This window comes from Deinococcus sp. QL22 (genome assembly GCF_023370075.1).
In the GTDB taxonomy this organism is placed as follows: domain Bacteria; phylum Deinococcota; class Deinococci; order Deinococcales; family Deinococcaceae; genus Deinococcus.
Window position 1 is genome coordinate 346029 of the sequence record NZ_CP097150.1, and the last position, 54424, is coordinate 400452.

Consider the following 54424-nt stretch of genomic DNA (forward strand, 5'->3'; position numbering starts at 1 on the left):
CGCTCGCCACCGCCGTGGGGGACGGGGCGGCTGAGCGCGGCAGCCTAGCCCGGGCGAAAGTGCTCGTGACAACGCCCCGAGCACAGGCATATCTCGATTGGCGGCTGGGGGCGGCGCTGATCCGCCAGGCCGATCCCCGTGGCGTTGAGCGGCTAGACGCGGCTTCAAGCTATTTTCAGGCCAATGGGTGTACCCGTGAGGTGGTCTGGGTGTTGCTACATCTGACCGAGGCTCACGCCGTGTTCAGCTCATCCACGGCGGCACGCGAGGCGTTACGTCAGGCGGCAGATGCCCACGTCATGTTGGGGGGCCAGCAGCACCTGGCCCTGGAGCTGGGGGCACTGGTACGCACGCGCCAGCTCCTCGGCACGCTGGCAGCACACGAGTATGAGCGGGTCTTATGCGGGCCTGCAAACCTCGCTCCTCCTGTCGCTGAAATTCACCTGGTCACGCTGGGGAGTCCGGCAATCCTCGTCAACGGGCAGCGTGTCCGGTTGCAGCTGAAGAAGTTCGTTGAGACCCTCGCTTTCCTCCTTCATCAGAGGAAACCACGCTGCGGACATTGCAGACGGAAGTCTTCGGAGGGGTCTCTTCAGCACGTTCGAAGAACTATATCCATCAGGTGCGTCATGAACTCAAGCGGCTGGTTCCCGGACTGTGTGTGCCGTATGACGCGGTGACCCAAACGTACCGGGTGCACTGCGAGGGGGTACACCTGACGTGGGACTGGCAGCAGACGCGAGATACCTTGCTGAACGGTGAACGAGATGTCATGCTAACGGCTGACTTTAATGTTAAACATTTCTTTCAGGACTCGGACAGTGAATGGGTAGAGACGGAGCGTGAGCGCATGAGCCGCTGGATCATCCGGGTCGGTTTGGAAACGATGGATGCTTGGTATAGCGCGGGCGATTATGCCAAGTGCGTCCAGCTCGCCGGGCGGCTCATTGAGATTGATCCGCTGGACGAGGGACTGCATGACTTTCTGATTCGCGCGACCGTGCAGGTGAGCGGTGTCAGTGCGGCGCGAATGGTCTATTGGGAGAGCCGAACCCTCTTCGTCCGGGAGGTTGGGCATGTTCCAGCGCTGCTGGACACCGTAGCCCAGCAACTGCTGCAGTCCCATTAACACCTCGAAGAGAGCGCTGGCTTGGGTGCTGCGGCCGCGCTTCTGGGCTTGCCCGGCGTGGCAGCGCTGTTGTCGTCGATGGTGGGGTGTTGGCGGCACACGAAGAGCGGCGTTGAGGTGGGCAGATCAGGTAGAGTGAGCGGGCGGCGGTGACTCGACTGGGGAGTTGAGCCACCATCCAGGATTCCGACGTCACCCCCAGCTGGGGGTGACGTCTGTTTTCAAGCGGTCTCAACTCAGGGGTTTGAGGCGTGCGTTCTTGGGTGTCACGAAGTGGACGAGGTCCAAGTCCAGGGCAGCGAGGGCGGCCGCGACGGGGAAGCGGTAGAGCTGCCAGCGCTGGCCGTCTCGATCTTCATGGCCGAGGTGAATCATGGAGATGCCTGGAGCGAACCACCGCAGGGGGCGTTTGGGGGCTTGACCCTGGACGGAGACGAGGGTTTCGGTGTCACCAGCGGCGAGCGCGGCTTCCAACCAGGTGCGGTAATACTCAGCGGTACTGATGAACCGTCCGGGGCGGAACTTATGGCCGGGAGGAGTGCGCCAGTCCGCGGGCAGGAGCGAGAGCAAGTACGGCTCGTGGAGAGACCGAGTCATAGGGCGTCAGCTGGCGCGAACAGGGTGAGTACGTGGAGTTGTGCCGGCTGTCCGGGTGGGCGGTACAGAACGGCGACGTGCGTGCTGCGCCAATTCGAGGTCTGCTGAGGTTGCCGGGGATCGACCGCAGGGTGCTCCAGATACAGGGCGGCCAAGGAGAGCAGGGCGTCGAGATGGTCTGGGCCGGGGACATGCAGTTGGCCGGCGCTGAGTGCGCAGGTCTGGCGTGTCCAGCGGTGTTCTTGCTGGATCAGGAGGGTGTGCGTGGCCCCAGGGCGGTGCAGGAGTTCGCGCGTCAAGCTCCAGAAGTCCACAGCACACGGCGAAGCTGTGGTGAGGTCGGTCGGGCTGAGCAAGAGCATCCACTGAAACTCAGATGCAGTGGGCGTCATCGGTGATCTTCCGGCACGTACGGGATGCCGCCGAAGCGTTCCTCGCCGTGCCCGCCGAGGAGGAGCAAGAAAGCTTGGAGCAAGCCGTCTTCGGGGGCTTCGGCATCGCAGGAGATGTATTGCGTGCCGCGAGTTCCGGTCACGCGGTAGCGGGCAGGCAGTTCGAGCGTGGGTTGTCCTTCAAAGGGATCGTCGTACGAACTGGTGGCCCGCGCCAGGCCCAGGCCGAGATGCACGCCGAGCCGTCCGGCGTCATGCATCAGGGCAAAGAGGAAGTTGTTCCGGCGCTCGTCATAGCCGCAGTCACGCACGGTGAGATCAACGGAGACGCAACTGAAGTTGATCTCGACATGCCAGTGCTGCGGCGCTGGATGGGAGTTGTAACCCGCAGCGGCGGACAGACTCCAGTTGCCGAGGGGCTCCAAGTACGGCAGAGCGAAGGTGAAGAGGGTGGAGACGGGGGCGTGCCGGATTTCGGCGGCAGTGGGGGGCATGCCTTCAGAGTGAGGGGGCTGGGGTGACGCGGGGTTCGGGAGGCGGGCCAAACGTGGTCGGTGCAGCGCCTCTCCCGGATCAAACGTCTTGTTGGTGCTGCTGCCGGGAGGCTAGGACAACCGCGCCGATCGGGCATCAGCAGCTTTAGTTCGGGATGCTGGACGCGGTGGACGTGGGGTTCTGCACGGCGGCTGAGGCAGGGATCGGCGTATTGATCTGATCCGGGTGGATGCGGCCTAGGGCCACAAAGTGCCACAGGTGAGGCCACTTGGCGTCCATGCTGATGCCTAGAGTGGGCTTGTTGCGGTGTGTTGTAGACCGTTCAGCGCACTCCGAAGACGGTGATACACACGCTCGAAAGCGTGCTGTAAGTGCCTTCTTGGCGGGGCCGATCCTGCATTTCCAGCAGATACGTGAACCGGGGGGTGCTCTGCGCCGTGTATTGCCGACTCAGCCACTGTCCGTCGTTCCAGGGAAAGGGTACCTGAAAACCGACGTTCGTTATATCCAACACGCTGCGCTCCAAGCTGGCGTTGACCGTACCCCTGAAGCCAAATGTCTTGATGAACTTCAGCTTTGACGTTGGTTTTTGAGGATAAGCAATGGTCGCGTTGGAGGCAGCGCGGTTCCGGCAGAACACATTGTCTTCGAGTGTCCAGTTCCGCTTCACTGCGAGGCTGTTCACGAGTGTGCTGGGCGTGTGGGCATTGCCGACAGAGATGGTGGGCGTTACTTGAGCCGTCAGTGACAGCAGGGAGGCCAGAACGAAGGACATGCTTCCTTGTAGCACGGTCTTTCCTGGAGCAAGCGAAGATGTGATGCTCAGCATCCACATTGTGTAGGGGGGTCTATTGGTACTCCGTTGACTTCTGGGAAGGCAGTGCCCTACACGTGGTTCTGGGCTATTCAGATGGTGGCTGTGCTTGCGTGCTGCACATCTTTTTGTTCAAGAGTCAACGGAGTACCGTGGTACTCCGTTGACTGCGGTAAGCAATGCCATGAACAAGGCGTCCTCTTGGTGTTCAGCTGGTCTAGCTGATGGTGTCAAATCCCAGAACCACCGCTGATAGGGGGTAATGAGCCAGCAAGTCAACCGATTACCATAGCAGTCTCTGCACACAATCTCAGTCAGCCTTCAAGCGGGTTTCACAGCGGATTTGATTTTTTACGCTCAGCCGCAGTTAAGGTATAATAGAGGTGTGGGGTTAGATTAAATCTAACCCCACACCTCTATTATACTAAAGATTAGTAATCATCGTATATACGTTCTACATGCTCGTATAAATTTTTTCTAGGCTTCGTATGGGATTCCCATTCCCGCTCAGAATCTGCATTCCACAACACATTTTTAATATACGTATTGTAATTTTCGTCTAAGGCAACCTGCGCATATATGTAACTCTCGATTCCATCAATCACCATGACACGTTTATCTTGCCAAAATGGTAAAATATGGCAACTAGAAGAAGGGGACAAGTCGTCTTCAATTGAGACCGAACATACTCCCTCATACAGATCAAATGGAAAAGAACCTTCACAGTAAAACGTACACGCGATACTTTTTGCTCTCGCATCAACAAAATAAATAAAAATTTTAATAGTATGTCCAGTTATTTCAGAAATCTGGTTGGTAAAAACTTCGCCTATTTTAGTAAGGTAGTCCTTACGGGTCTCAACGTCGCTACTTACAATAAGCTGGATGAGGTCTTTGATGCTTTGATTCACCTTGAGAATCCCCAGTACCACTCTCCTGGTTTTATATTCTTATAGTCATTGGAAAACCGTATCAAATCTACATAAGCCGTGTAGGGTGGTCCATAAGCAGTAATAATTTTGGTTTTGTCTCCAAATTGAGTTATGACCACTGCCCCCTCCTTCCAATAAATATCTACTGGCCTACCGCTCAGCACCTGACACTTCGGGAAATTGACGTCTTAGTGGGAGGCAGAGGCGCTGAAGCGCCTGCATGTTGCGGTGGAGCAGACAGGTGTTCAGATCGGTGGTCAGCCTACTCACATACTGCAAGACGGTTTCAGACCTTGTCACAAACTTTGATACTCCCCTTCGCACGGCACCTAACGTTTCAAGTGGTACAGGGAGGCAGCGCTCATTGAAATTCTTCCTTCGGAGCATGGCCGAGCAAAGTCTGGAGCACGCGATCTATATCAGACGTCTCTGAGATGACTGCACGAACCGCCTGCTCCTGAAAGAGCTGCCACGCCCGGTTCACCACATCAGGCACGTGTTCCCGAAAGGCCTCAATGAGCGGAGACGTCAGCGCCTTTCCGTCTTCAAAAATCGAGACCAGCAGCAAGAGAGCACTCGCTTCTTGCACCCAAGTCGGCGCACGGGTCACCATCAATGATTTTCGACGGAAGTAGGGGTGCGAGGTCAACAACTCTGTGCAGCCTGCCCACGGGTCAAGCGCGGCAAAGGCCAAGTGACGCACAGGAGACATCACGAAGGCCCCCAGACACTGAGGGCAGGGCTCCACCGTGGTGTACAGCGTATGCCCGTAGACCGCGGGTCGTTGCGTGTGGGTCAGGGCCAACAAGGCATTGATTTCGGCATGAGCCAAATCGTTGCCGGCAATGAAGTGCTGGACGGTTCGGGGCTCTGAGAGGCGGTTGCGTCCACGGGCTAGCACCTCACCCTTAGCACTAACAATGACTGCGCCAACAGGCACGGATCCCTGTCGGTAAGCGGCCACTGCTTCTTCAAGAGCGAGCAGCCAAGGGTCTATCGCCACCGGAGCATTCATGGGTTGTGAGTCTACCGATCAACGGGCAATCAAGTGCGAGAAAATGACGCTGCAGGCCAACTGAACGAATACTCAGCACTTGAAACTTTGCGGGAAATGGCGTCCTAGACGCAGTGTGGCAAGGCCAAGGGCGATATCAGAGTCTGTGACGAACACCGAAACCGCCCAACTCCATGCTGACACGCTGGCCGCCCATCTGAAAACCCGCCTCCCGCACCGCCGCTTAGACGCTTTGAAGCGGCTGGCCGAAGTACTTCTGGCGCTCCTCCAAGCCGAATCCACACTGCATCGCAAGATCGCGCTCCATCTGCCTCGGGAGGCCACCCTGGAGTCCAAAACTCGCGTCGTGGCACGGGTGTTTCATGATGCTCAACTCACCCCGCAGGACGTCTGTGACGTCCTGCTTCCCTTGCTGCCTAACGGCAAACTCACCCTGATCATGGATCGTACAACCTGGCATTACGGCCAGACTCCTCTGAATTTTCTCGTCCTCGGGCCATTCTTGGCGGTGCTGTGATCCCACTGGTGTGGAACGTCCTCCCGCATCAGGGGAACAGTTGCACGGCGGCCCGCATCCTCCTGGTAGCCCGGCTCCTTCGGGTGCTGCCCGCGAAACGTTGGGCGGTGCTGATCGCCGACCGAGAGTTCGTCGGACAGGAATGGTGCCGTTTCCTGCGCTGGAGACGAATTCGGCAGTGTCTGCGCATCCGAGAAAACACTCGCATTGACGATGAACTTGTCCGTGACCTGTTTTCGGACTTGAAACCCGGTGACGTGCGGACGCTCTTCGAGCGGACGTGGGTGTACGGCGGCTGGATGCACGTCGTCATCACTCTGTCCCCCATGGGGGACAGAGTGATTGTCGCTTCGGATTTGCCCGTCAGGGACGTTCTTCACACATACCGGCTCAGGTGGGGCATTGAATCCGCGTTCTCGGCCCTTAAATCGAGGGGGCTCAACTTGGAAGCCACGCATATGACAGCTGCCGACCGGATTTCCAGGCTGTTTGGATTGCTGTGCATCGCGTTGGCGTGGATGGCCCGGGTTGGGGTGGAAGATCAGCCTCAGATCTCGAAGAGGTTTGACAACCGAGGGCGACTCATCAGAAGTCAGGTGCGGACTGGGTGGATGGCGCTCAGTGAGGCGGTTCGATGGGGTAGGGATGCCTTCTGGATCCACATGAAGCTCTTGAGTACCCCATTTCCGCCTACTGGGACGTCAGTTTCTCGAAGTGTCAGGTGCTGAGGTGCACTACACCATCACTGGTACAATTGGCACAGAACTAGACACGATTAACAACACGATTGCCAACTGGAATGCGGTCGTGAGCAATAAACCGAAATGGGTACCCGGTACAGGTGGAACAACTATCAAAGTTGTGAACAGTATTCCATTCGGCCCCTGTGGTTTTGCGCCGATTGGCTACTCACAGCAACGGCTGGTGCCTCTGTTACTGATCTCCCGCGACAGGGACTGTTTTACGCCCGGATTGATCCTGCATGAAATGGGGCATGTTGTTGGACTGAATCACGAGCATCAACGCTGTGATCGTGACACCTTCGTTGATCTGAACTACAGTTGGTGGGACTTCCTCAACTACAATAAATTGTGTGCAATGGGTCAACATAACGACATATACGATTACAGCAGCCTCATGCACTATGGTGGGAATATCTCCGCTAAGGCAAGCCGTCCGTCCGGACGCTGGGTCGGCAATCCAAATTCTCTAGGCGGTGCTACGCTCACGCAAACCGACATCAGCGATGGCCTGCGTGTTCTGTACCCTGTCACACCTTAGGCGGAACTCTGCATGACACCTTTGACACCGCACCGCTCCTCTTCTGCTCGCAAGCTGGTTCAGACTACTGTGATTGCGGCGGGACTCCTCGTTTTCACCGCTTGTGAACGCTACTCGTTGGTTCCACGAACCGCTCAGTCAGAACTTAATGGATGCCTTCGTGAGGCTTGTAAAATCTTTCAGTTGGTGGGGAACACTGGGTCACCACGCATCTACCTAATCACGAGGGACGACTTCATGCGTGCTTACCTTGCAACGCTCAACATGACGGGTGAGCAGTTCGCAGCGTCTGCCGCAGGCAAAGCTTTTGTGGCTCAACATACTTTTATTGGGTCTGAAGTGAGCAGTGGGATGTATCAGAATTTGGCGGGCCAATCGTATATGTTTACCTGTGCCGATCCGACGCCCACAAACCCATACAATTGTGTCATTGGTGAGAAACCTGCCAGGTTTGATTTTCCACCCGTTCCCATTCCAGACGGTGCCCTCATGATTCTTGACGGCATTCTCGGCAGCTAAGCAACAATCCGCCTTGCCCTTCTCGTTCTAGATCTCAGGGGCGCTCGGCAGAACTGCTTTGAACTCTCGCCACCGCAGCAGCCGATCCTGAGCGAGTGATCCCAGCAACAGCTAAACTCATGTTTGCAGTATCGCTGTGTTGCACCAGCCACGGCGTTGTGGGAAATGAATAAAACTTTTCCTCACAAAGGAAAAAGTGCCGACGGGAACCTCAATAGGGTTCCCGTCGATTGCTCGTTACGGATACGGAGATGCATAGCAAACTATTGGTAGTCCGTTGATTTGCTCCAATGCTTCCTGAAACATGCAGTTCTGTGCAAGTTAAATTGCTTGACTGCCGCGATAAATACAGCCTTCTACTTGTCTACAGCACTCAGTCAATGGAGTACCGAGAAAACTATTTTCAGCTTCCTGGCACACCTTCCCGCCCACTGAGACGTCAATTTCTCAAATTGCTAAGTGATTGGTCTGACCACCAGCTTGGGTCACGGGCAGGGCGGCGAGTCGTCGTTCTTCGAGCTGGGCGCGGGTGTACTTGGAGGGGTGCCAAGGAACCATACTTCATCCAAGATAGCAACCCGCATTTACGCCGTCATCAATAGTGGTACTCCGTTGACTGAGCCGGTTGAACGAGTGAGAGGCCGTGTTCATCACTGAGGTCGATTGATCCAAACTGCGAAAAACAACGTGTTTCTGGTAGCATCGAGACAAGTCAACGGAGTACCAGTATGGATCTCGGCATAAGTTGGCAACTCGATGAGGGCAAGAGCGTCGTCCCAGTGCGGAACTTTGCTTCTCCTTCAACAAGTGAATAGCAGAACGCGTTGCCAACCTTGGCCGAGATTAATAGGCAAGCAACAGCCCTCTAAAATTTGCCAGGTGATCAGGGTTTTCTCAGGGGGGTCACGGCAGAGTGTACCTGACGAATAAAATTGATAAGGGTGATCGAAATTCCCATCAAAAAAATGAGTGTGAATACTATAAAAGACCAGGGTATTGGGTTCAATGCAACCGCTCGTGATGGGTTCTTGGAATCATACCTGACATTAATCGGCTGACCTACGACTAAATCTGATTCAACCATTTGGCAAAGCGGCGTTTTATAGTTGGAGGAAGCCAGCAGAAGCTGTTCCCCCACTGAGTCAGATGTGTACTGATCTCCAAGAACTGTGTACGAAAACTCAATCTTACAATGTTGTGGCAAATTAACTTCAAGGCGCGATATATTTCCCTCTGTCTGTTTATAGGAGAGTGTTTCTATATAATCCATGAGTGGTGGAATAAGACCTGGCAGAAACAACCATGCAAATCCACTTAAAGAAATCAAAACGAGAATCAACTGAAAGATGTGCAGATGTATACCCTCCTGAGTGAAACAAATCACACTGGCCTTGCCCATCAGACGTCGCGACACCTTGGTGTGCTTGCCTCACATGAGGCGATGTACACCGGAAGTCCATTCTACTTTTTGGGAGAAGCGTCAGCGCAAAGGCTTCTTCCTAAGCGGTTGTCAGAAACGCACACAGATCAGAACATCAGGCACATCACTCTTTCGGCGTCCACTTACCGCTGTATAAGGCTGAAGAACAGGTTGCGGCTGGAAAAACACCACTTCATCGTCCATCCCCAGCAAAAAATATTGATAACGTCACAAGTTTAAATCATCCTTTTAAAGACGGTAGGCTACGAAGAAGAAAACTTTGACTCTCATACACGCTGCCCAACGTTTTCAACTTCAGACGTTATCAATAGGTCGCTTGCATGGCCCAGTTCAGCACCTGGTGGGTGGGGAGCCAGTCGGCTCCATACCGGGCGTAATGTGCGTGCTCGATCTCTCCGGTGCGGCTGATGAGGAATTCGGCAGGCATGCGGAAGCGTTCATCGTGCAGGGTGATGGGGTTCAGGTGCCGGAGGTGTGGTGCGAGGGCATTCAGATGGCGCAGATCCAACACCCCTTTGAGACTGTGGCCTAAGCCGTAGCGGGCGTAGGTGGCGTCGGTGGGATCGGCCAGCACCGGGTAGGGCAGCGACACCTGTCTCAGGCCATCTTGCAGCGCACTCACTGAACTGCTCCAGACCGAGACGAGTTGGATGTCCTGCTGGGCCAGGAGGGGCGCGAGGGCCGCCAACTCGACCTGCCGGGCATGGCACACGACGCAGCTGCTCTGACGGTTGAAGGTCAGCCAGACCCGTTGTCCTCGCAGCCTGTGCAGTCGGAGCTGGCTGTCATAGCGATCCGGGAGGATGAAATCGGGCGCGGTCTCCCCCACCTGGAGTCGGGGCTGGAGGACGGGTGCGTGTTCGTGATTTCAATCCCATTGAGATGCTGTTCTCCAAGATCAAAGCCTTCGTCAGGGCAGGGAATCGACGAGCCCTACAAGACGTATAACAAGCTATTGGAGACGCACTTGATGCCGTCTCTTTAAAAGAGATCTATGGCTGGATCAAGCACACCTTCCCCAATGCATTATAATGTCAAATGTTTTATTACTAGCCCCCGGATTTTTGGTGCCCTCCAATGCCACTTTGTAGATTCCCGCGTAATCGCTGAACCAGATGAATCAGCTCCGACGCTTCGATAATACTTTCGTGTTCTCCAAGCTTAATCGGCTTGGCCAAGTCGTCACCGTAATATCGGGGAATTAAGTGACAGTGGATATGGGGAATCATATTACCGAGAATACAATAGTTTATTTTCACTGCGCTGCACACAGTATGAATTGCTAAAGCCGCTTCAGCGACGTCTCCCCAAAACTCGCAAAGCTCAACTGCATTTAATTCAAACAGCTCGTTAGCGTGACGTTCGAGGATGATTACACACGCTCCAACAACGCTTTGGTTTCTCAAGAGCCTGAAATAGCTCCTCCTCATCCGCGCAATTAAAATGCTGTGCTGATTGTTCTCAAGATGACCATCGGAACACATGGGGCAGTCCTGACCAGCCAACAGACCCTGCCACTCCTCTGGACACCACCACGGATGAACTTCCCAGCGCATGATTGACAACTTTTTATCATTCATACAAACCCTTTGCGCGTTAAGCCCTTCCTCAATCGAGGGTTTGAAGGTTAGAGGTTGTTGTACCGCCCTTGTAAATGCTCCTAGAGGCTCAAAGTCTTCGCATTCACACTAATACATCAAGTGGATCGGCTAATATATAATCAGACGGAGCATCTTTCGCACTGTTTGGCTTAACATGGTCAAAGTTTAGAACCACTCTTTTGATAACATGCTTGGTAATATCAGAAAGGCGCACAGTTTCGTTGTAACACTCCTCGCGTGTGACTGGTTTAGGATTGAGCCCAGCGCCCATATTCACGACCACGGCAAGCGATCCATACGAGATACCGGCTTCACGGGCCATGATCGCCTCGGACACTCCGGTCATGCCAATGACGTCGCCACCCAGCCTTCGGAACATCTCAATCTCCGCTCTGGTTTCGAAACGGGGCCCATCCACCATGACATACGTACCTGTCGACCTGTGCGGGTAACCTCCTTCCGTCAATGCGGAAATAAAAGCCTCTCGAAGCTCTGGTGTGTAGGGGTCTGTCATGTCGACAAACGCGAATCCTTCAGAACCAAAAAGTGTGCGGTGCAGCTTTGAGAAATCGAGAAACTGGTCGAGCACTACGAAAGTACCAACCGGAATGAAGGTGCTCAGTGAGCCGACCATGGCCGTCGCGAGAATGTACTCTACGCCGAGTTCCTTGAGCGCGAGAAGATTAGCTCGGTAATTTACGCGATGCGCGGGTATACCACTTCTACCATTCGAGCGGCTCAAAAAGAACAACTGGTGGTTACCGATATCCCCTCGAACCCCTGTGACGAGTCCATCTGCCGTCTTTACCTTCCAAGGTTCCTCAGATTCCAAAAAGTCACCGGATGTTAAGCCTGTGCTGCCAATAATCGCAATCTTACTCATATATTCCTCGTTCTGTCCGACTGGAAATAGCTGCGATGAACGTGACTGCTCAGCAGGGGGCCTGGACTGGGTGGAGCAGGTAGAGTAGGGACATCTCCGACGACGCCTGCCCGAACTGCAAAAAATTGGAAGCTCAGCTGGCCAAAGTGCTTGCTGAGTTACAGGAGATCAAAGCGCGTCTGGGGCTAAACAGCACAACCTCGCATCAACCTCCGAGCCAGGACAAGCCCTGGACGCCGAAGAGTGAGCGCCAGAAGACCGGCCGGTCTTCTGGCGCTCAACCGGGTCACCCAGGCAAAACGCTGAAGATAGTCGAGCACCCTGACGAGATCGTCACGCTTCCTGTCACCGGGCACTGTGGTTGTGGTCAAGCCTGGGACACGGTGATCGTCAGCGATGAACTGGCGCGGCAGGTTCTGGACCTGCCAGAGATTCGACTTCATGCCGTGGAGTACCGCGCCCAGGTCAAGGTGTGTCCGAGCTGTCATCACCGCGAGCAGGCTTCTTTCCAACTCACGTTCCTGGTCAAGTGCAGTATGGCCCCGCATCCATGGACTGGCGGTTTACCTCAACGCGGTGCACTTCGTTCCGCTCAAACGTACAGCAAACATTCTGGAAGCCGTCTGTGGAGCAAAGCTCAGTGATGGCACCATTGCTCTCAACCTGAATGTGGCTGCTGGGCGTCTGGCTGCTTTTGAGACTGAACTCAAAGCTGCGCTCCTCAGCGAACCTGTCCTGCACGCGGATGAGACCGGCAGCAAGGTGAATGGGACGTTGGCGTGGATGCATGTGGTGAGCTGCAAGCAGCTCACGTTGTACGGGCATCACCAGCAGCGCGGGTACGCGGCTTTGAAGGACATGGACGTCCTTCCCCGGTTTAGGGGCACCTTGATGCATGACGCCTGGAGCATCTATTTCCAGCTTCCTGACAACATGCCCTGTGCAACGCCCATCTTCTGAGGGAATGGCGGCACGGCAGAAGGGTATGGACAAACTTGGGCAGGGGAACTACGCCGCGCCATGCAACGCGTCTACCACGAGAACAAAGCAGGTACCCTGACCTTGGCGGGAAAAGCAGCGTTCCTGGCGCGGTTCGACGCGTTGGTACAAGCTGGGTTGGCATCCAACCCAGCAGCGGAACCCATCCCTGGACAGCGGGGTCGGGTGAAGCAGACCCGGGGACGCAACCTGGCACTGCGGTGTCAGAGGCATCGCGAAGCAATTCTGCGCTTCCTTGACTATGAAGAGGTGCCGTTTGACAACAATCAAGCGGAGCGGGACATTCGGATGGCGTGCGTGAAACGCAAAGTCTCCGGTGGGTTTCGCTCAGTGAGAGGTGGCATGAATTTCTGCCGCATTCGTAGCTATACTTCCACGCTTCACAAGCAGGGATGAATATCTGGCACGGCCTGGTCAGTATCTTTCGCAATGACGTCCTTATGCCTACCTTCGTGTGCTAAGTGGTCACAAAATTTACTGCACGGTACGAGTAATCTTCGAGTAATTTTAGTTTTTAGAAGTGACGCAGGAGTTGGTTATGAATAATAACGAATTGGTTGCAAATGTTAGGAGAGAAGCTTTAGCTGGGATTGAGACGCTGCAGCTCCTGAGAAATCTGGCAAGCGGTGAATATAGCCGTTCAAATCCTGTTATCTTTGCAGGAACGTTGTCGCAAGCTTTTAAAATACCTAACGCAGTTACAATGAAGCTAAGTGAATGGAATCAAGCTTTTGGCCCTCTGCACTTCTCGGAGAACGAAGTAGATGAACTGATTACGCCCTATATAGAGACTTATATTTCCTCTGTTACCGTTGATAAGTCTGTGTAATTAACAGCTTACGGTGCTCCCGGCTCCAGCCGGAGCATTTGCAGTATTGTTGAGGGTGTAAGTTGGTTCCAAAGATTTTTCATCGCAGACAACACCCCATGAGAGCCGACTTCTGCTGACTACTTCCGACTTTTGACCCCTAGAAAGCCAGCGTGAGTCGAAAAGCAGTAGTTATCTTAGCAACCATTGTGATTGTTGGAATTGGCATATTTACTTAATAAATTATTCTCGCCCTTAAAGTTGATTGACCAAGCATATCGTAACTGTCTGGAAAATCCGAGAGTAGTGGTCAAATGGAGAGAAAGAGATGGTCAGGTTTGGATTCACCCTATTGATGAATCGAATATCTACACACAATGTGGTTAAACGAAATCATTTTGAATTGCTGTTAAGTAACCACTCATTACAAAACTTAACTTTGTAACGAGTGGTTACTTAACATCTATTAGTCGGTGTTAGTATAACACTTCTTAAGTATTAGTAATTTGCCGCTAATTTTTAGTGCTAGCCGTTTTTACCATAAAATCAAGTAGAAATTCCGGCGTTAGAGTCAATCCATCTTCTAGATCTTCTTCAAAAAAAGTATGAAATAATACGTCTATAGGCTTTGGGTGTCCTGTGATATACCCTAGTTCTACAGACATTTTATAAACTTCTTTATCTGATGCGTCCTTAAGAAAGGATGGATTCGAGAGATGTCTAATCAGCACGAGAGCTCTTTCCCTATCCATAGGACTCCAATCTATTACATTTCAAGAGCGAAAATAAAATTCCTGTACGCGAATTAGATGTAGTTTTCACAACTGCTTTTTTCAAGGTCGATAGGTTCAATATTCAGACCTTTATCGTAGTGATAGTTATATGTCAAAACCTCGTAGTGAAATTTTGGTGAAGCGATCAAAAGATTGTCGTAACTACTTAGCACAACAGGTCGTTGTGTGCTGAGCAGTTACCGATGAACAATCTAAATTTCTGTGCATGAGACTTTTGAACTCATGCGATAACGGTTCTGTACATGTTGAGCCGATCGATCTACACTATTCCTGTTATTTCACCTACTTACTACACATTGGTTAGATTTTGTTCCAGATTGTACCAAGAGGCCTCAAATTTTATGAAACCAGTGCGCTTTCCTTTGAATAGATTCTAGAAATTTCACCTCCGAAGCGATGAGATTGACATCTTGCACTAGTTCTCGTCGTAACGTACTTTGATTTCTCTGAGCGTCGATCGACTGACGAACAAAATGTTCCTTCCATAAAGTGCAGAGAGCCAACCCGTTCCGTCTAAATTCCTTCACTTCTGATTCCGGAACGCCCGCGACGTGCATTAAGTTGGCTGTCGCGCCTACGAGGATACGTTGGCTTTTGACTTGAGCCAGCCCTAGACGGTTCCCGAGGTATCGTGGGGATAACAATGTTTGGCTTTTCGCGGCCAGGAGCTCGGGCAAATTCTGTTGTGCCTGTTGTGCGAGCGTGACGAGACGCAGCAACGCAGATCGCACATCAAGACGCAAGCCACTTTCAAGTGGCTTGAGCACGAACACTTGATCCACAATAGTAGGAGCGGCTACGCGGCAACGCTCGTGATCGTCACGCAATTGTTGTTCGGGAATCAAGTGTTCGGTGTATACGCTTCCAGTGATCCAGTGCAGCGGTACACCTTGGCCACGATGATCGAAACGGTACTCATTGCCGTTCGGGGACCAATCGGTTCCCAACTGGCGCTGCAAATCCGCTCCATCAACGGCCGTCAGCCAGCCTGTCTCTGCATTCTCGGCGTGCTCGACGCCAGCGGTAGGCACGAACACTTTGAGGTGTCGGAAGAAGTCCGTAGTACCGCCATCGTGAATCAGAAAAGCGCCCCCTCCTAGTAAATAACCGCTGACGAGAGTGATTTTCATGACATCGTCTGAATTATTCGACACGTATTTTTCAAACAGATTCACCATGTGAGGAACTAAAACGGGGAGACCCTGGTCAATATGGTGCTGAACCACATCACTCAAGCGTCCATGGCATGTAACTGCGCATAACTCAAGGCCCATTTCCTCCAAAACGTGCTGATCGAGTTGGTACGTGAATGGCAAGCGGGGATAGTGGCGCACGTTATGGTCTACGAGGGCGTAATGCTCGTAAAAGTACAGTAAGGCGTAACAAACGTCCGATAAATGCGGCGCTAAGGCGTTTGCAGCATGTGCTCGCGTAACGCGAAAGCAATCTAAACCATCGCGGTCGTACGTCAATCCGTCCGCGTGTACCGAAAGTCGGGGAACCCGCCGAAATTCCATTATTCCTCCCTTACTGCGCAGGTGTGCCCTGTACGCGTTGCCCTACTCTTTTCACGTATGCTGCCGTGACATGGTGCGGCCAGAAGTGTTGTTGACTTACGCTCAAAGTTTGGACGGAAGCATTGCTGGGCCCGATCGTCGACCTCTGCTACTGAGTGGCAAGGAAAGCATGCGATGGACCCATACGTTACGGTCGCAACACGATGCCATCTTGATCGGTGTCGGCACCTTGATCGCGGATGACCCACTGTTATCCGTGCGCTATGTCGAAGGCGACCATCCGCAGCCGGTGGTGCTTGACAGCCGTCTACGTTTCCCTGAGCAAGCAAGATTATGGCAGCACCCGTCGCACCGCCCTTGGATCGTGACGACGCCGTCCGCGTGCGCAGCAGCCCAGCGACGGCTTGAAGACGCGGGTGCACGAGTCATTCGGGTGATATTGCAATGCCTTCGTGGAGGATCAGTTCAGTGTGGCGCGGTGTTGCTCAAAGCGAGTCGGTGAGCGGTACCCCAAGCTAGAGTGACGACGCTCGCGGTTGTAAAACACCTCAATCCACTCAAAGACCAGATTACGTGTGTCAGCGCGGTTTCCTTGTGCTGTGTCGAGTTCCAGTTCCAGCTTGAGGGTGGCGAAGAAGCTCTCCATCGCCGCGTTGTCCCAGCAGTCTCCCTTTCGGCTCATACTTTGGAGCGCCTGGAGGCGCTCCAGTGCTTGTCGATACTCGCGACTCGCATATTGAATTCCCTGGTCCGAATGATGGAGCAATCCTTGTCCAGGACGCCGAATCTGCTGTGCCATGTCCAGCGCAGCGACGACCAACTCGGTCTGCAGGGTGGCCCGCATGGCCCAACCCACGATTTTGCGAGAGAACAGATCCATCACCACAGCGAGGTACATCCAGCCCTCAGCCACGGGTAAATAGGTAATATCCGTCACCCATTTCTGATTGGGTTGTTCGGCAACAAATTCGCGATTCAGTAGATTTTCGGCCACTGGGTGCGGGTGTTTTGAATTGGTGGTCACGCGAAATTTCCGCTTGCAGCGAGCCTTCAGTCCCGCTGCCTTCATCAGCCGAGTAATTCGTGCTCGGCTGACCTGTTTTCCCTCGTCCACGAGTGCGGCTTGGACACGAGGGGCACCGTAGGTGCCCCTACTGACTTGATGAATGGTTCGAATGGCCTCGGTCAGAGCGACGTCTTCCACCCGATAGCAGTTTTTGGGCCTTCTCCACCACGCAAAATAGCCACTGACCCCGACACCGAGCGTCTTGCACAGCCGCTCAATGCTGTACTCATGCCGATGCTGCTCAATGAACCCGTAAATTAGTGGTCTTTGGCGAAGAAGGCCAGTGCTTTTTTCAGAATATCGCGTTCCTGACGGGTAATTTCCAGCTCTCGTTCTAGCTTCTTGAACCGCGCTTCCTGCTCACTCAACGCGGCGACGCCGCGTCCGGTGAATTGGGGGCGGCCCACCGCCCCTTGTTGCTCGTGATGCTGTTTCCAGCGTACGACTAAATACGGTGGAACACCCAAGTTGCGGGCGATCTCAGCGCAGCTTTTCTGGCTGCTGATCACCAGACGCACGGCTTCTTCTTTGAACTCGGCGGTGTAGTGGTTTTTACTGGCGGTCATGTCAGTCTCCATTGTCGGTCAGACTGAACTCCTCCTCCACAGAACCCTAGCAAGATCAGGGTGAGTACCGACTCAATTGGTAGACCCGACGTGCACGCCTTGCTCGACGCCCTATGGCACCGGAATGTCCGAAAACTGATGGTTGAGGGCGGGCAGAGCGTGCTCGTGTCATTCCTGCAAGCAGGCGTGGTCGACCGCCTCGCTGTAACGGTCGCACCCCGACTCGCCGCAGGAACAACAGCGTTGGGGGGCAATGGCGGAACCTGGCCGGAGTTACGGAACGTACGTACACGTATGTTGGGAACCGACATGATTGTAGAAGCAGATGTGCTCAGCTGAATGCGGCTCACGCGGGTTCCTGCGACGCCATCAAATCGGTAAGCCACGCTTGCGTTGTTCGTATCAGATAAGCAGACGCTTCAGGACTGGCATACAGATGACCTGCGGCGCGCACCACGACTTGCCTCGAAACGAGTTCCGCCGTTAGCAGGGTTTCGATGGAGGCTACGACGTCGGCGTCCTCTGAGCCGGAAAGAACGAGTATGGGCGGGCGAACGCGGGGCGCATTCCACGCCTGCGTTTCTCGTATGTAGGCATGCCCTAACCAATGACCCAGAAATGGCCGCACAAACGCACGAGATTGATAAGGATGGCGTTGCCAAGGTGGTATCGCGCACGGCTCGCCGGAAGCCTGCGCCGCTTGGAGAATTGGGCTCCACAGCACCACAGCGTCGGGATTGACCTCGTCTGCCGCCAGCAAGGCGCTGCGACAGCCATCGCTGAATCCGAGCAGGACTACAGGAAGCTTCGGGTGTTGCAGGCGAGCTCGAGAAACTACAGCCTGAAGGTCTTGAGCGCGGAATGTGGGCAGCGAGGTAAAGAACTCCCCATCGCTCAAGCCGCACCCTCGGTGATCGAACCGCCAAGTGACGAAACCTGCCTGTGACCACGTTCGCGCTGCAGTGACCAGAAGACGATGCGTATCCACACGTTCGCCGTTAAGGCCGTGCGAGATGACCAAAATTGCTCGAGCTTTCCGCTTGGACGGCTCGTGCCACACACCGCGCAAGGCGGACCCGTCAATCACTTCACTAAAGAAATGCTCTCCGGCGGGTCCGCTCATGCGCTGTGGTACCGCGCCAGCAAGTAAGCTCGGGCAGGAAGGTCAGGGGTGAAATGCGGACGTTGACGCAAGGCAGCTCGTAGATCGTCCGGAGCCACTTGTGCAGGCATCTCGAGGCCACGGAGCACAGCACCCAGCGCGCGTTGGAAGCGGTCTTGCCAGATGTGACGGTATTCTTCCTCAGTCACCGCGAAGGAGAGCAACGACAAACTGCTGAGCAGCGTGACCCGTTGCGCTACCGCCCAGCCCGCTTCCCCCGCGGCGGCGTCAACCCGCTGCAATTGTTCGTGATAGCGGCGCTTGGCAAGACGTCGCGTGCTCAGCAGCTCCCGAATGCTGTTTCGCAGATCGTTTGGCTCTTGACCGCTACTCAGCTCAACCGCCTCAATCCGAACCACGTCTGGATTTTCAAGTGGGTGTCTGAGCACGCTGTCGGTTCTTGGGTCGAGGTAAGCATGATTGGCGATGAATGCGTACACGTCCTGCTCGGTTAATCCGATTCGAAGGTACCGTTCTGCCAATCGCAGCTTGGCGACTCGAAGTCTTATGCGGTGCGGCGTAACTTCCGAGTAAGCGAAGTCGTCGCGTTTGACCGGGGTTTCGGTGGGAAGTGTAGCGAGCTGCTGCTCGTACCACTCTAGAGGCAGCACCCCGTTGAATTCATTCAGGCTGAGCGCGTGGACATAAGCTGACCAGGCGCGGTCGAAGACTGCAGGGGTAACTTCGGCACGCGCCACAGCACGCTCGAAGCAGAGTACTTCCCGCGTAAAATCACGCAGCAAGGACCAAGCGAGGTGGCGCAGGCGGGTATTGAAGGCCGAGTCGGATCGCACGCGTTGCCGTAACGATCCGTGAACGCGCATGAATTGGTCTTTGGACAACCGCAAGCGCGAAAAGCTAAGGGGCACGCCGTATGGTTGCTGCTCGTCAAGGAGCACTTGCGGGACGGCATTCAAGCCAGCTTGATACAGGTCGTACATCACCCGAGTGCCGAAAGTACCTTCCTCGGCGATGACGGTGTCACCTTCAATGCGCCAACTCATAACGCGCCTCCGTTTGCTGTGTACGTGCTGCATGGACGAGACCGATGGCGACGTTTTTGACTTGCAGGTCAGACAAATCGTTGATGTACTCCTCCACCCCGTTGTCATTAAGATCAGTCGCGGAGTGCAGCAAGTCGCGGAGTGCGGCGAGCTGAACAGCGCGACGTTCAGGCCGGGCATTGACTTCGTCGACTGCGGTAAGTAGCCAAGGAAGCAGCAATGTCGATGACCGCTTGGTTGATGCTGGAGCGGTGGCCGCCTGAGGTGCGCCCGTACTGCCTTCCTGAATGCGCCCTGAGTCGCCACTAATCGAGTACATCCGCCCTTCAGCAAGCAAGCCAAAGGGAACACCGCCGACGCACGGAATGCCCCACTCCCGCGCGATGATGGCGCAATGACTGAGCGGCGTGGCGTCGGCGATGACCAAAGCGGAGGCACGATTTAAGGCACTGAGATAGGAGTCATGAATCCAATCAGTGACCAAAATGTCTCCAGGACGCAGGCGCTCGAGGTCTTCGTCACTGCGTATGACACGCGCAATACCGCTGCCAACTCCTGGTGAAACGCTCAATCCTCGAAAGACGTCATGTAACGTATCCTCGCTTGTGGCTATGTTCTCCATTGCCATCGCCACGGTGACAGGCCGGGCTTGCAACACGTGCAGGCGCCCTTTCATGTCCACACACCATTCGAAGTCCACAGAATCCTGCCTGAGCACGTCGTGGGCGACGCGGTATAATTCCCCAATTAGCGCCTGCAGGGCGACGGGCGTTAAAGCGGGTTCGTTTATGGCAGGTTGCGCGCCATGCAATTGGCAGTGCAGCACAGCGTTTCGCGCGTCGACTCCTTGTACGGTAATGCCGAGGAAGGTGTCGTTGACCCAAGGCCAAAGGGTTTGCCGACCTTCGGGGTAAACCCACGGGTGCGTGTTTGCCAATCGGCAGTGTGTCTTCGCGGCCACTTGGACGACTGGGGGTTCTCCTCGTCCAGAAACTCGAATCGTGTCGCTTGGCACGCGACCACTCACTACGCCTTCGCAAAGCCCGTAGGCCATCGTCGCCATAAGTTGATGCCCTTGCACGAAAGCGACACCAGAGACGGCGGATTCTACTAAAGGCTGGACAAGCAAAGCCATGCGCGGCAGGGTTCCACCGACGCGACTGACGTACGATACAGCCCGTACGCCGAAGGCGCTGCTCCAGCACTCCCGCACCGCAGCGAGAAACTCGCCGAACGTGCGAACGTTCACGCTGGACAGGAAGATACCAGCATAACTGGCGTGCTCACCATCCTCACTGACAGCGCTAGATCGCACCACGACAGAACCTTCGAATTGTTCGAACACCCTGCGGAGTGCGTGGAGGGTATCGTCTGGCCATATGGCCTCGTGTAGCGCTTCACGGACGGCAGCGCAGGCGGCTGCGTCGCCGCGTCGAGCGCTGTCGACGGGCGCGGCGACGCTAGTCAGGAACGCATCAAGAGCCTCGGTGGTGAGCACCATGCCGTCAAGCGTTTGGACGCCCGCTTGCAACAGTCGGGCGAGTGTTGCCGCCTTGCCGCCGCAGATTGATATGTCGAGGGCTTCATTCAATACAAGGGTTCGAAACGCGGGTAGAAGCATATCTCTCCTTTTACGACCCGGTACCTTGATACCGCCGCAGGCCAGCGTGCCAAACGAGCAGCGATATACTTAGGGAAACTAGGCCAATGCACGGGCCGCTCAATGCCATCCACCAAGGCAGCTCAGTTGAACGACCGACGATGAACTGCACGGGAACGTAGGCGACAAAGGCGACGGGAAGGACGGTGAAGAGCACAGTTCGAACGGCAACGCCGTAAATATCCAAGGGATACCACAACAGTTGGCGTGTGCCTTTTCGAGTGATCTCGTAAATGCTGTTTGAATCGAAAGTCCAAAACGCGAATGCTGCCGAGAGCACCGTGAAGCTACTGAAAATCAACGCTCCTCCAAGAATGCCGGTGAGGAAGATTGCGACGTTCACCCACGTCCACAGTTCTAGGGTTTCGTGCAATGTGAACGCCAGCGCCGCGATGCAGAACAATGGCATCGCGATAGCATCTACAGAGATTTGCCCGATCAATTGCAGCAACGGATGCATCGGCTTAAGCAGCTTGAGGTCAAGGCCGCCGTCCACGAGCTCGCGGTCGAAATTTCGGAGATTGGACACGAAGACGACCTCAAGGGCGGAAGCCAGCAGGGTGCCCACGTACAAAACCGTCAGCTGTGCCGGCGTCCAGCCGTGAATCGCGCCAACCTTCTGTCCAAGGAAGTACACCAAGGAGAACTCTGCGGCAAACATTAGCAGTGTGGACATCACGGACAGCGTGAACGTCACCTTGTATTGCCTGCGGGCGCGAACGCTCATGCTCATCAATGACAATAGTGTTGTGACGGGACGCACGTCAGCCTCCCTGCATAAACACGCGGCGTACTGCGGCACGGTGTAGGGTCATCGTTAGCATGACCAACGACACCAACCAAACTCCGGCACGCACCAGGAGGCCCAAGTAGTCTTGAGGTGAAATCAGGCCGGTGAGCACCGCGACTGGATCGTTGAAGACCAAGCGAGTGGGCGTGAACAGTGAAACCGTACGCATCCAGTCAGGCAGCAGAACCAGCGGCACGAATTGCCCGCTGAATACCGTGAAGATGGCTTCAAAGAAGTACCGAACGTGCCGTCCTTGGAACACCCAAAAGCAGAGATAGCCCACGATCAAGTCGAGTAGCAAGGCGACGATGATCGCCACCACCAGCAACAGCGCAAACATCCCCCACACCTTTGGGTCACGAGGCAGTGCAACCCGATCGATGAATACCGGTGTGACGGCGAGCAATGGGACGGCGCGCAGCACGAACGAAGCAAGTGATGTGCCCAGCGAGGTCGCCACACTGGACGCGGCAAACGACAGAGGGCGGATGAGGCGCTGTCCAATATCGCCGGACGCTATATCACGTTCAATCAAACGCGAGATGACGTCACTCGAAATGCACAGACCGAGCACAGCGGTGACGAGAGAGTACGTTACAAGGCTTTCGAGATTCACATCTGGCGCGGCACCTGCTGCCTTCACAGCGCGCCACACGTACACAAAAGCATACAAGGTCAGGATTGGCTGAATCATCTCCAGCAGAACTTTTCCACGATAGGCGAGCCGCATCCGCCAGGCAATACGCACCAAGTAAACAAAAGCAGATATCCATGCCCGACCGGGTGCAATTAAGGGGTGCGCGGTCATGCTGGTGTCGGCTCCACTACCTCACCGGCGTAAATGCGGCTAATGAGTTCGTCAATGTCCGGTCTTACAATGGAGATATCCGCCACCGAGTAGTTCACTGCGACTTGCGCAATCAAGTCGGCAAGAACGACGTCGCTACTGGCTGTGTGGAGTGCAAATCGGGTAGGCGACAACGCGACGACACGCGCTCCGCGCACGTACAGCATCTCAAGCGGCTCGCGAAGCTCGACCTCAACGTGCTGTCGTGCATCCAACCGCCGTAAACGAGCAAGCGTGCCGTCGAACGTGGGCGTGCCGCGGTCAAGGATGAGTACGCGTTGTGCAATGCGCTCCATGTCTGCCAAGTTGTGCGTGGTCAGCAACACGGTGACGCCCCAGGCTTCATTGATTTGACGAACAAAGTCAATGATTTTGCGCTTAGCGAGCACATCAATTCCAATGGTTGGTTCGTCGAGGAAGAGAACCTCCGGTTCGTGAAGTAGTGCGACGGCAAGTTCACAGCGCATGCGTTGGCCCAAGCTTAGCTGACGAACTGGGCGATCCAGAAACTCCTGTAGATCCAGTAAGTCCGATAGCGTGCGCAGCATTCTGGTATATTGATGAGGTTGCACGCCGTACATCCGGCGGTACAGTTCGAGCGATTCGATGGCAGGCAAATCCCAGAACAACTGGCTGCGTTGCCCCATAACTATGCCGAAGCGATACGCGTTCCGGCTTCGCTCCCGAGTGGGATCCTTGCCGAATACGCGCACCGTACCTGCGGTGGGCCGCAAGATGCCGGTAACCAATTTGATGGTCGTCGATTTTCCAGCTCCGTTCGCGCCGATCAGGCCGAGGATCTCGCCTTGCTGGAGCTGTAAGTTGAGCAAGTTCAACGCGACTGTGTGATCCTGCACAGGGCGGGGAGTACGACGGAATAGGCTAGTCAGACCGCTATTTCCACGCACCGGGTATGTTTTAGTGAGGTTGTGCGTCTCGATCAACCAGTCGCTCATAACAACCCTTTCGTCAACACAACTGCGGCGCGGTCATCTTGTTCAGGTGACATATGAACTAGGCCTTCGTAAAATCGGCGATTGTGTCGTTGCGCGAGATGAGATTGAGCAGGTCGCCGAAGGATCGAATAGCATCTGCGGTCAGCATTTCGTCGGGCACCGTCACATTGAAGTCTTGCTCAATCTCAACAATTAGCTCAATAAAATTCAACGAGGTGAGCCCGAGGTCATCTTGCAGCAGACTGTCATCATGAATGCTTTGCGTACGTTGGGTGACGCGGTCGATGATCGTGACAAGCTGGGCGCGTTGTTCAGGCGTAATCATTGGTGTTCTCCTTTGGTTGAGTCTGGCCTGTGGGAAACAAGAAAGCGTAGAACTCTTCGCTGCCTGCTCGGGGTGGTTTTCCGTTATGAACGGTCGCTTCGAGTTTGATGAGACGCTGATGCAGTATTTCGTCGCAATACAACTCCACAACCCCCTGCAAGGCGTAGCGGAGGGCGTGCGTCAATTGCAGTTGGCTTGCTCGTGCCACAGCTTGCGGCCACGCTTGACCCGAGTCAGAAGCGAACTCTGTCAGTAGCAGTTCACGAACGTCGCAAAACTTCACTAGGTTGAGCCGAGAATACACTTCATCGGACGCGTCGGCGCAGGCTTCCTTGTATAAATGTGCGCAGATATGGATCAAGGTGTCTGCGCTTGAAAGCATCGGCGCGTCGAAGTCGCCCAACCGAATGTGATGCGTCTCTCGTAGCATCATTTCGGCTGCGTTTATATTTCGGTGCACGGGGTCGACGTCGAACGCAAAGTCAAGGTTTGCGAATTCCAAGTAGGGGTCTTCTATCACGCGAACTAGGGGATGTGCATTTCCTCGAAAGCGCTTGTACATAATGTCTTCTGTACGCGTTACTGGTTGGACGGTGCCATGGCGGTCGTCGAACTGCCCCATTTCATAGCCGATGCTGCGTGCCGCCTCAATCGCACGTGACAAGTCTTCAGCGCGCACGAGCACGTCAAGGTCGGTCGCGGGTCAGAGTGCATAGTCGCGGTAAATGCACGGCGTGAGGTAGGCGTCTTTCAAGGGACTGAATGGTATCTGTGCGCTTTCGAGCACATGCACCACTGAACGCCATTCTTGAAATAGCGCTTGGTTGCGCGCCGCGTTTCCGAGCAGAGTGAAGCGCAGGAGCCGACGAATGACACCGGGCACTTCGGCCACTTGGAAGTGTGTGAGATGGTGAGCGACAAGTGGCAACACTTTATTGAAGGTCGCACAGGCAATCACCACTCCCCAATCCAACTTACCTCTCACAATGGTGGAGAGCGCGTCGTGCTCTGCGGTTGTCAACGTAACGCGGCTGCACAGCAACACTAAGCGGTATTCGTCCCTTAATCGGGTCATTCGTTTTCCACCGTAACCAAGTCATCTTTGCCGGTCACGTTTCGGAGCGTATGGCCGAGCAAGTCCCGCTTGGTGGTGAGGTACGAGCGATTGAACGGATTCTCCACACCTTCAATAGAAATCCGTTCAGTAACTGCTAAACCAGCTGCTTCGCACGCGGCGATCTTGTCTGGATTGTTGGTGAGTAGTCTGATTGAGCGCACCCCAAAATTCTTCAAGACGCGTGTCGCAAGCTCATAACTTCTTGCATCAACGGGTAACCCAAGTTGTTGATTGGCTTGCACCGTGTCCAAGCCTTCCTCCTGCAACGCGTAGGCAAGGATTTTGTGGTACAGCCCGATTCCTCGACCTTCTTGTCGAAGGTAAAACACGTAGCCATGACCGGCCTCTTTGATGGCTTGCATTGATGCGAGCAGCTGGTCGCGGCAGTCACATCGAAGCGAGCCGAACACGTCACCCGTTAGGCACTCAGAGTGCAAACGAACCAAGACGTTTTCCTCTCCAGGTGTACCGCAGGTTAGCACCACCAGCTGTTCATCTTGAGCCTCGATAACTTCAATACGGAAATCACCAAACTGCGACGGAAGTTGCGCTCGGGCAGCGCGGTATGCGAATTGTGTCATAGGGCTATTGAAGTGTATAGGGAGGTACTGGAGGGCGTTGGCTAATATCTGCACTATGAGGACCAAAGTGAGCCGCTCATAGATTTATTAAGGTTTTTTAAAAGGGCTGCTGTTCGAATTTGCGGGCGAAGCGGCTATGCGGCACCAATACACTAATGAGCAAATGAAATCTATTATTGTTGGTGCGCCTTTGCGAGCAGGTTGGGGGCAGTCTCTCCTTTCACTGTTGAGTACGACAAGGGAAGTGTGACGAGCCTTAGCAGACGCGCCATTAACGTTGAGCAGCATTGGATCTCAAGCCAACTCGATTGGTTGGCCGCTGCCACCTTCCGTAGCGCAGACGAACCGGAAGCATATGTGCTGTTTCTTCATCCCTGGACAAGTTGGAAGGACGAGCGCGATTATGCACATGTCAAACTCGCCCGAGACCTAGCGCAAGCCTTGTCCGTGGAGGCAGTGTTGTTCGACCATCGCGGGCATGGGGAAAGTACTGGCTCATCAGCAAATGTGACAATGTCTGATTTTGTCGCGGACGTCCAACACGTACAGCAGTGGCTCCAACAACGCTCAGGCTCAAAAGCAACCATCGTCGTAGCGTCAGGAGTCGCAGCGGTCACTGCAGCTTCGGTAGCCTCGCTCATTAACGCGCAAGCGCTCGTCCTACTTTCGCCAAGCCTGCATGTTCCGCCGCGCCTGCTCGACCTTGCAGCGCGAACCCAAAGCGTTCGCGAGCTGCTGAAATTCGCCGAACGCGAGAACGACCTCGCCTATGTGCGATCTGCCCTCCAGCGCTTGGGTGTGCTGCCAGACCACACGCTTGGCGAATTGTTCAATCCCGCTTTTCTCTTCGGCGTGCCTGATCCGCTGAGTTACCTGGGACTTCCGCCGACGCTTGTGGTGACAGATGGCGAGTCGCCCTCATACGATGTGCACCTGCTGGCTTCGTGCGCGCTTCGTATCGCTGATATTCGTGGAGGCGGACTCAGTTTCCGACACCCCGACTGCCTTAGCGCTGTCAGCACAGCGATGCTGCAATTCTTCCAATCATTACGCTTCGCAGGAGACCTTATATGAGTGAACTAGCGCTAAGTGTTGTACTACCCGTTAGGGATCAACCTTTTCCACTCCAGATCACGCTTGAATGGTTAGCGCGCAGTCTCCCCCAAGCGAGCGAGGTTATCGTCGTCGACGACGGGTCTGCACTTCCTGCAAAGCATGTCGCCGCTGCGTTCGAACAGCGCATCAAACTCACGGTGCTTGAACTCCCAGGCTTGGGACGCGCGGCCGCCCGCAACGCCGGGTGGCGGACTGCCCGGGGCGTGCGCGTGCTGTTCAACGACGCTGACCGGCACCCTGCGCTCAGCGACCTCACGCCACACCTAACAGGCACTGGTGCCGTAGTGGGCCGACACCTTGAATTCTATTTCAGTCAGCCTGACCAGCATAGCTACGCCTTGCTCAACGACTTTAACAGAGTACGTGGAAAAGCACGCGAACCAATTTACCCCCGACTTGTCCGCACAATGCTCTTTGACGAGGACGGAGAATCCCGTACTGGGATACCGTGGGCTGCCTTTCTCACGGGCAATGTTTCCGTCGAGCGTTCACGTTTGGCGGACATCGGTGGGTTCGACGAAGCCTTTACATCATGGGGAGTTGAGCACTTCGAGTTAGGGTACCGCCTGCACGCAACTGGCTGCCCCTTTCGAGTCGCTTCGCAAGCGGTGAATTACCACATTGCCCACTCAAGGGAACCCAACTTCTATCAGCAGCACATGCGTGAAAGCATGCTGTATTTTCAGCAAAAACATCGTGCGCCGGTTCTCGACGTGTTCGCGCGATTCCTCTTCGGAGAAGTACCGATGCAAGACGTGGAGCGTGCTGCTCCACACCCAGGCCCTTGGCCTACGCTTCACCACGAAGATGTTCATTTTCTGGGCCTGCGCTCGCAAACTTTAGCGCGCACCACGAGCCCATGACTCCATCCTTGTCGGGGTTTCTCCACAAGGCGCTATCGCAACACTCCGAGCGTTCATTCAATGACGCTTGGACTTACGGCACATTGGCTTCTCATCTGGCCTGTTGGCCTACGGCCGCTACCTTAGACACTCCAAAGGCAGGAACCGCGATTGCCGTTCGCCTACCAGATCGACTCGACTTCACCCTAGCGGCGCTGGCAACACTTCATTCGGGCTGTATACCCGCATTGCTACACATGGATTTGCCTGAGTCGGCAATTGAGGAGCGACTCAAACGGGCCGGCATCCATTTGCACGTGAAAGCGGGTAATTGGTGTGCGCTGCGCGGCAACGACCATGTGTCACACAACCTGGTCGAAAACACGGCATTGGTGGCCTGCACTTCCGGCACGACCGGTCTCGCTCGGTTTACCCAGCACAGTGCGGCGGGCGTTCTGGCTAATTTGCAAGGCATCCAAGAGTACTTAAACATTGGTACAGACGACCACATGCTGGTGTTGCGAGAACCATCCTATCTATCAGTGTTTGTGGGTGAAATTCTGCTAGCTATCGCGCACGGCGCCCGACTCAGCTTCTCCCCTCGCCGCTTCACCCCTCATTTCTTTGTACAAACGGTGTTAAACGGCGGCGTTACTTGCCTGACCGCTACCGCGAGTGTTCTGCACGCACTGCTGCCCACCATTAAACGAGAAGCGGCGCAGCTTAGGTCGCTCCGCTTTGTGCAGCTCCTCGGAGAGGGCGCATCTTTGGAGACTATCGAAGGTCTGGCGACGGCTCTGCCGGATGCGGAAGTCATTCATGCCTACGGCCTGACCGAGGCGGGCCCTCGACTCACAGCTTGGTCATCACGAAAGCATCCTCGTGAACGTGCATGCGTAGGAGAACCCATTTCCGGTGTGCACTTACGCGTACCTGACGCCGAAACCGGTGAATTGTGGGTTCATAGCAGCGCGATGATGCTAGGTTACGTGGGCGAGAGAGGGGCGTCACCAGACTGGCTGGCTACGCACGACTATGGCCGTGTTGATGAACGCGGGTTGGTTTTCGTGGAAGGCCGAACGGACGACATCATCAATCGGAGTGGCATAAAGTTTATGCCTACGCAAATTGAGCAACTCCTTAATGAACATCCGGCAGTGCGCGCGAGTCTGATTCAGGCTCGTGGCATGGGTTATGGAATACGGTTACGCGCACTCATTGAGCTGGTTGAAGGCCAGCAGGTGCAACCCGATGAGTTGTTACGCTTCGTGCGTTACCGCTTGCCGAGCGCGATGTGGGTCGATGACGTCGAATTCGTAACAGTCTTGCCATGTAAATCAAGCGGTAAGCTTGATCGCGCTGTCACTACGGCATGAGCGTTGACCCTCATCCCATAACCGTTTGGCACGGATCGATCCGTGCGCTAGCAAGCCACGCTAAAGAAGTTGTTGATGGCGCGGAATGGGCTTATGCAAGCAGCCTGAAGTACCCACGCCACCGAGCAACGGTACTCGCATCCCGAGCTGGATTCCGTCGAGTGGTCGCACAGTACGTAGCGGTGTCCCCCCAGCACCTCCAAGTCACACGCGTGTGCGGTACGTGCCAGCGCCCGCATGGCCCACCCAAGCTGCCTCATGCCGGTTACCCTGCCCTCTGGACATCGGTTTCGCACAGCGGTGACTGTTTGTTGATTGCCGTGAGTACCCTTGGGCCCATCGGAGTTGATGTGGAAGTTGTGAGAGCACGTCGAACCATTGCTGCAACTGCTGCGCGTTGCTTCACGCCTTCAGAACTCGCCGCTTGGGAGGAAGAGCCTCTCAAGGATCGTGAGCGCACGTTCTACCAGTATTGGACTGGGAAGGAAGCGGCCTTCAAGTTATACGGCTTGGTCAGTCATCCGCGTGATATTGAAGTCACGCTATCGCGGTGCGGGGCAGCATATGCCCGTGCTCCAGACGGGCATGACTGCTGGCCTTTGCTCTCCCTTGCCGTTGGATCCGTAAACGTCGCGCACCTGTGTGTGCCAAAGCAAAAGCATTATGAGGCTTTGCTTCAAACCAAATTCACGGCTGGTGCAGCAGGTACTACGATGAGCCCACTTCCTATACCTGTTTGTTAAGAGGTTTCCATTGAAGTCATCAGGTAGCAACTTCTCAACGTCGAGTTTCAGTCATCAACTGCAAGAAAATGTCGCTGTGGACGTGCTGGTGATCGGCAGTGGCCCGGTAGGGTCAACCTATTCAAGAATAATTACCGAAGCGAGGCCGAATGCTTCGGTTCTGATGATTGATGCCGGTCCAGCCCTTACCAAGACGCCTGGCCTTCACCTGAGCAATTTGTATGACGATGTCGAACGTGTGCGGCTGCAAGTCCTTTCGCAAGGTTCATCGCAATTTCGTTATCGCTTGCGGCAGTGGGCGGAGCGAGCATCGCCCCAAGCACTTGAAGCAACGAACGAAGCGCGCGCGTCGTTGCTCGGCTTTCCCGGTACGTATCTGACGAACACCTCCAACTCAGCGTCCAGTAAGAATTGCTTTCCAGCAGCGAGTCACTCAACCAACGTTGGAGGTATGGGTGTTCATTGGACCTGCGCTTGCCCGCGCCCCAGCTCTGGAGAACGCGCGTCGTTTATTGCCCAGCAAGACTGGAATCGGGCCTTAGCCAAAGCAGAGGCCTTGCTCAGTGTTACAACACGCGCCTACCTAGCCAATCCTGTTGGGCTCGCCATTTTAAAGAAATTGGGTGAGATTTATAACCCAAATTTGCTGCCCGAGCAAGAAGTCCAACCTATGCCGCTTGCCTGTGAACTCGTCGACGAAGATCGCCGGGCCTGGTCGGGCCCTGAGACCGTGCTAGGCCGCTTGGCCACGGCAGAGCACCCAAACTTCAGCTTGCGAAGCGAGACCGTGTGTCGTGAGCTTATAACAACCAATGGAAAAGTGACGGGCGCGGTCTTGGAATATCGACCGACAAAGCGTAGGTACATCGTGCCTGTAGGACTCGTGATTGTCGCTGCCGACGCGTTACGAACTCCTCAGCTTCTCTGGGCCTCTGGAATTCGACCTGCGGCTTTGGGTCACTACCTTAACGATCACCCGATGGTCACAGCTACAGTCGTTCTTAAGGAAGAGTTCGGAGTTGTTGCTGGCGGCGCTTTACCAAGGCAGATCGACGATCAGTCGTCGCCTGGAGAACGCGTCAGCGACAATGATCCCTTTTACGGCGTCTACTGGATACCATTTGACGCTCACAAACATCCTTACCACGGACAAGTCATGCTCAAGGCATCGTCCCTTGTTGACGCCGTGGACACCCAAGGCCGCCAACTCGTGGGGTTGAGTTGGTATTGCACTAAGCAACCAAGCTTCGAGAATTACCTTCAATTCTCAGAGATCGAAACAGATTTCCTCGGCTTGCCGAAAATTACAATCCATTATAAGTTGACTGACCTTGACTTGAAAGCAATCGAAGGCGCCAAGCAAGATGTGGACCATGCAGCTGGACTGCTAGGAAAGTATGTCGACGGTGGAGTGCCAACTGCAATGCCGGTGGGCATGTCCTTACATTACCAAGGTACGATACGAATGGGCCCAATCAACGACGGAACTTCGGTGTGTGACTCGCGCTCTAAGGTGTGGGGGTTTGACAACCTATATGTTGGTGGCAACGGTGTGATTTCAACTGCGACCGCCTGCAATCCGACCTTGACTAGCGTAGCGTTGGCTGTGTTAGCAAGCGAAGACGTTGTTTCAAGGCTACCCCATAATGCAGAGATACCCTATTAGTTTGAAGTCACTCTAATTCTTAATCTCAGCAAGGGACACTTTAAGGAAAATGGCGTGATTTGCGGCGACTCTGGCGGCGCTCCGTTCGCCTGACATCCCGCAACTCCATAGATCTCGTGTCCCGTTGCTGACTCAAAACCTGGACAAGGAATCCCAGATCCGGTGGATTGCCCTCAAATCCGATTAGCAGCCCTGTCCAAGCTTTGTGCGTCTTCAGGTGCAACCACTACACAAAATGATGTGGGTCAATTGATCCCAGCGCAGCAGTAGGCGGGCGGCCTTGTCCTGAAGGAAGAGGCCTCGCAAGGCCGCCCGGTAAACGAGGGTGTGGGGGTGGTCGTCGGCTTCCGGCACCACATGTGCGGGATCGGCGAGAAATTGGTGTTCGGGCTGCAAGGCGCGCGCGGCGGGCGTGAGGTGCTGAGCGAGCTGATTGACCTCGTGTAAGGCGGGCACGATGCGGGTGTGCGGGGTGGGTGGAGGTGTGGGGCTGGGGATCAGGGTGGCGGTGGTGTGCTGCCAGGTGAGTGGGAGCATGGCCTGGATAAAGCGGCGCTCGGCGAGCTGCTGGAGCTGGGTGCGCGTGATGACGTGATGGGCCACGAGGTGATCAAGCGCTTGGGTCAGCGAATGGCTGGCCTCCTGAGCCTCAATGAGGGCCACCGGGTGGACACCGTGGTGGGTCAGGGTGGTGTTCCAGTGTGGGACGAACGGACTGCGGACGCCGATGACGTTCGGGCCGTTCAGGGAGAGGGTGGTGTTCAGGGCAGGGTGGTCGAAGCGGAGTTTGAGGAAATAGTGCCTGACCTGTTGGGTGGCGTGCCGGACGGCGTGCAGGGGGTTGAGCTGGGTGGGCGGTGGGCTGAGGGTGGTCATGTCTTCAGGATGAGGGGGCTGGGGGTGACGCGGGTCAAGTGACCTGTCTGTGATGGGCGGCATGGTCTGAAACATTTCGGTGTGGAGGAGGGTGGGCAAGAAAACGGGTCAAGAACATGTTCTCCCGGATGCCTGACTCCGACAGGAGCTGTCCGCCCGTGCAAAGTTCATTGAGCCTGGGTTCAACGCACCGGGACATCTGGAAAGGTGATGTTGCCCACCGTCACCGTTGCCCGTCCATTGGTCACTGGCTGATTTTGGAGTTGGAGAGCTGTGGCTGGATAGGACAGCGCCTGTCCGTCAACCGTGCCTTTGGCGTTGCTCGGGAACAGCAGGACGTAGCAGGTGGCCGTGGCACCAGCCGCGTAGCATCCTGGCACCGACGCCACAAAGTCCCGGTTCTGCCAGCGGACACTCTTGCGCCACAGGGTCTGGCCGGGCAAACTTGAGACGACCTGTGGCGCGTTCTGAATGGGCACAGCCTTGAAGACGACTCTTGAGTTTGCGCTGATGGTCAGTACCGTGATGACATTCACTTTCAAGGGGAACTTGAAGAAAATCGAGTACGGCACTTCAATGTTGCCTTTGGGCACCTCCACAGCACCGATACCATCAAGCACCTTCCCCGACGATTCCGCGTGATCTCCGGGGACGACGACGCCCGTGGACGTGGTGGCGGTTCAGTCTGCGGCATTCAAAAATGGCCTGTTCTGATATTGACTTTGCAAGGCGAACGTACAGCGCACCAGACTGTTGTCGAGCCGTGTGCAGGCTTTCAGGGTATACGTTAAGCCGCCTGGCGCTTTGACAGTTTGCGCGCCAGCGGAAGAGGTCACCCCAGCAGTCAGAGCCAGAAGCAGTGTAAATTGTCGTTGCATACCGTCAGTGTACGGGCGAGGCCAGACCAGCGGTGCAACGCTCGCGGGTATCTGCGAATGCAGTTCTGGACAGTAGGGGGAGTTCCATGACCAAGAAGATCCCAGCCAAGTTTTCCCGCGTGCACGTGGTGCACGAGCACATCCTGGAGATCTTGGACGGCCCCGTGCTGAACGTGCGCTTCGGCCGGGGAATGCCGGACGGGCATCACCGCGACCTGACGCTCACCGCACGCGCCTACCGCGCGGTGGTCGCCACCACTGAGACCACTGAGGTGCTCTCCCCCTGTGGGCACGAGAGGCCACGCTTTGATCTCAGCCCAGCCTTTCAGCAACTGCTGGCGCAGGTTGGCCCGCAGTTCCCGCGCAGTCGGCTGTGCCCCCACTGCCAGCAGCACCCGCATCGCGCGGCCCTGGTGCGCGTGGCCCATCAGGAGGATGAGGCTGCCGACCTGCAACTGGCGTCTGATTGGGGTGCGATGACCAAAGGGGAACGTGAGCTCGCCCGCCCGCTCCTGGAGCCGCTGCGCGGGCACGTCCCTGGGCTCCCGGATGTGGCGGGCTGGATCACGCTGACCCCCCAGGAACGCCGGCAGATCGCGCTGGCCGGGGAGGCGTTCGCGGAGGTACTCGGCCTGACCTTCCGTGAACTGTTGAGTCTGAAACCCACTCCGGCGCCCACCATCACAACGGCGGGGTTGAAGCGGCTGAAGGCCACACCACAGGAGAAAGCCCGCCGCGCCCAACGCCGAGACGACGCGGCCTACCGACGCGAACTGGAACGGCAGCGCGGTTGACGCCGCTCAGTCCGCAACAGTCCGATGACAACTTCTGGTCAGGCCCTTGGGGTCAGGCTTTTCTCATTGGGTATTGAAGCGGAAGTTGATCTTCTGGCGAGGTTGTCCTCGCCCTCTTCAGCATTCCCAGCATTGCAGGCGCCCTCCCAGACTGCTGCGGCCGATCAGGGCGGTCAAGGCCCACGCATTCAGTTCAGGTGGGCGCAATCGCTTCTGTAAGCAGCGGGTCAATTGAGTTCGTGTTCCAAATTGTGAACGTCCAGTCTGCGTGGTGATCCAGTGCAAATCATCAACCCAAAGGTTGGACAGCAGCACTTCGGAGTCAAAGGCAGGGTTGGGATTGAGGCCAGGTTCACGCAGGAACTCCACGAATTCATGGTCTCCCGCGAGGAGAGCGATGCCCCAACGAGCGGGAGCGAGCTTCAAGGCCTGTTGCACGTGGTTGGCCGTCACTGCCAGGACATACCGATGAAATTGGTGTTCATAGATCGGTTGCTGACGAACGAATTGAGTCAGGGTGTCTTGTGCGGTCTTGATTTCAAATCCGTGGGTCTCTGCACCGGAGAGCACCACGAGATCAGCTCGGCCCTGAGCGGCCTGCCCTGCGGCGTCGGTTGGCCCCCAGATGGCCAGTTCCCGGAGGGCATAGCCGTGCTGGAATCGGCCGGTCAGACTGCGCGCGGCTCGCTCTTCGTCGAGGCCCCGTTCGAGGACGTTGCGCGGGCGATAGATGCGGAATTCCAGTCCTGATGGAAGGCGGTATTTGCCTTGACCGAGCGATTCTGGTGTGCCTTCGTGACGCGCTTGAGCGAAGGCTTGGGCTGCGGCCGCTTGATCTAAGACCTGAGAGGCCTCGCGTTCCTCGATGACGCCCCACTTCACCGGCCGGGCGTATTTGATGTACCACTGAGGCAGCGGGGAATCCTCCACCCGTTGTTGACGTTGGGCCAACGCACTTTGCGCCTGTGCTTCTCGTGTGGCACGTGCCACTTGGGCTTGCGCCGCCTGCGCTTCTGCGACACGCTGAGCTTGAAGGGCTTCTCGTTTGGTGCGCTTGAGTTTGGCCATACCCGTGAGGATGGCACGGCCCCTCGGGTTCGTTGGGCGAATCCCTTTTTCTTATTTTTCCAGTCGTACGAGAGTTTCTGTGTCGCGGATTTCGACGGGGAGGCCCTCCTCGGTGATGACCTCGACAGAAAATCCACGCTTCCCGATCACCTTCTGAATCCGAATGGTCGCGCCGCCCTCCAGTCTGATGGTATCGCCTTCTTTCAGTTTGTCGATCGTCACAGGCTTCCAGGTCATAGAAGGATTCTCCCACACGCCACAGCGGGGGCGTCGGCCTTCAGTCAGGTCTGGCATGGGAGGGCAGAATTCGGCTCTGCGAGGGTTCCTTTGCTTCTCAGCCACAGTGGGCAGGAGCCATGCATGAGGCGGGCAGCAGTTCCCGTGGGGCCGTTTGTTGGGCCACAGCCTGCGCCTGCAGCCGAAACAGGTCAGTGGGCTGCCAGAGCTTCACGCCGTTGGCCTTGGCGAGCTCCATCGCCGATTTGGTATAGCCTGGCCCGCTGGTGAACACCACGGCCTCTTTGCACTGATAGATGGCTTTGGCGGCCACGATCTCCTGCACCGCCCTACTGAACTGCTTGTGGCCAGAGCAGGGAGGGCCAACGCACTTCTAAGCGGCCCACTTGACCATACGTCCACGTGCCTTCAACTCGAATGACCGTCCGATCCAGCCACGGTAATTCCGGCTGAAGGAGCCAAGTGAAGGTCGATGCCCGGTCTTCAAACCATCCGACGACCCGGCCATCCGCACTCTGCCCCACCCACCCAGCCTTCTCCTCTTGAACGATCCAAAACGTGCCCATACCTGCCACCATGTTCTCTGGGAGGAGGTGGGCTGGAATAGTGAACGGTGAGGGGAACGTCAACACCTGTGGAAGCAGGTCATTCACCAACACGGATTCTTCCTGCGAGGGTGCCATGACTTGAGAAGCATGTGACATTCGCTCCTGCATCACGGGTCGAAACCAGCCAGTATCCGTGCCCAACTCAGGATATTGAATGAGCAGGAGGGCATCGATCGAACACACACTCGCGAAGACAGCTGTGCTGCTCTGAATGATGTGAAGGACGTAATCCAACTGCTGCCCGAGCTGCGTTTGAGGGTATTTTGCCCGATATGCATGGTCAACGCGTCCGTTGTTATGGACAAACAAATTTCGCTGCTCTTTCAGATCAATAAAGAGACTCAGTTGGTCATCTGTAAACGGTTTGGCTCGAAGGTAGCGAGGCAAAATCTCCTGGGCGTCTTCGAAGAGACCCGCAATCCGGCGTGCGTCGCTTTCCCGGGCTCGAGCAATCAGCTCTTCTCGCGATATGGTCAGTGCTTCACGGAGAAGAATTTTTTCTTTGGGACTCGCCGACCACATGCCGGGGTCGCGCTCGAACACGAGTTCAAGCACGCGTCGGACGTAGATTTCAAGCAATTCCACCATTCGGCAGCCCACCATGGTTTGGAGCAGACGTCCAGCTTCCGCATGGCGGGTGGTGGCTGCCATGCTGACGCTCAACAAGCTCAAGGCGTCAAGGACTTCCACGGCGGCGAGCGACATCAGCTCGGTGATGGGCTCGTCAGCGGATGATTGGCTCATTCCAAAAGTGTAGGCCGCTCAACCTCGACATGGCTGCAGATCCTGTCAAGGTGTTGACTTGACCGACGCCAGAGGCTGTAATGCCTCGTCTGAATCGACATCGCGTCTGAGCCAAGATCAACGATAGATTGATCAAGAATCTCAAAGCCATAGTCAGTCATCATCTGAGCGAAAATATTTGGATGTGGATAGATGTGGTAAGAATAGTCTGTCCAATGATCTGCGATACCAAATCTAATCTTAGATACCTTGTAATCTTGGTTTGTAGAAATACTAGGAATGTGATAATACGAAAGGTCAGTGAGTAGAAAACCATCGTGTTTAACAAGATCTTTGATGGTCATGATATAAAGCTCTACCGCTTGGCGGAGATTTTCTGTTCGCTCAGTATTAATGCTGCCGCCCATGAGAATAGCAGCGTCGTGCTGGGATTTGAGATCAAGAAAAGTGCCGCTATAAATTTTCTCGATCCCTCTCCTGCGGCACATTTCAATTGCATCAAGATCGATTTCACACGCGGTGACATCAAAACCAGTGCTGATCAGCCATTCCGCTATATATCCACTTCCGCTGCCGATATCTAGGATTGTGTGAATGCCTCGATTCAACAACATTGATAACGCATTTGATTGTACGGGTGATACTGGCCCTAAATATGCTGCAGTATCATAAGCGTATCTACTTTCGTAGAGCAATGATTCAAAATCATCGCCCGCTGCCATCTCAATCTCACAGTGAATATCTTCATTTCTAAATCCTATCGCTTCAACCATCAGATTATTCGATAAGACGATCTTGGCAATCATACCGCTCCTAGTTTAATTCTTTGAGTTCGGCTGGCAAACTGTCGTACTGGAGTTCCATATTGATTTGACCGAGCGGAAGGATTTCCAGCTTCAAACCAAAAAGAACACTGCTGCTTTGTTGATTCTGAATCTGAGACACTAAAGAGAGGTATGAACTAAGGAAATTTTGCAGGGCTTCCGACAAGTGCTCAGCATCTGCCGCCTCCCAGTCTGAATCGACCATTGATTGATACAGGTTTTGACCACATATCTCAGAGACCATAGGTTCAACTCCGTGGAAATGTTCTAGACTTTAATTAAAAATCTTCGATAAGTGCGTTTGGAGCGATAAGATCAATGTGTGCTCCGGTAATGCCGTCACCGATGCCGATGTGCATTCCGCGTGCACCTTCATTGACCACTGAATTAATCCTCCAATCCAGCGTATCTGACGACAGTTTAGAATTTCCGCTGAACGCAACTTCTAAGAGGGCCAGATCATATCGTTCATTCGTCAATTGAACCAGCTCTTTTCGAATGCTCTCGCCAGTGGCTGTTTTCACATCGACAATGCGAGATCTTTCAATCTCGACCTTAAGCGGAAACAAGCGTTCCTCGTGGAGTTGAGTGATTAACGCCCATGCATCACGGTGGGTTGGGGTGAGGACGAGAGGCATCTGCATGTGTCTGGCCACAGCTGCTCCTGTCGCCTCAAAGGTTCCAGTGACAATGTGGCCTGGATGAAAGATGTTTTCCTCATCCGGTAGGATTGCCGTTTCAAACCACATTCCAAGTGCTTCCCATTCCCCGCGAAGTAAAGCCGCTTCGGTCTTCGGTTTCATGAGTCGAATTTTTTCACTGAGTTCACAGACGAGCTCACAGCCAGCGCCGCTCACGCGAAAGGGTTGAGTCACTTGAGAGAGATAGTTCAGGATGGTTTCGTTCTCCCGCGTAGAGGACGCGAAATCTGCATGACCGATGGTGTCAAGGGTATAGATCGCGGCCTGAAGAGACGGATCGAAGGAAGCCAGAGGAATTAAGAGGAGACGGCTCTTCCCAAATGATCTCTCTAAAAATGGCCAGGAAATATAGTCAAATGTCGTAAACAGGTATACGACGTTTTCCAAATTTTCTGGCGCAGTTTCTATCTTGGAATTGTTTGAGACGAGTTGGGTTTTGAGATTGCACGAGGATAAATACTCGCGGAGCTCCTCACTGTCCGTGACAAAAGTGGGTTCAGTCGGGAATATTTGCTCCAGCGGTTTCAAGACGGCAGCTTTTGTTGTGTGTGGCATGGTGACCTCAAGAGAGCAACTGTTATGACACAGTTGCTCCCTTCAAGACTTAGCTTAAAACGTGCCGCAGGGACAGCCCACGGCGGGCGGGGTCATTGGGGTGGGCTCTGGAGCGTAGGAGAACTTCACCTCTGACGCCTTGATGCCCGCACGCTCTGTGCTGGTGATGGGCTGTTCCGGTGCGTAAGAGAATTTGACCTCCGAAGCTTCGAGGGGCACGACCTTGACCGGTTCTTCAGGCGCGTAGGTGAACTTGACCTCTGCGGCCTCAATTCCGAAGCGATCGTCAGCTCTCTGATGGGAGTTTCCCCCTGCGAAAACAACTTGGCGGGCGACTTGGGTTTCACGCATCGTCTTTCCTCCGGTTTCTTTTTCATTACAGGGACAGGCCGAATTGCTTGCCACTTAATGAACAACTCAGTCCTCGACACTCGAGGGATCCACGTACACACGGTGATGACTGAGACGAGGTCAAGCTTCGTCCAGGGATGTTGATTGAACTCACAGGGGCTGAGCTACGAATCGGGTGGGGTCAGTAGCACCATCAGGCCCCAATGACCAGCGGCCCCTTCAACAGACTGCGCGTCTTGAAACTCGGAGATCAACGCGTTTAAGCGGGCTTTCAAGTTCCCGGCTTGTTCAGCGGTCAGGCGCAGCGAGAGCGACGCGCCAATCATGGCTTGGGCAGGCAAGCTCCCCAGGCGCACGTGCTCGATAGAGTGCTGAATTATCCCGTTGAGCGCGCTGACCTCGACAAACCAATCTGGACTCTCGTAGACGTCCTCCAAGGCATTGGCGAGGGCATTCACTTGTAAATCCACGTTGACTTTCAGTTGACCTGCTAAGAGTTCACGCAAGGTCATGGCCGTCGTTGCAGCAAACGGAATTTGCCAAGGAAGGGGCAGTTGGTACTCACGCATTGGCCGTCCAGCACGAGATCGGGTGGCACCCACGCAAATGACTCCCGCGTCCAGCAGTAACTCGAGTTGAGCATGAATGCTCGACAGGGGTTTGCCCAAGTGCCGAGCAACCTCTGTGGCGGTGGCGTCGCCGCGAGCCAGCACGGCCAAGGTCTCTGCATAACGTGTATTCAGGAGCAGGGCCGCTTGGGTCGTATTCGCGATCCTGGCCACCGATAACGTCATGCGCGTAGCCTATCCTGCCCCTTCTCCAAATACAGTCTCTTTTTCGGAGTTCAAGTACGTGTCAAGCCATGCTCAATCCACAGACCCCAGCGCCGTGCCCGATACGCGGTCTCCCTTGCCCTGGGGTACGACAAGAGCTTGAGCTCGGTTTCGGGGTCTACTCCTCATCTCCTGTAGTAATGGGAGCGGCTTTCTCACCACAGTGGAGTCGTGTCCTCCCCTCTGCCTGCCCTGTCTCCCCCACCGCTCTGGACGCGCGACTTCACGCTGTGGTGGCTTGGGAATGCACAATCGGCACTCGGCAGCGCGCTGGCCGGGATTGCGCTCGCTTACCTCGTCTTGCAAGAGACCGGCTCCAGCGGACAAATGGGCGTTAATCTGGCCTTGACACTGCTGCCGTCGCTCTTCTCTCCTTTGGTGGGTGCGGTGGTGGATCGGTTGCCTCTCCGGGGGCCCCTCATCGTCCTCAATCTCTTGCGGGGTGCCGCGCAACTCCTCGTAGGGTGGGCAGCGCTAACCGATCAGACCACGGTGGGCCTGCTGCACGGGGTGGCGTTCTTTGGTGGGGTGGTCACGGCGTGTTATGCCCCGGCGAGCATCGGGATCACGCCGCGGCTAGTGCCCGCCGTTCACCGGGCGCGGGCCACCAGTGTGATGCAGGGCAGTACACAGGTGATGCAACTCATCGGCTTGGTGGGCGGCGGAGCCTTGGTCAGCCTGATCGGGAGTGGCCCGAGTCTCATTTTGGACGGACTCTCGTTCTGGCTGTTCTCCGGCCTGCTGCTGTTGATCCGGTTGCCTGCCCGCGACCCAAGTCCAGCGCCCGTATCCTTGAGAGCGGACTTCGTGGCTGGACTTCGGTACGCCCGGAGCAGCCCCGCCTTGATCTTTCTGCCGCTCCAAGCCTTGGTCATTAATGCGGCCTTGGCTCCGATGGAGATGCTGCTGCCGGCTCGGATGGACGTTCTGGGCGTCGGGGCGAGGGGGTTCGGCTTGTTCTTGGGACTGCTGACGGGAGGCATGGCAGTCGCGAGCTTGGTGTTAGCTTGGCAAGGCGCGCGGGTGAACTTCCGGCCCCTGGGGATCGCAGGGTTTGCCCTGACGGGCTTAACGTTTTTGGCGTTGAGCTTCACGTGGACGCCCGGACAGATGTATGGGGTGGCAGTGCTGTGTGGGGCCACCTTGGCGATGCTGAACGTCAGTCTGAGTTTGACGTTTCAAACCTTGGTACACCCGGATTATTATGGGCGAGTTGGCAGCTTGCTGACGACGTTTGGCACGGTAGGAATTCCGATTACCCTGTTGGGTCTCGCACCCATTGCCGACCGTGTCCCCCTAAATGCGGTGTTCGTGGTGAGCGGTGTCTTGTTGCTGTTGACATCGTTGAGTTGGACAGCGATCTTGCGGCGCACGCCGAGTGCGATTATTGTGCCGCCTGATTCAGCCGGAGTGAAGACGTTGCCGTGCGACACATCCGCATTCTGATCAAGCGCCCAGCATGCCTTCCTCTCAAATCATGATCGCCGAAAACCTGCGGGACACAAAGTGAGCTTGCCTCGGTTTCGCGGCTCTTCCGCACTCCCAGTGCAGGCCTTAGGCCGCGAGTAGAACTTGCCTCCGAAGAAGTTCAAACGATCCTCACCCGTACATCTGGCGCTTCACCAACTTGATTCGGTTGACAACACCCTCTGCCTTGCCGTTACTCCAAGGCAAGGTTACGGCCGCCAATAATGCGGCCCGTTCTCGCGTCAACCCGACAGCGAAGGTGCGCACATCTTGAAATCCGCTCTCCCTCGCGGCCTTCAGCCATGCGTCCAGATCGGCTTCTGTCCCTCTAGGCATCAATCGACGGAAGCCCTGCGCCAACTGGCGCAGGGCTTCCAAATGGGGGCACTTCTCCTTGAGCTTGTCAAAGAGGAGCCGATCGCGCTCCCGAAACTGTTTATCCTGCCGTAAAAGCAGCCAGACGATTTGACCTCCCAAAAAATCGGATTTCTTCCATACCTCCTTGACAGCAGCCGAGTTCGTCTCTTGTCGTGGTTGCTCAGCTTCTTCCATCCGTCTCGCCAGCGTCCATTGATGGACGCGTTTCTAGCCGTGTGGGTAGCCTTGTGCTTTATTTGACGAAGTCATTCTTGAGCATGGCGCTCACCAGCTTGCCACTGCTGCCACAAGAACTTGTCGTACGCGTCAATCGCGCTTTTACGAGTTCGGTATCGCGTCTCAGGAACAACATGAACGCGCAGACTCCATCGCACAAAGTGTTTGCTGCAGCGGAGATTTCGGCTCATCTCCGCCTTGGGGTTTTACCCTCAGCCTTGAGTGTCTTGACCGCTGTCACCCTGGCTTTGCGGCGCTCATCGCGCCGCTGACGTGCGGCTTCTTCGGTCGCTGTTCGTGGAATGGAAGGTTCGGGCAGGCGGCCCGAGTTTTGCTTCATCGAACTGAAGTGGAGATCGCCGGAGCTGCCGTTCTCGGGCCTCACGCAGATTCTTGATGACGTGCCAGCGATCCATCACTTGGGTGGCCTGTGGCGCACCCAGCGTGTTTGCGGCGCTTATACTCTGCCCAACGATCACGACTGACTCTCTCAATTTCGGTTGTGGTGAGCCAGCCACGCTGACACGGTTTCAACGCGACGGTCAGGGAGCAGGTCAAGGGGTTGGCGAGTTTCAAGGTGACCATCACCGTGCCATACCGAATGTTTTTGCGGAGCGCAAAGTCACCCATGCCGATCACCCTGCAGCGCTCTACTATTGGAGGCTGACTGTCACGTAAAATATTGAGCAATCGATCGCCGCTGGTGGAGATTTGGCAGGCTTGTCAGAGTCGTTTTCCCGGTTCGCCTCCAACGGTGAGGGCGACTCGTTGCAACACTGCACGAAGCTTGCTGGTGCAACGTGAAAAAGGCGCGGCCAGTGCTGGGAAACGCTCAGCGAATACCCGCTGCGTGCAGCGGGTTGAACGACAACGGCCATCGGCGTACAAGTAAGTGGAGGGGAACAGGCAGCGTGCACCACGGCACATCCTGCACTTGGCGCTGGGAGTGGCTGTGTACACTTGCAGACAACGACGCGCACCTCGGGCACGGCACGGATGTTCGGGTGCTTGCCAACGTGAACTCCAAAAACGCTTCCTGAAGCCTGGTGCTGACAACCTGAAGAGCAAGCTCGGCTGGGAGTAGCCGTTCCAAAACTGCTTGAAGATCGCTCATCCATTGATCTACCACGTGGCCAGTGGCATGCACCGGGAACGCGGAAGAGCCCCGCAAAATCGGGGAAACCCCAGACGGGTCACCTTGCTGCTGCCGTCATGAACTCGTGGACACCTGCCATCCCGCTTTCTCGAATCGGTGGACAATCACTCGCTGATGGAATTGAATTCCGTAACCTCCTCCATGACCTGTATGACTCGGAACCCTTCATCCGCCTGTAAACCTCTGGAACACCAGTTCACGGTCTGGCAACCACCATCAGGGCGGCTCTCAGAGATACTCTGAAACGTTTCATAGAAGCAGTTCCCTCTGTGGACACGACTTTCAGGTGAGATGGGACAACGCGGGCCGAGGTTCACACCCCAGGAGTTGGGGGAGATCGCTTGTTGTTCCCGAAAGGAAATCTCCTGAGATGCTGGAGTAGATCGACATCAACATGGCCGGCTGGAACGGCAACAGCCCAGACTGGTCAAGCTTGGCCCGCATTTCAGCCAGCGAGGAAGGACGGTACTGGGCACCCTGAATCTCAGCGACGTCTTCGCCTCCTACCGCCTGGGGTCCCACCAGCTCATAGACCTTTCCAGCATGATTCGACGGTCTCAACAGAACGTTCGCTGTGACGTCTGCCAAGTCAGCACGCGCCACAGCCGCCAGCCTTCCCTCGCCCAGAGGGGTTCGGACCACTCCACCCTCGGCCAGCGTCAAAGATCCCAGCAACTCGGCGTACAGGCCATTGCGCAGGATGGTCCACGACAACCGACTGTCCTGTAAGCGCCGTTCTGTCCAGCGGTGCGCGAGACTGAACGTCAGATGGTCACCTGCGCCTGTCAGGCTGGTGTACACGATGTGTTCCACCCCGTCACGCTCCGCTGCCGTGATCACACGCTCATGTCGGGCCGTGACCACATCGTCCTCACCGTACCCGGCCGAGATCAGCAGCAGGGTACGGATACCGCCGAACTGAAGAGTCTCTGGGAGGTCGAAATCGAGGTACCGAGTGAATTCCCCGGCCCGGGCCTGGTCATGGGTGGCGGCAATGAAGGGTGTATTCAGGCTCTGGAGCCGGGACGCGACGAGCCGTCCGAGTTGCCCAGAGGCACTGGTCATCATCAACATTCCTTGTTCTTCCTCGTTGGTTCTTTTCAGTAACATGGGGGCATGGTAAGTTCCGGCAGACTTCGGTACAAGAAGGCATTTCCATGTCACTGAGGCACACAGAAGTAACTGGGGCCCTCGAACCATGTGGCTCCCAGGATCATCCGGATTGTGGCATCCGGGATGTCTTGGAACGGATCGGGGACAAGTGGACCGTCCTGGTCATTGCGGAGCTCTCCCCGGGACCGGGCCGCTTTCGGCAACTTCAGAGAGCGGTGCACGGCATCTCGCAGCGCATGCTCACCCTGACCTTGCGCCGGCTCGAACGGGACGGACTCGTCAGCCGAACTGTAGTGGCCACCATACCGCCGCAGGTGACGTATGCCCTCACAGCGAGAGGACAAAGCCTGACGCAGGTGGTGCAAACCCTGGTCACCTGGGCTCAGGCTCACCACGGGCCAATCCAGAAATCCAGACGGTCTTGGGACGAGGACGGGCAGCGCGCTCCACAGTGAGTCGGGGATGGCTTGTTTCGCAGAGAACACGGTGCATCGCTTGACGCGGAGTCCCGTCTCCGGTCGATCAGCACCGTGATGTTCGACTGGAGGCGTTTTGTCGGTCGACTCCACAAGCGCTCAGTGCACATGGAACGCAGCGGCAAGCAGTTCATAAGATTGGAGGCGCGTTCTCTGATCGAAAATCGGTGTGTTGACGACAATTTCCCCGATGCCGCGGCGACTTGCCAGCTGTTGGAGGTCTCTCCGCACCTGGGAGGCCGTTCCAGCGACGACACGCGGGAGGTGTGCTGCCCGGCGTTCATTCTCCCGCGGCGTCCACGCATGCCTCCGAACGGTACGCCACGACGGGAAGGGAGTGTCCACATCCAGATCCTTGCTTGATCGCCATAGCAGTAGACCCTCCAGACTGTCAAGCGCGGACGCTTCAGTTTCGCCTACGATGACCCGAACCGCGAGCGCAGCCCAGGGATAGGGGGAGGGAGGTGCCGGCCTGAAGGACTCACGGTAACTGGCCAGTGCTATGGCGGCTGGGCCAGGGTTAAGAAAGTGCCCAAAAGCAAAACCAGTACCGATGTGTCCGGCGAGGGACGACGAGCTGGTTCCCGTTCCGAGTACCCAGAGTTCTGGTTGCATTGGCACCGTCGTCTGCTGCAGAAACCGGTGCAGGTCATGAACCTGCTGGGCGTACTGATCGGCTGAGCTGCCCCCTCGTCCACCCCCCAGATCTACCCGTCCAGGATGCAGGGCGCCAAGTGTTTGAAAGACCTCGGCAACCTTGGCGGATGTATACCTGGGCAGCAAGACTCCACCGCTGCCTACTCGGATGTGTTGGGTCCGCTCGAGAACCGTGGCCACCAGAACTTCAGGGGCTGCTCCTGCGAAGCTGGCGGAATGGTGATGTTCAGCCACCCAGAACCGCGAGTACCCCAGTGCCTCTGTCACCTGCGCGAGTTCCACACTGTGCCGTAACGCCGCTGCCCTGGACATCCCTTCATCGACAGGTGACTGATCCAGCACCGACAGACGCAAACTCATCGGTTCTCCAGTCCAGAGCCAAGGGCAGGAATAAGCCGAATATTTCCACCAAGCTGAAACACCAGATTGTGAAGTTCACCTGCCACGATGGCGCGCAGGACGTCGCGTTCCGCCCAGGCCTGCTCGTCGCTGTACACATTCAGGGGCCATTCCCCGACGGTTGCTGCACGCAGATGCGGGTGATGGAACCCCCATCCAGAGACGCCCAGAAGCATCACCGGGGGTAGGCCAGCATGTTCTTGTTCAGGCCAGCTCAGCGTCCAACTGGCCACCAGCCCACCGGAAGTGTCCCTCTGTACCGCATTGAACTCCACTACACCGGTTCGGAGGAGCAGCGCCGTGTTGAGTTCGGCGAAGACCTCGCGCACCACAGGATCCAGGCGCAAAATCTCCCGTCTGAACAGCTGTTCTTTGTCATGGCGGTTTGCGCAGCCGCCGTGACGGCCATCGCGCAGGTCTGTGAAGTGCCTTAGCAGTGCCTGAAACGCAGGGGAGGTTGGCAGGATGCCGCTCATGTGTGGTCTCCTTGTGTTGAGCGGCTAGGGCTCCCCGACTGCCCATGGAGTGCGTTGGCAGTGATGGCCACGAGCAGACCGAGGCCGGAGAGGCCGGCGCCGACCCAGTTGACCGACGTGTAGCCGTAGCCGTGAACGATCGCGAGCCCGGCGAGGTACGCCCCGGCTGCATTGCCGAGATTGAAGGCCGCGATGTTGGCGGCGGACGCCAGTGTGTTGGCCTCTCCAGCAAAGGAGAGCACCCGCATCTGTAGGCCAGGCACCGTGGCAAACCCGGTGGTTCCCAAGGCCAGGAGGGTCAGGGCGGCTAGAATGGGCGTCTGCGCGGTCCAGGTAAAGAGGCCCAAGATGATCGTCAGGGCCGTCAACAGACCAATCAGGCTAGGCATGAGCGCTCGGTCGGCCGCCTTGCCCCCCAGGATGTTGCCCACGAACAGGCCACCACCAAAAAGAACCAGTAACCAGGTCAATGCGCTGGACGGGTAACCAGCGACCTGGGTCATCAGGGGCGCCATATAGGTGAATGACGCAAAGAGCCCCCCGAACCCAAGGGCCGTCATGGCCAGCGATAGCCATACCTGACCGGAACGGAACGCCCGGAGTTCAGCGCGCAGGCTCGCCCCCTGAGGTTTGGCCAGATGAGGCACCAGCAGGATCAGGCTGATCAGGGCGAGGACGCCAATGCCCGTGACGGCCAGAAAGGTGGCGCGCCAACCGAAGTGTTGTCCGATGAGTGTTCCGAACGGCACCCCCAGGACGTTGGCCAAGGTGAGCCCGGCGAACATGGTGGCAATGGCCCCGGCACGCTTGCTCGGCGCGACCAGATCAGCCGCCACCACCGAACCGATGCCGAAAAAAGCGCCGTGACACAGGGACGCGGTAATGCGCCCAGTCATCATCACGCCGTAGGAGGGAGCAACAGCCGAAATCAGATTCCCAGCGATGAACAGCAGGAGGAGGCTCACCAGAACGGGTTTGCGCCGCAGATGGGTGACGGCAGCCGTGAGCATAAGGGCGCCCACCACCACGCCCAGCGCGTAGCCCGAGATCAGGTAGGCCGCGACAGGAATCGTCACGCGAAAGTCTCGGGCCACCTCAGGAAGAAGGCCCATGATGACGAACTCGGTTAACCCGATGCCGAATCCACCGAGGGCCAAGGCCATCAAGGCTGGATGCATGCTTTACTCCAGGCCGCCTCGCAGGAGGCGCAGGCCACGGCACTCGGGAGGTGCAGGACATCATCAAACCGTTGCCTGAGGGCAGCAGCGAGCCACGCCCGGAAAGAGGGACGGGTGAGAAAGAGAGCGTGGCCCTCTCCCGCGAAGTTCCGCAGTTGGACAGCGACGCCTGCGGCCTGCAGACGGGCGGCGTAGGTGCGCACGTCGTCCCGAACAGGATCACGGTCGCCCACGCCGATGATCGCCGGGGCAAGTCCATGCAGGGACTCCACGTTAAGAGGAGCGAGGTAGGCTCGATCAATGCCTGGCTGGTCCCCCGCGTAAGCCCGCCAGGCCGCGAGCAGGCTCTCCTTGTGAGGAAACTGGAGTGGATCGAGGAGATACGAGGGCGCGCGGCAGGCCGGGTCGAGAGGCGGATAGGCCAACACCTGTGCTCCCAGCACGCCTCCCTGATCGCGAAAGGCGAGCGCTGCACTGGCGGCCAGCGTGGCCCCGGCGCTGTCTCCGCCTACAGCGAGCAGCCTGGGCAGGTGGCCGAGTTCGGGCTGCCTGGCGACCCAGGCCAGGACAGCGAGGAGGTCTTCCAGTGCGGCTGGATAAGGAAAAATGGGCGCAAGCCGGTAGTCCACGCTGACCACGGTGATGTCAGCGCGGCGGGCGAGATCCTCGCATGGCTCATGCCAGGCGGCCGCGGACCCGGAGGTCCAGCTTCCCCCATGGGCCCAGACCAGCCAACCTAGACCTGGGATGGCTGGTTGGAAGAGGCGTACCGGAACGGCCGTCCCAGCTCCCGAGACCACCGTGGTCCTCACCAGGGCGGTCATGGCTTGCGGCCCAGAAAGAGCCCGACCAACACGGCCGTCAGGACGCAGAAGGCCGCATTGACCGTGATCGCACTGCTCAGGCTGCTCAGCACGCTCTGGGGGGTCTCGTCGCCAAGGGCGTGAAGCCGGGCTGTGACCAACGCTGACATGACGGGGATGCCCATGGTGATGCCAACCTGCTGGCTCATGGTCGCCAGGCCGGTGGCGAGGCCCTGCTCCTCATCTGGCAGGCCAGACGTGGCCGTCACCATGAAGCCCACGATGGCGGCAAGATTCGCAACACCGCCAACAAAGGTCAGGATCAACAGGAACGGCATCCAGGTGCGGTCCAAACCCAGAAACGCCAGCGGAAGTGTCGCGGCGGCTTGGATCAGCAGTCCAAGAACGATGGCCTTCTTGGCACCGATTCTGCCGATGAGCTTGGGTCCGATGATGCCGCCGATCACGGTGCCGGCGCCAAGAACCGCAAACGAGAGACCGGCCTGGAGTGGCGTAAAGCCCAGCACCTTCTGCAGGTAGAGGGTGATCAGAAAGACCAAGGAGGTTTCCGTTGCGAAGGCCAGGAGCCCGGCGATATTTCCCCACGCCACGGTACTGCGCTTCAGGATAGTGACGGAAATGAGTGGGGTGGCCGTGCGTTGCTCAACCACCCAGAAAGCCACCAGAAGCAGGGCGCCGGCACCGAGCATGACCAGCGCGAGTGGCTCGCCCCAACCGGTTTCACCAGCCCGGGTCAGGCCATACACGATGGCCAACAGGGCCAGTGTCACCGCAACAGCGCCAGGGAGGTCCAACCGTGGCCGTGAAGAACTCCGGCTTTCCTGGAGAATACGAGGCGCGATCGCCAGGACAAGAACGGCTACGGCCACGTTGATGAAAAAGGCCCAGCGCCAGCTGAGCAAGTCAGCCAGGACACCCCCAAGAATGGCACCAGTGGTAAATCCCGCCGCCATAAGGGCCCCGTTGAGGCCCAGAGCGCGGGCTCTGGTGGGGCCTTCTGGAAAGGCGGTGGTGAGCAGCGACAGTGCCGCTGGCGTGACCATGGCGGTGGCCAGTCCCTGGGCCACTCGCGCCATCAGGAGCACAGTGGGCGTGGTGGCCAGGCCCCCGACCAGGGACGAAATACCGAGCAACAGCATGCCGAGCAGAAACAGCCGCCGCCGCCCGTACAGGTCGGCCACGCGGCCGAACAGCAGGGTAAATCCAGCGGCACCCAGAGCGAATGAGGTGGCGATCCACTGGAGATGCTCGAGGGAGAAGCCCACTTCAGCCCCGATGGCCGGGAGAGCCACATTGAGAATCGAGAAGTCAACGGCCAGCGTGAAGCTGGCCGTGAGCAACACCAGCAGGATCAACCGCTCGCGGCTGGCCTGCGAGACGCCGGCGTTTGCCTGGACTTTACTGTGTGACATGGGCTGTCCTGACTATCTGCACGGAAGGATTCGTGTTCATGCCGTCAGCCTGACAGTGCGTCTGACCACCAGCCAGACACCCAGCAGTACTCTCCACGCGGTGCCTACCACTGGCAGGGACAGGCAGACACCGCAGGGGACAGAACCTCTGGAAGGGAGGACAATGCGGTCATGGAAGAGGTCAATACCGTCAGCGCGGAACTGGGTGAGTTTCTGCGCAGCCGCCGCGCCCGCCTGAAACCAGAGGACGTTGGGATGCCGTCATATGGGTCACGGCGGGTTCCGGGGTTGCGCCGGGAGGAACTGGCCATGGTGGCGGGGATGAGTCCCACGTACTACACCCGCCTGGAGCAGGGGCAGCCGACTCAGGTGTCCGATGAGATGCTCAGCCGCTTGTCACGTGCCCTGGCGCTGAGCAGCGCCGAGAGGCAGCATTTGTTTAACCTGGCGCGCGTTCCTGGAACCGTGACCGAAGGATCGCTGGTGCCCTCAGTCCGTTCGGGCATCCGACACCTGCTTGATGCGATGCCGCGGGTGCCGGCGGTGCTGCTCAATCGTCAGACAGACGTCCTGGCCTGGAACCGATCAGGTCACGCGCTTCTGGCGGGAAACCTTCCCTTTGAAGCGCCAGACGAGCATGACGCGCGGCCCAATGTCACCCGGATGTTGTTTCTGGATGAGCAGACCAGGGCCCTCTATGCCCGGTGGGACGAGGAAGCGGCGCGCGCCGTCGCCTCACTCCGGCTGGCGTATGGGCGATTCTCTCGTGATCTGAAGATCACGATGCTTGTGGATGAACTCGTCACTCAAAGTGTTGAGTTCGCTGCACTCTGGCAAAGCCAGACGGTTGAGAACTGCATCTCTGGGACGAAGTCCTTCTGTCATCCATGGGTAGGCCCAATTGAGCTTGCCTTCGAAGCCCTGCTTCTCCCAGATGGCAGTGGCGACCGGCTGCTGACCTACACGGCTCAACCCAACTCTGCGGCTGAGGTGGCCGTGCATCAGCTCGGGAGCGTGGTGAAAGGCCGAGGCTAAGGCACTTCAGCCCTTGTGAGAACCTCTGCGATGTTGTGGAGCGCCAGCAAGCGTACGAGGAAATGACCTTTGCCCACCTTGCGCCTGCTTGGCTCAATGGAGGTGCCCAGCGCATCTCGGGAGGAGGCTAGTGGCCGGATAAAACATCTGATCGCAGCCTGTTTCGTGCACCGTTCACTCCCGTCGCTTCCTGAACCCCTGAGTACAGGTCTTTACCTGTTCATTGGCTGGAATGATCCGCAACGCCAACAGGTGCCCAGGGTGTTTACCGCCAGATGAACGTTCGTGCCCTGGCGTTTCCTGGCACCATCGAACCCGGCGCGGTGTCCACTCTCAGGCGTGCTTTGCAGGGTGTGGCTGTCGATGATGATGACTATGGGCTCCCTATTTCTGGCCTGTTGCACACGAGACAGCAGCCGCAGATCGTGAGCAGCACTCTCGAAGCAACCGGCGGCGAACCAACGGCGCGCCGGTTGGCGCACCGTCTCTGCCGGGCGGAAGTCATTGGGAAGGTAGGCCTACTACACGCCTGTGCGGGCGACCCAGAGCAGGGCGTTCAACACCTCATGAAAGGGGATATTTTCGCTGTGTGGCAGCTGCAGGGCTGAGCAGCAGATATGGCAGCAAGAAGAGGTAGGTGTCGTGATCCATATCGCTGGGGTAGTCTCGGCGGGTCACCCAATGATTCTGCTCCACCCAGAGTGATGCCCTAGAGCTTCAAACCTGTTCTTGGCAGCCACCAACGTGGTAGGGGACGCCGATTTTGGAGTGATCCCAAAGTGGCACATGGCCGCTCTTTCAGTGAGAGGCTAGGGAACAGCGGCAAAATTATCCAGATGCCCGCTTAGCTCGTCCTTGACCAGGCAAGACCCAGTCCAGCGTTGTCGCGGCAGCGGCAATCAGAACAACGATCATGCCAATGATCTGGAGCGGATAAAGGCGGTACCCGAGGACAGCGACATCGACGGCAATCGCGACGACTGGGTAAATAAACGACAGAGCTCCTTGGAGGTGCGTGGGCAGCCGCTGCACTGCGCTGTACATCAAGATGTACAGCAGTCCGGTATGAACCACGCCAATGGTGATGAGCATGGCCCAGGTCTCAGTGTTGGTGGGGAGCTGGCTCAGGTGCGCGAAAGGCGCGAGCAGCACAATCCCGATGCACACTTGGATCAAGGCGATCAGGTGCGGCGGCGTGCCAGTGAGGTGCTTAGTGGTGACTGCCGCCACCGCCCAGAAAAAGGCCGCTCCCAAGGCCATCAAGATGCCGATGAAAAAAGTTCCTCTCAACTCGTCGCTTGCTGGGCTTCCAAGAACGATGAACAGCACCCCAACAAACGCCCCAGCCAGCCAGAGGAGCTTGGAAGCGTCCGGCGTTTCTCGGAACTGCAAGATACCGAACCCCACCAGAATGAACGGCTGGGTGTTGTATACCGCCGTAGCAATGGCAATGGAAACGTGGTCATATGCAGCAAACAGCAGTAGCCAGTTCACCACGATGCCCATGCCGCCCAATCCGGCAATTCCCAGTTGCCGCCAGGTAAGGGTTTGCCGAAACAGGCCAAGCGCCACACAGATCACCAGCAGGGTGAACGCGCCGAACACGCAGCGCCAGAACACCACATCAATGGACGGCTGCTGTGAACGCAGAACGAACCAGCCGATGGTTCCCAGCATGCCCATTGCAGCAGTCATCTCGACGGTTCCCCGGGTTTGTTCGTTCATCGCCAGATCCTATAAATCATCATGCTTCTGAATATACTGAGGCACAACGATATCTTCTATAACTAATCGACAACTCTAACCATCAAAACTTTCTGAAACTGAGGTATAATTTCGTAATGTCAACGCTTTCGAATAAACCCGATGAAATTGAGGAACGTCTGTTGAATTTGTTACTCGAAAATGCCCGGAGGTCGCTCAAGGAGTTGGCCGAGCAGGTCGGTATGTCTCCTCCGAGCGTTGCCGAACGCCTGCGACGCCTCGAAGACCGCGACATCATCCGTGCCTTCACGCTGAGCCTCAATCCACATGCGTTGGGGTATAACGTGCAGGCACTAGTCCGCATCCGTCCCCTGCCGGGGAGGCAGGGGGTGGTGGAAAAGTTGATTCTCAGCACGCCAGAATTCTGTGAGTGCGACAAGGTAACCGGCGACGACTGCTATGTTGTCCGGCTGTTCGTACGCTCCATTGAAGAACTCGATGTGCTGTTGGAGCGCATCGTGGACAACGCCGAAACGAACACGTCTATCGTGAAGTCCCAGCTTATCGTGCGCCGTCCCCCTCCCGTGCGTGCGATGCGTTGATCTCGAGGGGGGATGCTGACAAAGTTCAGTATTTCAATGCACCTAAGCGAAGAACACCTGTCTATATAGCAAGAACAGCTTTCGCTTGTTTTCGTCCCACTTTCAGCCGCTTGAAGGCTGATGACTTTCATAGCTTCTCAGGGCATGCTCGAGCCTTGTGCGCTGTGCTGTGCGTCCCAGGCAGCGCGATTGGAAAGAATTTGACCCTCATAGTGGGTCGCCCAGTCCACCAATCCCGCACCACCCTGGAGTGGGGATACCTCAGTTTTACAGCTCTTCCGCACTCCCGATGCAGGCGACTGGCCACGTGGTAGATCAATGAATGAGTTGACGGTGAGTCGATTTTGCACACATGGAGCTCAGCCCCAATCACAGGAGGCAGCCCATGACTCAGCACAAAACGTATACGCACGCCAGTGACGTTCCGCTGCGATGACCTCCTGTTCCACCTCAGAGGAACATCGCTGCGTCTGGGCAGCGTAGAACGTTGCCTCAGCCGATGCTCGCTCTGTAAGAGGGCTGGTCCGGTCTGTGGTGCACGGCACATGTTGTCCTGTGGAAGCGCAGACTCAGGGGGTGCTTTGACCCGCAACGGCACCGCATTTGCTCGTCGGTAGAGGCCACAGAGGTGTTCCCGGTCGCCCGTCCAAAGCTTGAAGAGGGCGGCGACGGTTTAACCATCGGCGGGTTGCCGGCCTTCCAGTTTTAAAGCTTCAATGGTGGCGAGGTCTGAAGGGTGGGTTTGGTGGGAGGTGGGGATTTTATCTTTGGACATGCAGGCACTCTTTCGCCTAGCGTGGGCTCAGGCGGGCACACAGTATTGCTCAGGGGACAGGAGGCCGAACGTCGGCTGGGGACAGCGGGGGGGTGGCGATGCTGAAGCACCCACTGTTCAGCTACCCTCTACCTGAAAACGGCACCAGGCCAGCCGCTGCCGAAACCACCCTGGTCTCAAACGGCATCTTGAACCTCCGCTGTTCACCGCATCTTCCTTCTCTTTTGCATGATCACACGAGGACATCGACGCATTCGTGGTCATGCGGCTTTTCCCTTTTTGTGAGTGACCAGTAGCAGCCAGCCTGCCCCCAGTACGGCTGCCAGCACCGAAGCCAGCAGCACGCCCAGCTTCGCCTCGGTCAATAAGACCGAGTCCTCAAAAGCCAGATTCGAGACGAACAGACTCATGGTGAAACCGATGCCTGCCAGCAGACCTGCGCCGATCATGTGGGGCCAGGTGACGCGGCGCGGCAAGGAAGCGACCCCCAACCGCACCGCCAGCCACGCCCCGCCCACGACCCCCAGTGGTTTGCC

61 protein-coding genes and 4 pseudogenes (2 of these 65 only partly in view) are annotated in these 54424 nt (G+C 56.6%); 20 read left to right on the forward strand and 45 right to left on the reverse strand.

Annotation, left to right across the window (positions count from 1 at the left end; all coding sequences use genetic code 11):
* Together M1R55_RS17695 and M1R55_RS17700 are read left to right on the forward strand one after the other, a co-directional pair.
* Positions 1-680, forward strand: the 3' end of a protein-coding gene (locus M1R55_RS17695; protein ID WP_249394255.1) for a hypothetical protein. The gene continues 775 nt to the left of window position 1, outside the view; only the last 680 of its 1455 coding nucleotides appear in the window; its start codon lies off the left edge, out of view; it ends in the stop codon at positions 678-680.
* A complete protein-coding gene (locus M1R55_RS17700) occupies positions 662-1129 on the forward strand; it encodes a bacterial transcriptional activator domain-containing protein (protein WP_249394256.1) in 468 nt (155 codons plus the stop codon). Before M1R55_RS17695 ends, M1R55_RS17700 begins: the two co-directional genes overlap by 19 nt.
* A gap of 231 nt (positions 1130-1360) precedes the next feature.
* Here the strand turns inward: M1R55_RS17700 and M1R55_RS17705 are convergent, their stop codons facing one another.
* The 7 genes from M1R55_RS17705 to M1R55_RS17730 all read right to left on the reverse strand — a co-directional run bounded on the left by M1R55_RS17705 (position 1361) and on the right by M1R55_RS17730 (position 5374).
* Positions 1361-1726, reverse strand: a complete 366-nt coding sequence (locus tag M1R55_RS17705) for a hypothetical protein (RefSeq protein WP_249394257.1) — start codon at positions 1724-1726, stop codon at positions 1361-1363.
* Entirely contained in the window at positions 1723-2118 is a 396-nt protein-coding gene (locus M1R55_RS17710; protein WP_249394258.1) for a hypothetical protein, read from the reverse strand. The genes M1R55_RS17705 and M1R55_RS17710 overlap by 4 nt, the downstream gene beginning before the upstream one ends.
* A complete protein-coding gene (locus tag M1R55_RS17715; RefSeq protein WP_249394259.1) occupies positions 2115-2612 on the reverse strand; it encodes a hypothetical protein in 498 nt (165 codons plus the stop codon). Before M1R55_RS17715 ends, M1R55_RS17710 begins: the two co-directional genes overlap by 4 nt.
* A gap of 145 nt (positions 2613-2757) precedes the next feature.
* Positions 2758-2892: a hypothetical protein gene (locus M1R55_RS31770; protein WP_256566013.1), complete on the reverse strand. Its 135-nt coding sequence runs from the start codon at positions 2890-2892 to the stop codon at positions 2758-2760.
* A 43-nt stretch (positions 2893-2935) separates the two neighbouring features.
* On the reverse strand, positions 2936-3388 hold the full coding sequence (locus M1R55_RS17720; RefSeq protein ID WP_249394260.1) for a hypothetical protein: 453 nt from the start codon (positions 3386-3388) through the stop codon (positions 2936-2938).
* A gap of 470 nt (positions 3389-3858) precedes the next feature.
* Positions 3859-4338 (reverse strand): hypothetical protein, encoded by a 480-nt coding sequence (locus M1R55_RS17725; RefSeq protein ID WP_249394261.1) that lies wholly within the window; start codon positions 4336-4338, stop codon positions 3859-3861.
* Positions 4339-4720: 382 nt separating this feature from the next.
* Positions 4721-5374 (reverse strand): nucleoside deaminase, encoded by a 654-nt coding sequence (locus M1R55_RS17730; protein WP_249394262.1) that lies wholly within the window; start codon positions 5372-5374, stop codon positions 4721-4723.
* Between the two features lie 241 nt (positions 5375-5615).
* Between M1R55_RS17730 and M1R55_RS17735 the strand changes: the two are divergent.
* The 3 genes and pseudogenes from M1R55_RS17735 (at position 5616) to M1R55_RS17745 (ending at position 7691) form a co-directional block, all read left to right on the forward strand.
* Positions 5616-6619, forward strand: a pseudogene (locus tag M1R55_RS17735) (IS4 family transposase).
* Position 6620: 1 nt separating this feature from the next.
* A complete protein-coding gene (locus M1R55_RS17740; RefSeq protein ID WP_249394263.1) occupies positions 6621-7172 on the forward strand; it encodes a M12 family metallopeptidase in 552 nt (183 codons plus the stop codon).
* Between the two features lie 237 nt (positions 7173-7409).
* On the forward strand, positions 7410-7691 hold the full coding sequence (locus M1R55_RS17745; protein ID WP_249394264.1) for a hypothetical protein: 282 nt from the start codon (positions 7410-7412) through the stop codon (positions 7689-7691).
* An 883-nt stretch (positions 7692-8574) separates the two neighbouring features.
* Here M1R55_RS17745 and M1R55_RS17750 read toward each other — a convergent pair.
* The 4 genes from M1R55_RS17750 to M1R55_RS17765 form a co-directional block, all read right to left on the reverse strand.
* Positions 8575-9090 (reverse strand): DUF3592 domain-containing protein, encoded by a 516-nt coding sequence (locus tag M1R55_RS17750; protein WP_249394265.1) that lies wholly within the window; start codon positions 9088-9090, stop codon positions 8575-8577.
* 346 nt (positions 9091-9436) lie between these two features.
* The gene (locus tag M1R55_RS17755) at positions 9437-9961 is read right to left on the reverse strand and encodes a redoxin domain-containing protein (protein ID WP_249394266.1); all 525 of its coding nucleotides are present in this window, start codon (positions 9959-9961) and stop codon (positions 9437-9439) included.
* Between the two features lie 220 nt (positions 9962-10181).
* Positions 10182-10712, reverse strand: coding sequence for an HIT family protein (locus M1R55_RS17760; RefSeq protein ID WP_249394267.1), 531 nt, complete (start codon positions 10710-10712; stop codon positions 10182-10184).
* Positions 10713-10815: 103 nt separating this feature from the next.
* Positions 10816-11616 (reverse strand): MTAP family purine nucleoside phosphorylase, encoded by an 801-nt coding sequence (locus M1R55_RS17765; protein WP_249394268.1) that lies wholly within the window; start codon positions 11614-11616, stop codon positions 10816-10818.
* Positions 11617-11741: 125 nt separating this feature from the next.
* Here M1R55_RS17765 and M1R55_RS17770 point away from each other — a divergent pair, with 125 nt between their 5' ends.
* The 3 genes and pseudogenes from M1R55_RS17770 to M1R55_RS17780 all read left to right on the forward strand — a co-directional run bounded on the left by M1R55_RS17770 (position 11742) and on the right by M1R55_RS17780 (position 13444).
* Entirely contained in the window at positions 11742-12260 is a 519-nt protein-coding gene (locus M1R55_RS17770; protein ID WP_249394269.1) for a DUF6444 domain-containing protein, read from the forward strand.
* Positions 12193-13011, forward strand: a pseudogene (locus M1R55_RS17775) (IS66 family transposase). The gene M1R55_RS17770 and the pseudogene M1R55_RS17775 overlap by 68 nt, the downstream one beginning before the upstream one ends.
* A 142-nt stretch (positions 13012-13153) precedes the next feature.
* Positions 13154-13444, forward strand: coding sequence for a hypothetical protein (locus M1R55_RS17780; protein WP_249394270.1), 291 nt, complete (start codon positions 13154-13156; stop codon positions 13442-13444).
* Positions 13445-14549: 1105 nt separating this feature from the next.
* Here M1R55_RS17780 and M1R55_RS17785 read toward each other — a convergent pair.
* Positions 14550-15452 carry a hypothetical protein gene (locus tag M1R55_RS17785; RefSeq protein WP_249394271.1) on the reverse strand — a complete coding sequence of 301 codons (903 nt, stop codon included), beginning with the start codon at positions 15450-15452 and terminating at the stop codon, positions 14550-14552.
* A 352-nt stretch (positions 15453-15804) separates the two neighbouring features.
* Here M1R55_RS17785 and M1R55_RS32210 point away from each other — a divergent pair, with 352 nt between their 5' ends.
* Positions 15805-16236: a RibD family protein gene (locus M1R55_RS32210; protein ID WP_371827196.1), complete on the forward strand. Its 432-nt coding sequence runs from the start codon at positions 15805-15807 to the stop codon at positions 16234-16236.
* On the opposite strand, the gene M1R55_RS17790 is transcribed toward M1R55_RS32210, so the two are convergent.
* Positions 16195-17366, reverse strand: a protein-coding gene (locus tag M1R55_RS17790) for an IS3 family transposase (RefSeq protein ID WP_371827197.1) whose coding sequence is annotated in 2 segments (ribosomal slippage) — positions 16195-17084 and positions 17084-17366 — 1173 coding nt in all. Because the reading frame shifts where the segments join, the coding sequence is not laid out codon by codon here. The two genes, M1R55_RS32210 and M1R55_RS17790, sit on opposite strands and share 42 nt — an antisense overlap.
* A 60-nt stretch (positions 17367-17426) precedes the next feature.
* On the opposite strand from M1R55_RS17790, the gene M1R55_RS17800 reads away from it, so the two are divergent.
* Entirely contained in the window at positions 17427-17705 is a 279-nt protein-coding gene (locus tag M1R55_RS17800) for a dihydrofolate reductase family protein (RefSeq protein ID WP_249394273.1), read from the forward strand.
* 7 nt (positions 17706-17712) lie between these two features.
* Here M1R55_RS17800 and M1R55_RS17805 read toward each other — a convergent pair whose 3' ends face one another.
* The 9 genes and pseudogenes from M1R55_RS17805 to ribA all read right to left on the reverse strand — a co-directional run bounded on the left by M1R55_RS17805 (position 17713) and on the right by ribA (position 25808).
* Positions 17713-18489 carry an alpha/beta hydrolase gene (locus M1R55_RS17805; RefSeq protein WP_249394274.1) on the reverse strand — a complete coding sequence of 259 codons (777 nt, stop codon included), beginning with the start codon at positions 18487-18489 and terminating at the stop codon, positions 17713-17715.
* The gene (locus M1R55_RS17810) at positions 18486-19532 is read right to left on the reverse strand and encodes a hypothetical protein (RefSeq protein ID WP_249394275.1); all 1047 of its coding nucleotides are present in this window, start codon (positions 19530-19532) and stop codon (positions 18486-18488) included. Before M1R55_RS17810 ends, M1R55_RS17805 begins: the two co-directional genes overlap by 4 nt.
* A complete protein-coding gene (locus tag M1R55_RS17815; RefSeq protein ID WP_249394276.1) occupies positions 19516-21153 on the reverse strand; it encodes a PEP/pyruvate-binding domain-containing protein in 1638 nt (545 codons plus the stop codon). Before M1R55_RS17815 ends, M1R55_RS17810 begins: the two co-directional genes overlap by 17 nt.
* Before the next feature lie 10 nt (positions 21154-21163).
* Positions 21164-21955 (reverse strand): ABC transporter permease, encoded by a 792-nt coding sequence (locus M1R55_RS17820; RefSeq protein WP_249394277.1) that lies wholly within the window; start codon positions 21953-21955, stop codon positions 21164-21166.
* 1 nt (position 21956) lies between these two features.
* A complete protein-coding gene (locus M1R55_RS17825) occupies positions 21957-22790 on the reverse strand; it encodes an ABC-2 family transporter protein (protein ID WP_249394278.1) in 834 nt (277 codons plus the stop codon).
* The gene (locus M1R55_RS17830) at positions 22787-23785 is read right to left on the reverse strand and encodes an ATP-binding cassette domain-containing protein (protein WP_249394279.1); all 999 of its coding nucleotides are present in this window, start codon (positions 23783-23785) and stop codon (positions 22787-22789) included. The genes M1R55_RS17825 and M1R55_RS17830 overlap by 4 nt, the downstream gene beginning before the upstream one ends.
* A 58-nt stretch (positions 23786-23843) precedes the next feature.
* Entirely contained in the window at positions 23844-24110 is a 267-nt protein-coding gene (locus tag M1R55_RS17835) for a phosphopantetheine-binding protein (RefSeq protein WP_249394280.1), read from the reverse strand.
* Positions 24097-25185: pseudogene (locus M1R55_RS17840) on the reverse strand (nucleotidyltransferase family protein). The gene M1R55_RS17835 and the pseudogene M1R55_RS17840 overlap by 14 nt, the downstream one beginning before the upstream one ends.
* Positions 25182-25808 carry a GTP cyclohydrolase II gene (gene ribA, locus M1R55_RS17845; protein WP_249394281.1) on the reverse strand — a complete coding sequence of 209 codons (627 nt, stop codon included), beginning with the start codon at positions 25806-25808 and terminating at the stop codon, positions 25182-25184. Before ribA ends, M1R55_RS17840 begins: the two are co-directional and overlap by 4 nt.
* Before the next feature lie 312 nt (positions 25809-26120).
* Between ribA and M1R55_RS17850 the strand changes: the two genes are divergently transcribed.
* The 5 genes from M1R55_RS17850 to M1R55_RS17865 all read left to right on the forward strand — a co-directional run bounded on the left by M1R55_RS17850 (position 26121) and on the right by M1R55_RS17865 (position 31551).
* Positions 26121-26882 (forward strand): alpha/beta hydrolase, encoded by a 762-nt coding sequence (locus tag M1R55_RS17850; protein WP_249394282.1) that lies wholly within the window; start codon positions 26121-26123, stop codon positions 26880-26882.
* Entirely contained in the window at positions 26879-27787 is a 909-nt protein-coding gene (locus M1R55_RS17855) for a glycosyltransferase family 2 protein (RefSeq protein ID WP_249394283.1), read from the forward strand. Before M1R55_RS17850 ends, M1R55_RS17855 begins: the two co-directional genes overlap by 4 nt.
* 236 nt (positions 27788-28023) lie before the next feature.
* Entirely contained in the window at positions 28024-29142 is a 1119-nt protein-coding gene (locus M1R55_RS17860; protein ID WP_371827198.1) for a class I adenylate-forming enzyme family protein, read from the forward strand.
* Positions 29139-29885: a 4'-phosphopantetheinyl transferase superfamily protein gene (locus tag M1R55_RS32215; RefSeq protein ID WP_371827199.1), complete on the forward strand. Its 747-nt coding sequence runs from the start codon at positions 29139-29141 to the stop codon at positions 29883-29885. The genes M1R55_RS17860 and M1R55_RS32215 overlap by 4 nt, the downstream gene beginning before the upstream one ends.
* A gap of 10 nt (positions 29886-29895) precedes the next feature.
* Positions 29896-31551: a GMC oxidoreductase gene (locus M1R55_RS17865; protein ID WP_249394285.1), complete on the forward strand. Its 1656-nt coding sequence runs from the start codon at positions 29896-29898 to the stop codon at positions 31549-31551.
* A gap of 213 nt (positions 31552-31764) precedes the next feature.
* Here M1R55_RS17865 and M1R55_RS17870 read toward each other — a convergent pair whose 3' ends face one another.
* The 3 genes from M1R55_RS17870 to M1R55_RS17880 form a co-directional block, all read right to left on the reverse strand.
* A complete protein-coding gene (locus tag M1R55_RS17870; RefSeq protein WP_249394286.1) occupies positions 31765-32427 on the reverse strand; it encodes a hypothetical protein in 663 nt (220 codons plus the stop codon).
* 182 nt (positions 32428-32609) lie between these two features.
* The gene (locus tag M1R55_RS17875) at positions 32610-33047 is read right to left on the reverse strand and encodes a hypothetical protein (RefSeq protein WP_249394287.1); all 438 of its coding nucleotides are present in this window, start codon (positions 33045-33047) and stop codon (positions 32610-32612) included.
* 60 nt (positions 33048-33107) lie between these two features.
* Entirely contained in the window at positions 33108-33305 is a 198-nt protein-coding gene (locus tag M1R55_RS17880) for a hypothetical protein (RefSeq protein ID WP_249394288.1), read from the reverse strand.
* Positions 33306-33391: 86 nt separating this feature from the next.
* On the opposite strand from M1R55_RS17880, the gene M1R55_RS17885 reads away from it, so the two are divergent.
* Positions 33392-34099 (forward strand): hypothetical protein, encoded by a 708-nt coding sequence (locus M1R55_RS17885; RefSeq protein WP_249394289.1) that lies wholly within the window; start codon positions 33392-33394, stop codon positions 34097-34099.
* 117 nt (positions 34100-34216) lie between these two features.
* On the opposite strand, the gene M1R55_RS17890 is transcribed toward M1R55_RS17885, so the two are convergent.
* The 9 genes from M1R55_RS17890 to M1R55_RS17930 form a co-directional block, all read right to left on the reverse strand.
* Entirely contained in the window at positions 34217-35167 is a 951-nt protein-coding gene (locus M1R55_RS17890; RefSeq protein WP_249394290.1) for a sce7726 family protein, read from the reverse strand.
* A gap of 51 nt (positions 35168-35218) precedes the next feature.
* Complete coding sequence (locus tag M1R55_RS17895; protein WP_249394291.1) at positions 35219-35404, reverse strand: hypothetical protein; 186 nt, start codon at positions 35402-35404, stop codon at positions 35219-35221.
* A 97-nt stretch (positions 35405-35501) separates the two neighbouring features.
* The gene (locus M1R55_RS17900) at positions 35502-35717 is read right to left on the reverse strand and encodes a hypothetical protein (RefSeq protein ID WP_249394292.1); all 216 of its coding nucleotides are present in this window, start codon (positions 35715-35717) and stop codon (positions 35502-35504) included.
* 16 nt (positions 35718-35733) lie between these two features.
* A complete protein-coding gene (locus M1R55_RS17905; RefSeq protein ID WP_249394293.1) occupies positions 35734-36756 on the reverse strand; it encodes a hypothetical protein in 1023 nt (340 codons plus the stop codon).
* Positions 36753-37562 (reverse strand): class I SAM-dependent methyltransferase, encoded by an 810-nt coding sequence (locus tag M1R55_RS17910; protein WP_249394294.1) that lies wholly within the window; start codon positions 37560-37562, stop codon positions 36753-36755. Before M1R55_RS17910 ends, M1R55_RS17905 begins: the two co-directional genes overlap by 4 nt.
* A gap of 7 nt (positions 37563-37569) precedes the next feature.
* On the reverse strand, positions 37570-37824 hold the full coding sequence (locus tag M1R55_RS17915; RefSeq protein WP_249394295.1) for a hypothetical protein: 255 nt from the start codon (positions 37822-37824) through the stop codon (positions 37570-37572).
* A gap of 34 nt (positions 37825-37858) precedes the next feature.
* Positions 37859-38836, reverse strand: a complete 978-nt coding sequence (locus tag M1R55_RS17920; protein WP_249394296.1) for a hypothetical protein — start codon at positions 38834-38836, stop codon at positions 37859-37861.
* A 54-nt stretch (positions 38837-38890) separates the two neighbouring features.
* Positions 38891-39187 (reverse strand): hypothetical protein, encoded by a 297-nt coding sequence (locus M1R55_RS17925; protein WP_249394297.1) that lies wholly within the window; start codon positions 39185-39187, stop codon positions 38891-38893.
* A gap of 164 nt (positions 39188-39351) precedes the next feature.
* Entirely contained in the window at positions 39352-39981 is a 630-nt protein-coding gene (locus tag M1R55_RS17930) for a winged helix-turn-helix domain-containing protein (protein WP_249394298.1), read from the reverse strand.
* Positions 39982-40191: 210 nt separating this feature from the next.
* Between M1R55_RS17930 and M1R55_RS17935 the strand changes: the two genes are divergently transcribed.
* The gene (locus M1R55_RS17935) at positions 40192-41466 is read left to right on the forward strand and encodes an MFS transporter (RefSeq protein ID WP_249394299.1); all 1275 of its coding nucleotides are present in this window, start codon (positions 40192-40194) and stop codon (positions 41464-41466) included.
* A 153-nt stretch (positions 41467-41619) separates the two neighbouring features.
* On the opposite strand, the gene M1R55_RS17940 is transcribed toward M1R55_RS17935, so the two are convergent.
* The 3 genes from M1R55_RS17940 to M1R55_RS17945 form a co-directional block, all read right to left on the reverse strand.
* A complete protein-coding gene (locus M1R55_RS17940; RefSeq protein WP_249394300.1) occupies positions 41620-42039 on the reverse strand; it encodes a transposase in 420 nt (139 codons plus the stop codon).
* Between the two features lie 874 nt (positions 42040-42913).
* Complete coding sequence (locus M1R55_RS32220) at positions 42914-43195, reverse strand: transposase family protein (RefSeq protein WP_371827200.1); 282 nt, start codon at positions 43193-43195, stop codon at positions 42914-42916.
* 324 nt (positions 43196-43519) lie between these two features.
* Positions 43520-44347 (reverse strand): NAD(P)H-binding protein, encoded by an 828-nt coding sequence (locus M1R55_RS17945; protein WP_249394301.1) that lies wholly within the window; start codon positions 44345-44347, stop codon positions 43520-43522.
* Between the two features lie 47 nt (positions 44348-44394).
* Between M1R55_RS17945 and M1R55_RS17950 the strand changes: the two genes are divergently transcribed.
* Positions 44395-44805 (forward strand): helix-turn-helix domain-containing protein, encoded by a 411-nt coding sequence (locus M1R55_RS17950; protein ID WP_249394302.1) that lies wholly within the window; start codon positions 44395-44397, stop codon positions 44803-44805.
* A gap of 120 nt (positions 44806-44925) precedes the next feature.
* Here the strand turns inward: M1R55_RS17950 and M1R55_RS17955 are convergent, their stop codons facing one another.
* The 5 genes from M1R55_RS17955 to M1R55_RS17975 are packed head-to-tail and all read right to left on the reverse strand — an operon-like array spanning position 44926 to position 49772.
* Positions 44926-45843, reverse strand: a complete 918-nt coding sequence (locus tag M1R55_RS17955; protein WP_371827201.1) for an MsnO8 family LLM class oxidoreductase — start codon at positions 45841-45843, stop codon at positions 44926-44928.
* A complete protein-coding gene (locus M1R55_RS17960; RefSeq protein ID WP_249394303.1) occupies positions 45840-46358 on the reverse strand; it encodes a hypothetical protein in 519 nt (172 codons plus the stop codon). Before M1R55_RS17960 ends, M1R55_RS17955 begins: the two co-directional genes overlap by 4 nt.
* Positions 46355-47536, reverse strand: a complete 1182-nt coding sequence (locus tag M1R55_RS17965; RefSeq protein WP_249394304.1) for an MFS transporter — start codon at positions 47534-47536, stop codon at positions 46355-46357. The genes M1R55_RS17960 and M1R55_RS17965 overlap by 4 nt, the downstream gene beginning before the upstream one ends.
* Positions 47521-48360 (reverse strand): alpha/beta hydrolase fold domain-containing protein, encoded by an 840-nt coding sequence (locus M1R55_RS17970; RefSeq protein WP_249394305.1) that lies wholly within the window; start codon positions 48358-48360, stop codon positions 47521-47523. Before M1R55_RS17970 ends, M1R55_RS17965 begins: the two co-directional genes overlap by 16 nt.
* The gene (locus M1R55_RS17975; RefSeq protein ID WP_249394306.1) at positions 48357-49772 is read right to left on the reverse strand and encodes an MFS transporter; all 1416 of its coding nucleotides are present in this window, start codon (positions 49770-49772) and stop codon (positions 48357-48359) included. The genes M1R55_RS17970 and M1R55_RS17975 overlap by 4 nt, the downstream gene beginning before the upstream one ends.
* A gap of 171 nt (positions 49773-49943) precedes the next feature.
* Between M1R55_RS17975 and M1R55_RS17980 the strand changes: the two genes are divergently transcribed.
* Positions 49944-50807, forward strand: coding sequence for a helix-turn-helix transcriptional regulator (locus M1R55_RS17980; RefSeq protein WP_249394307.1), 864 nt, complete (start codon positions 49944-49946; stop codon positions 50805-50807).
* Positions 50808-51023: 216 nt separating this feature from the next.
* Here M1R55_RS17980 and M1R55_RS17985 read toward each other — a convergent pair.
* Both M1R55_RS17985 and M1R55_RS17990 read right to left on the reverse strand, forming a co-directional pair.
* Positions 51024-51485, reverse strand: a pseudogene (locus M1R55_RS17985) (transposase); the annotation flags it as partial.
* Between the two features lie 150 nt (positions 51486-51635).
* Positions 51636-52532 carry a DMT family transporter gene (locus tag M1R55_RS17990; RefSeq protein WP_249394308.1) on the reverse strand — a complete coding sequence of 299 codons (897 nt, stop codon included), beginning with the start codon at positions 52530-52532 and terminating at the stop codon, positions 51636-51638.
* A 116-nt stretch (positions 52533-52648) separates the two neighbouring features.
* On the opposite strand from M1R55_RS17990, the gene M1R55_RS17995 reads away from it, so the two are divergent.
* Entirely contained in the window at positions 52649-53113 is a 465-nt protein-coding gene (locus tag M1R55_RS17995) for an Lrp/AsnC family transcriptional regulator (protein WP_249394309.1), read from the forward strand.
* 1035 nt (positions 53114-54148) lie between these two features.
* On the opposite strand, the gene nhaA is transcribed toward M1R55_RS17995, so the two are convergent.
* Positions 54149-54424 carry the 3' end of a Na+/H+ antiporter NhaA gene (nhaA, locus tag M1R55_RS18000; protein ID WP_249394310.1) on the reverse strand. The gene runs 990 nt beyond the window's last position, so the window shows 276 of its 1266 coding nt (coding positions 991-1266); the start codon falls outside the window, past its right edge; its stop codon occupies positions 54149-54151.

Excerpts from the sequence above, each read along its gene's own strand:
- M1R55_RS17705 (WP_249394257.1), bottom strand. The coding sequence starts at position 1,726 with ATGACTCGGTCTCTCCACGAGCCGTACTTGCTCTCGCTCCTGCCCGCG.
- M1R55_RS17710 (WP_249394258.1), bottom strand. The coding sequence starts at position 2,118 with ATGACGCCCACTGCATCTGAGTTTCAGTGGATGCTCTTGCTCAGCCCG.
- M1R55_RS17715 (WP_249394259.1), bottom strand. The coding sequence starts at position 2,612 with ATGCCCCCCACTGCCGCCGAAATCCGGCACGCCCCCGTCTCCACCCTC.
- M1R55_RS31770 (WP_256566013.1), bottom strand. The coding sequence starts at position 2,892 with ATGGACGCCAAGTGGCCTCACCTGTGGCACTTTGTGGCCCTAGGCCGC.
- M1R55_RS17720 (WP_249394260.1), bottom strand. The coding sequence starts at position 3,388 with ATGTCCTTCGTTCTGGCCTCCCTGCTGTCACTGACGGCTCAAGTAACG.
- M1R55_RS17730 (WP_249394262.1), bottom strand. The coding sequence starts at position 5,374 with ATGAATGCTCCGGTGGCGATAGACCCTTGGCTGCTCGCTCTTGAAGAA.
- M1R55_RS17745 (WP_249394264.1), top strand. The coding sequence starts at position 7,410 with ATGCGTGCTTACCTTGCAACGCTCAACATGACGGGTGAGCAGTTCGCA.
- M1R55_RS17750 (WP_249394265.1), bottom strand. The coding sequence starts at position 9,090 with ATGGGCAAGGCCAGTGTGATTTGTTTCACTCAGGAGGGTATACATCTG.
- M1R55_RS17760 (WP_249394267.1), bottom strand. The coding sequence starts at position 10,712 with ATGAATGATAAAAAGTTGTCAATCATGCGCTGGGAAGTTCATCCGTGG.
- M1R55_RS17765 (WP_249394268.1), bottom strand. The coding sequence starts at position 11,616 with ATGAGTAAGATTGCGATTATTGGCAGCACAGGCTTAACATCCGGTGAC.
- M1R55_RS17780 (WP_249394270.1), top strand. The coding sequence starts at position 13,154 with ATGAATAATAACGAATTGGTTGCAAATGTTAGGAGAGAAGCTTTAGCT.
- M1R55_RS32210 (WP_371827196.1), top strand. The coding sequence starts at position 15,805 with ATGGTGCGGCCAGAAGTGTTGTTGACTTACGCTCAAAGTTTGGACGGA.
- M1R55_RS17805 (WP_249394274.1), bottom strand. The coding sequence starts at position 18,489 with ATGAGCGGACCCGCCGGAGAGCATTTCTTTAGTGAAGTGATTGACGGG.
- M1R55_RS17810 (WP_249394275.1), bottom strand. The coding sequence starts at position 19,532 with ATGAGTTGGCGCATTGAAGGTGACACCGTCATCGCCGAGGAAGGTACT.
- M1R55_RS17815 (WP_249394276.1), bottom strand. The coding sequence starts at position 21,153 with ATGCTTCTACCCGCGTTTCGAACCCTTGTATTGAATGAAGCCCTCGAC.
- M1R55_RS17825 (WP_249394278.1), bottom strand. The coding sequence starts at position 22,790 with ATGACCGCGCACCCCTTAATTGCACCCGGTCGGGCATGGATATCTGCT.
- M1R55_RS17830 (WP_249394279.1), bottom strand. The coding sequence starts at position 23,785 with ATGAGCGACTGGTTGATCGAGACGCACAACCTCACTAAAACATACCCG.
- M1R55_RS17835 (WP_249394280.1), bottom strand. The coding sequence starts at position 24,110 with ATGATTACGCCTGAACAACGCGCCCAGCTTGTCACGATCATCGACCGC.
- ribA (WP_249394281.1), bottom strand. The coding sequence starts at position 25,808 with ATGACACAATTCGCATACCGCGCTGCCCGAGCGCAACTTCCGTCGCAG.
- M1R55_RS17855 (WP_249394283.1), top strand. The coding sequence starts at position 26,879 with ATGAGTGAACTAGCGCTAAGTGTTGTACTACCCGTTAGGGATCAACCT.
- M1R55_RS17860 (WP_371827198.1), top strand. The coding sequence starts at position 28,024 with ATGGATTTGCCTGAGTCGGCAATTGAGGAGCGACTCAAACGGGCCGGC.
- M1R55_RS32215 (WP_371827199.1), top strand. The coding sequence starts at position 29,139 with ATGAGCGTTGACCCTCATCCCATAACCGTTTGGCACGGATCGATCCGT.
- M1R55_RS17870 (WP_249394286.1), bottom strand. The coding sequence starts at position 32,427 with ATGACCACCCTCAGCCCACCGCCCACCCAGCTCAACCCCCTGCACGCC.
- M1R55_RS17880 (WP_249394288.1), bottom strand. The coding sequence starts at position 33,305 with ATGCAACGACAATTTACACTGCTTCTGGCTCTGACTGCTGGGGTGACC.
- M1R55_RS17885 (WP_249394289.1), top strand. The coding sequence starts at position 33,392 with ATGACCAAGAAGATCCCAGCCAAGTTTTCCCGCGTGCACGTGGTGCAC.
- M1R55_RS17890 (WP_249394290.1), bottom strand. The coding sequence starts at position 35,167 with ATGGCCAAACTCAAGCGCACCAAACGAGAAGCCCTTCAAGCTCAGCGT.
- M1R55_RS17895 (WP_249394291.1), bottom strand. The coding sequence starts at position 35,404 with ATGACCTGGAAGCCTGTGACGATCGACAAACTGAAAGAAGGCGATACC.
- M1R55_RS17905 (WP_249394293.1), bottom strand. The coding sequence starts at position 36,756 with ATGAGCCAATCATCCGCTGACGAGCCCATCACCGAGCTGATGTCGCTC.
- M1R55_RS17910 (WP_249394294.1), bottom strand. The coding sequence starts at position 37,562 with ATGATTGCCAAGATCGTCTTATCGAATAATCTGATGGTTGAAGCGATA.
- M1R55_RS17915 (WP_249394295.1), bottom strand. The coding sequence starts at position 37,824 with ATGGTCTCTGAGATATGTGGTCAAAACCTGTATCAATCAATGGTCGAT.
- M1R55_RS17920 (WP_249394296.1), bottom strand. The coding sequence starts at position 38,836 with ATGCCACACACAACAAAAGCTGCCGTCTTGAAACCGCTGGAGCAAATA.
- M1R55_RS17925 (WP_249394297.1), bottom strand. The coding sequence starts at position 39,187 with ATGCGTGAAACCCAAGTCGCCCGCCAAGTTGTTTTCGCAGGGGGAAAC.
- M1R55_RS17930 (WP_249394298.1), bottom strand. The coding sequence starts at position 39,981 with ATGACGTTATCGGTGGCCAGGATCGCGAATACGACCCAAGCGGCCCTG.
- M1R55_RS17940 (WP_249394300.1), bottom strand. The coding sequence starts at position 42,039 with ATGGAAGAAGCTGAGCAACCACGACAAGAGACGAACTCGGCTGCTGTC.
- M1R55_RS32220 (WP_371827200.1), bottom strand. The coding sequence starts at position 43,195 with ATGAGCGATCTTCAAGCAGTTTTGGAACGGCTACTCCCAGCCGAGCTT.
- M1R55_RS17945 (WP_249394301.1), bottom strand. The coding sequence starts at position 44,347 with ATGTTACTGAAAAGAACCAACGAGGAAGAACAAGGAATGTTGATGATG.
- M1R55_RS17950 (WP_249394302.1), top strand. The coding sequence starts at position 44,395 with ATGTCACTGAGGCACACAGAAGTAACTGGGGCCCTCGAACCATGTGGC.
- M1R55_RS17955 (WP_371827201.1), bottom strand. The coding sequence starts at position 45,843 with ATGAGTTTGCGTCTGTCGGTGCTGGATCAGTCACCTGTCGATGAAGGG.
- M1R55_RS17960 (WP_249394303.1), bottom strand. The coding sequence starts at position 46,358 with ATGAGCGGCATCCTGCCAACCTCCCCTGCGTTTCAGGCACTGCTAAGG.
- M1R55_RS17965 (WP_249394304.1), bottom strand. The coding sequence starts at position 47,536 with ATGCATCCAGCCTTGATGGCCTTGGCCCTCGGTGGATTCGGCATCGGG.
- M1R55_RS17970 (WP_249394305.1), bottom strand. The coding sequence starts at position 48,360 with ATGACCGCCCTGGTGAGGACCACGGTGGTCTCGGGAGCTGGGACGGCC.
- M1R55_RS17975 (WP_249394306.1), bottom strand. The coding sequence starts at position 49,772 with ATGTCACACAGTAAAGTCCAGGCAAACGCCGGCGTCTCGCAGGCCAGC.
- M1R55_RS17980 (WP_249394307.1), top strand. The coding sequence starts at position 49,944 with ATGGAAGAGGTCAATACCGTCAGCGCGGAACTGGGTGAGTTTCTGCGC.
- M1R55_RS17990 (WP_249394308.1), bottom strand. The coding sequence starts at position 52,532 with ATGAACGAACAAACCCGGGGAACCGTCGAGATGACTGCTGCAATGGGC.
- M1R55_RS17995 (WP_249394309.1), top strand. The coding sequence starts at position 52,649 with ATGTCAACGCTTTCGAATAAACCCGATGAAATTGAGGAACGTCTGTTG.